Origin of the sequence: Posidoniimonas polymericola (genome assembly GCF_007859935.1) — a bacterium.
GTDB lineage: Bacteria > Planctomycetota > Planctomycetia > Pirellulales > Lacipirellulaceae > Posidoniimonas > Posidoniimonas polymericola.
Window position 1 is genome coordinate 171,139 of record NZ_SJPO01000001.1, and the last position, 56,680, is coordinate 227,818.

General features: G+C 67.0%; 48 protein-coding genes and 1 pseudogene (2 of these 49 running past the window's edge). 16 read left to right on the top strand and 33 right to left on the bottom strand.

Annotated features, from left to right (window positions below; translation table 11 throughout):
- A protein-coding gene (locus tag Pla123a_RS00685) for a hypothetical protein (RefSeq protein WP_146583601.1) crosses the window boundary here: on the bottom strand, window positions 1-993 show its 5' portion. It extends 339 nt beyond the left edge of the window; only the first 993 of its 1,332 coding nucleotides appear in the window; its start codon is at window positions 991-993; the stop codon falls past the left edge of the window.
- Window positions 994-1,263: 270 nt separating this feature from the next.
- Here Pla123a_RS00685 and Pla123a_RS00690 point away from each other — a divergent pair, with 270 nt between their 5' ends.
- Both Pla123a_RS00690 and Pla123a_RS00695 read left to right on the top strand, forming a co-directional pair.
- Window positions 1,264-2,307 (top strand): DUF1559 domain-containing protein, encoded by a 1,044-nt coding sequence (locus tag Pla123a_RS00690; RefSeq protein ID WP_146584245.1) that lies wholly within the window; start codon window positions 1,264-1,266, stop codon window positions 2,305-2,307.
- On the top strand, window positions 2,297-2,734 hold the full coding sequence (locus Pla123a_RS00695) for a hypothetical protein (protein ID WP_146583602.1): 438 nt from the start codon (window positions 2,297-2,299) through the stop codon (window positions 2,732-2,734). The genes Pla123a_RS00690 and Pla123a_RS00695 overlap by 11 nt, the downstream gene beginning before the upstream one ends.
- Window positions 2,735-2,777: 43 nt before the next feature.
- Here Pla123a_RS00695 and Pla123a_RS00700 read toward each other — a convergent pair whose 3' ends face one another.
- Window positions 2,778-3,779, bottom strand: a complete 1,002-nt coding sequence (locus Pla123a_RS00700) for a serine/threonine protein kinase (RefSeq protein WP_197527561.1) — start codon at window positions 3,777-3,779, stop codon at window positions 2,778-2,780.
- 513 nt (window positions 3,780-4,292) lie between these two features.
- Between Pla123a_RS00700 and glnA the strand changes: the two genes are divergently transcribed.
- From glnA to Pla123a_RS00720, 4 genes are all read left to right on the top strand, one after another.
- Entirely contained in the window at window positions 4,293-5,705 is a 1,413-nt protein-coding gene (glnA, locus tag Pla123a_RS00705) for a type I glutamate--ammonia ligase (protein ID WP_146583604.1), read from the top strand.
- Between the two features lie 469 nt (window positions 5,706-6,174).
- On the top strand, window positions 6,175-6,540 hold the full coding sequence (locus tag Pla123a_RS24390; protein WP_197527562.1) for a Uma2 family endonuclease: 366 nt from the start codon (window positions 6,175-6,177) through the stop codon (window positions 6,538-6,540).
- A gap of 45 nt (window positions 6,541-6,585) precedes the next feature.
- Entirely contained in the window at window positions 6,586-6,942 is a 357-nt protein-coding gene (locus Pla123a_RS00715; protein ID WP_146583605.1) for a DUF2200 domain-containing protein, read from the top strand.
- 61 nt (window positions 6,943-7,003) lie between these two features.
- Entirely contained in the window at window positions 7,004-7,669 is a 666-nt protein-coding gene (locus tag Pla123a_RS00720; RefSeq protein ID WP_146583606.1) for a hypothetical protein, read from the top strand.
- 82 nt (window positions 7,670-7,751) lie between these two features.
- On the opposite strand, the gene Pla123a_RS00725 is transcribed toward Pla123a_RS00720, so the two are convergent.
- Together Pla123a_RS00725 and Pla123a_RS00730 are read right to left on the bottom strand one after the other, a co-directional pair.
- Complete coding sequence (locus Pla123a_RS00725) at window positions 7,752-8,582, bottom strand: hypothetical protein (RefSeq protein ID WP_146583607.1); 831 nt, start codon at window positions 8,580-8,582, stop codon at window positions 7,752-7,754.
- 149 nt (window positions 8,583-8,731) lie between these two features.
- A complete protein-coding gene (locus Pla123a_RS00730; RefSeq protein ID WP_197527563.1) occupies window positions 8,732-9,430 on the bottom strand; it encodes a TIGR02117 family protein in 699 nt (232 codons plus the stop codon).
- Window positions 9,431-9,623: 193 nt separating this feature from the next.
- On the opposite strand from Pla123a_RS00730, the gene Pla123a_RS00735 reads away from it, so the two are divergent.
- Window positions 9,624-10,556, top strand: coding sequence for an SUMF1/EgtB/PvdO family nonheme iron enzyme (locus Pla123a_RS00735; protein WP_146583609.1), 933 nt, complete (start codon window positions 9,624-9,626; stop codon window positions 10,554-10,556).
- Here Pla123a_RS00735 and Pla123a_RS00740 read toward each other — a convergent pair.
- Together Pla123a_RS00740 and Pla123a_RS00745 are read right to left on the bottom strand one after the other, a co-directional pair.
- Complete coding sequence (locus tag Pla123a_RS00740) at window positions 10,546-11,187, bottom strand: LysE family translocator (protein WP_146583610.1); 642 nt, start codon at window positions 11,185-11,187, stop codon at window positions 10,546-10,548. The two genes, Pla123a_RS00735 and Pla123a_RS00740, sit on opposite strands and share 11 nt — an antisense overlap.
- Before the next feature lie 37 nt (window positions 11,188-11,224).
- Window positions 11,225-13,435 (bottom strand): PEP-CTERM sorting domain-containing protein, encoded by a 2,211-nt coding sequence (locus Pla123a_RS00745; RefSeq protein WP_146583611.1) that lies wholly within the window; start codon window positions 13,433-13,435, stop codon window positions 11,225-11,227.
- A gap of 320 nt (window positions 13,436-13,755) precedes the next feature.
- Between Pla123a_RS00745 and Pla123a_RS00750 the strand changes: the two genes are divergently transcribed.
- Entirely contained in the window at window positions 13,756-15,384 is a 1,629-nt protein-coding gene (locus Pla123a_RS00750) for a PAS domain-containing sensor histidine kinase (protein ID WP_146583612.1), read from the top strand.
- Between the two features lie 85 nt (window positions 15,385-15,469).
- Here Pla123a_RS00750 and Pla123a_RS24395 read toward each other — a convergent pair whose 3' ends face one another.
- Window positions 15,470-16,180 carry a PEP-CTERM sorting domain-containing protein gene (locus tag Pla123a_RS24395; protein ID WP_197527564.1) on the bottom strand — a complete coding sequence of 237 codons (711 nt, stop codon included), beginning with the start codon at window positions 16,178-16,180 and terminating at the stop codon, window positions 15,470-15,472.
- A gap of 822 nt (window positions 16,181-17,002) precedes the next feature.
- Between Pla123a_RS24395 and Pla123a_RS00760 the strand changes: the two genes are divergently transcribed.
- On the top strand, window positions 17,003-17,659 hold the full coding sequence (locus Pla123a_RS00760) for a hypothetical protein (protein ID WP_146583614.1): 657 nt from the start codon (window positions 17,003-17,005) through the stop codon (window positions 17,657-17,659).
- A gap of 77 nt (window positions 17,660-17,736) precedes the next feature.
- Here Pla123a_RS00760 and Pla123a_RS00765 read toward each other — a convergent pair whose 3' ends face one another.
- The 3 genes from Pla123a_RS00765 to Pla123a_RS00775 form a co-directional block, all read right to left on the bottom strand.
- Window positions 17,737-18,321, bottom strand: a complete 585-nt coding sequence (locus Pla123a_RS00765) for a redoxin domain-containing protein (RefSeq protein ID WP_146583615.1) — start codon at window positions 18,319-18,321, stop codon at window positions 17,737-17,739.
- Between the two features lie 196 nt (window positions 18,322-18,517).
- Window positions 18,518-19,864 (bottom strand): PQQ-binding-like beta-propeller repeat protein, encoded by a 1,347-nt coding sequence (locus Pla123a_RS00770; protein ID WP_146583616.1) that lies wholly within the window; start codon window positions 19,862-19,864, stop codon window positions 18,518-18,520.
- Between the two features lie 182 nt (window positions 19,865-20,046).
- Complete coding sequence (locus Pla123a_RS00775) at window positions 20,047-20,391, bottom strand: hypothetical protein (protein WP_146583617.1); 345 nt, start codon at window positions 20,389-20,391, stop codon at window positions 20,047-20,049.
- A gap of 253 nt (window positions 20,392-20,644) precedes the next feature.
- Here Pla123a_RS00775 and Pla123a_RS00780 point away from each other — a divergent pair, with 253 nt between their 5' ends.
- Window positions 20,645-21,031, top strand: coding sequence for an FKBP-type peptidyl-prolyl cis-trans isomerase (locus Pla123a_RS00780; RefSeq protein ID WP_146583618.1), 387 nt, complete (start codon window positions 20,645-20,647; stop codon window positions 21,029-21,031).
- Between the two features lie 81 nt (window positions 21,032-21,112).
- Here the strand turns inward: Pla123a_RS00780 and Pla123a_RS00785 are convergent, their stop codons facing one another.
- Window positions 21,113-21,679 (bottom strand): hypothetical protein, encoded by a 567-nt coding sequence (locus Pla123a_RS00785; RefSeq protein WP_146583619.1) that lies wholly within the window; start codon window positions 21,677-21,679, stop codon window positions 21,113-21,115.
- A 516-nt stretch (window positions 21,680-22,195) separates the two neighbouring features.
- Between Pla123a_RS00785 and Pla123a_RS00790 the strand changes: the two genes are divergently transcribed.
- The gene (locus tag Pla123a_RS00790) at window positions 22,196-23,497 is read left to right on the top strand and encodes a glycoside hydrolase family 43 protein (protein ID WP_146583620.1); all 1,302 of its coding nucleotides are present in this window, start codon (window positions 22,196-22,198) and stop codon (window positions 23,495-23,497) included.
- 104 nt (window positions 23,498-23,601) lie between these two features.
- On the opposite strand, the gene Pla123a_RS00795 is transcribed toward Pla123a_RS00790, so the two are convergent.
- Window positions 23,602-24,243, bottom strand: a complete 642-nt coding sequence (locus tag Pla123a_RS00795) for a trimeric intracellular cation channel family protein (RefSeq protein ID WP_146583621.1) — start codon at window positions 24,241-24,243, stop codon at window positions 23,602-23,604.
- A gap of 289 nt (window positions 24,244-24,532) precedes the next feature.
- Between Pla123a_RS00795 and Pla123a_RS00800 the strand changes: the two genes are divergently transcribed.
- Entirely contained in the window at window positions 24,533-25,897 is a 1,365-nt protein-coding gene (locus tag Pla123a_RS00800) for an NAD-dependent succinate-semialdehyde dehydrogenase (protein ID WP_146583622.1), read from the top strand.
- Window positions 25,898-26,045: 148 nt separating this feature from the next.
- On the opposite strand, the gene Pla123a_RS00805 is transcribed toward Pla123a_RS00800, so the two are convergent.
- From Pla123a_RS00805 to Pla123a_RS00830, 6 genes are all read right to left on the bottom strand, one after another.
- A complete protein-coding gene (locus Pla123a_RS00805) occupies window positions 26,046-26,615 on the bottom strand; it encodes a hypothetical protein (RefSeq protein ID WP_146583623.1) in 570 nt (189 codons plus the stop codon).
- Between the two features lie 264 nt (window positions 26,616-26,879).
- Window positions 26,880-28,601 carry a sodium/solute symporter gene (locus tag Pla123a_RS00810; RefSeq protein WP_146583624.1) on the bottom strand — a complete coding sequence of 574 codons (1,722 nt, stop codon included), beginning with the start codon at window positions 28,599-28,601 and terminating at the stop codon, window positions 26,880-26,882.
- Window positions 28,601-28,843: a DUF485 domain-containing protein gene (locus Pla123a_RS00815; RefSeq protein WP_146583625.1), complete on the bottom strand. Its 243-nt coding sequence runs from the start codon at window positions 28,841-28,843 to the stop codon at window positions 28,601-28,603. Before Pla123a_RS00815 ends, Pla123a_RS00810 begins: the two co-directional genes overlap by 1 nt.
- A gap of 148 nt (window positions 28,844-28,991) precedes the next feature.
- A complete protein-coding gene (can, locus tag Pla123a_RS00820; protein ID WP_146583626.1) occupies window positions 28,992-29,672 on the bottom strand; it encodes a carbonate dehydratase in 681 nt (226 codons plus the stop codon).
- Window positions 29,673-29,734: 62 nt separating this feature from the next.
- On the bottom strand, window positions 29,735-31,675 hold the full coding sequence (locus Pla123a_RS00825; RefSeq protein ID WP_146583627.1) for a SulP family inorganic anion transporter: 1,941 nt from the start codon (window positions 31,673-31,675) through the stop codon (window positions 29,735-29,737).
- 107 nt (window positions 31,676-31,782) lie between these two features.
- Entirely contained in the window at window positions 31,783-32,130 is a 348-nt protein-coding gene (locus Pla123a_RS00830) for a hypothetical protein (protein ID WP_146583628.1), read from the bottom strand.
- Between the two features lie 570 nt (window positions 32,131-32,700).
- Here Pla123a_RS00830 and Pla123a_RS00835 point away from each other — a divergent pair.
- Window positions 32,701-33,735, top strand: a complete 1,035-nt coding sequence (locus Pla123a_RS00835) for a DUF4142 domain-containing protein (RefSeq protein WP_146583629.1) — start codon at window positions 32,701-32,703, stop codon at window positions 33,733-33,735.
- Between the two features lie 772 nt (window positions 33,736-34,507).
- On the opposite strand, the gene Pla123a_RS00840 is transcribed toward Pla123a_RS00835, so the two are convergent.
- Complete coding sequence (locus tag Pla123a_RS00840) at window positions 34,508-36,187, bottom strand: alpha-keto acid decarboxylase family protein (RefSeq protein WP_146583630.1); 1,680 nt, start codon at window positions 36,185-36,187, stop codon at window positions 34,508-34,510.
- A gap of 190 nt (window positions 36,188-36,377) precedes the next feature.
- Between Pla123a_RS00840 and Pla123a_RS00845 the strand changes: the two genes are divergently transcribed.
- Entirely contained in the window at window positions 36,378-37,106 is a 729-nt protein-coding gene (locus Pla123a_RS00845) for a phosphatase PAP2 family protein (RefSeq protein ID WP_146583631.1), read from the top strand.
- Between the two features lie 7 nt (window positions 37,107-37,113).
- Here Pla123a_RS00845 and Pla123a_RS00850 read toward each other — a convergent pair whose 3' ends face one another.
- Entirely contained in the window at window positions 37,114-37,359 is a 246-nt protein-coding gene (locus Pla123a_RS00850; protein ID WP_146583632.1) for a hypothetical protein, read from the bottom strand.
- A gap of 187 nt (window positions 37,360-37,546) precedes the next feature.
- Between Pla123a_RS00850 and Pla123a_RS00855 the strand changes: the two genes are divergently transcribed.
- Window positions 37,547-38,551 carry a DUF1559 family PulG-like putative transporter gene (locus tag Pla123a_RS00855; RefSeq protein WP_146584246.1) on the top strand — a complete coding sequence of 335 codons (1,005 nt, stop codon included), beginning with the start codon at window positions 37,547-37,549 and terminating at the stop codon, window positions 38,549-38,551.
- Here Pla123a_RS00855 and Pla123a_RS00860 read toward each other — a convergent pair.
- The 6 genes and pseudogenes from Pla123a_RS00860 to Pla123a_RS00890 form a co-directional block, all read right to left on the bottom strand.
- Window positions 38,548-39,351 carry a hypothetical protein gene (locus Pla123a_RS00860; RefSeq protein WP_146583633.1) on the bottom strand — a complete coding sequence of 268 codons (804 nt, stop codon included), beginning with the start codon at window positions 39,349-39,351 and terminating at the stop codon, window positions 38,548-38,550. The two genes, Pla123a_RS00855 and Pla123a_RS00860, sit on opposite strands and share 4 nt — an antisense overlap.
- A gap of 949 nt (window positions 39,352-40,300) precedes the next feature.
- A pseudogene (locus Pla123a_RS00870) lies at window positions 40,301-40,579 on the bottom strand (integrase core domain-containing protein); the annotation flags it as partial.
- 281 nt (window positions 40,580-40,860) lie between these two features.
- Complete coding sequence (locus Pla123a_RS00875; protein WP_197527566.1) at window positions 40,861-41,493, bottom strand: PEP-CTERM sorting domain-containing protein; 633 nt, start codon at window positions 41,491-41,493, stop codon at window positions 40,861-40,863.
- 429 nt (window positions 41,494-41,922) lie between these two features.
- Window positions 41,923-43,542 (bottom strand): chaperonin GroEL, encoded by a 1,620-nt coding sequence (gene groL, locus Pla123a_RS00880; RefSeq protein WP_146583636.1) that lies wholly within the window; start codon window positions 43,540-43,542, stop codon window positions 41,923-41,925.
- A gap of 157 nt (window positions 43,543-43,699) precedes the next feature.
- Entirely contained in the window at window positions 43,700-44,032 is a 333-nt protein-coding gene (locus Pla123a_RS00885; RefSeq protein ID WP_146583637.1) for a co-chaperone GroES, read from the bottom strand.
- Between the two features lie 366 nt (window positions 44,033-44,398).
- Window positions 44,399-46,660, bottom strand: a complete 2,262-nt coding sequence (locus tag Pla123a_RS00890; RefSeq protein ID WP_146583638.1) for a hypothetical protein — start codon at window positions 46,658-46,660, stop codon at window positions 44,399-44,401.
- Window positions 46,661-47,028: 368 nt separating this feature from the next.
- On the opposite strand from Pla123a_RS00890, the gene Pla123a_RS00895 reads away from it, so the two are divergent.
- Window positions 47,029-47,997 (top strand): C-terminal binding protein, encoded by a 969-nt coding sequence (locus tag Pla123a_RS00895; protein ID WP_146583639.1) that lies wholly within the window; start codon window positions 47,029-47,031, stop codon window positions 47,995-47,997.
- A gap of 8 nt (window positions 47,998-48,005) precedes the next feature.
- Here Pla123a_RS00895 and Pla123a_RS00900 read toward each other — a convergent pair whose 3' ends face one another.
- The 7 genes from Pla123a_RS00900 to Pla123a_RS00930 all read right to left on the bottom strand — a co-directional run.
- Window positions 48,006-49,409, bottom strand: coding sequence for an alpha-L-fucosidase (locus Pla123a_RS00900; protein ID WP_197527567.1), 1,404 nt, complete (start codon window positions 49,407-49,409; stop codon window positions 48,006-48,008).
- Window positions 49,410-49,637: 228 nt separating this feature from the next.
- Window positions 49,638-51,656, bottom strand: a complete 2,019-nt coding sequence (gene pheT, locus Pla123a_RS00905) for a phenylalanine--tRNA ligase subunit beta (protein ID WP_146583641.1) — start codon at window positions 51,654-51,656, stop codon at window positions 49,638-49,640.
- Window positions 51,657-51,881: 225 nt separating this feature from the next.
- Entirely contained in the window at window positions 51,882-52,964 is a 1,083-nt protein-coding gene (gene pheS, locus Pla123a_RS00910; protein ID WP_146583642.1) for a phenylalanine--tRNA ligase subunit alpha, read from the bottom strand.
- A 117-nt stretch (window positions 52,965-53,081) separates the two neighbouring features.
- Window positions 53,082-53,438 carry a 50S ribosomal protein L20 gene (rplT, locus tag Pla123a_RS00915; RefSeq protein ID WP_146583643.1) on the bottom strand — a complete coding sequence of 119 codons (357 nt, stop codon included), beginning with the start codon at window positions 53,436-53,438 and terminating at the stop codon, window positions 53,082-53,084.
- A gap of 162 nt (window positions 53,439-53,600) precedes the next feature.
- The gene (gene rpmI, locus Pla123a_RS00920) at window positions 53,601-53,804 is read right to left on the bottom strand and encodes a 50S ribosomal protein L35 (RefSeq protein ID WP_146583644.1); all 204 of its coding nucleotides are present in this window, start codon (window positions 53,802-53,804) and stop codon (window positions 53,601-53,603) included.
- A gap of 236 nt (window positions 53,805-54,040) precedes the next feature.
- On the bottom strand, window positions 54,041-55,123 hold the full coding sequence (locus tag Pla123a_RS00925; RefSeq protein WP_146583645.1) for a hypothetical protein: 1,083 nt from the start codon (window positions 55,121-55,123) through the stop codon (window positions 54,041-54,043).
- A 120-nt stretch (window positions 55,124-55,243) separates the two neighbouring features.
- On the bottom strand, window positions 55,244-56,680 hold the 3' end of the coding sequence (locus tag Pla123a_RS00930) for a tetratricopeptide repeat protein (RefSeq protein ID WP_146583646.1). Its footprint extends 2,970 nt past the window's final position; 1,437 of the gene's 4,407 nt are visible here — the last part of the coding sequence; its start codon lies off the right edge, out of view; the stop codon is at window positions 55,244-55,246.

The window sequence follows — 56,680 nt, forward strand, 5'->3', positions numbered from 1 at the left end:
CAGCTTAGTCCCGTAGGGGACGTTCTTGCTCGACTCAACTTCCGCAGCCGGCGGGGCGGGCGTGTTGGGGTCGCCGTCGTCGACCGGGTGGTTGCCGATCAGCGACTGCCGCCAGTCGATCGAGTCGTTGGCAGACCCGGTCAGGTCGTTCACGCCGGCGGAACCGGAGCCCGGGTTGTCGGTGAAGTTGCTGGCGTGCCAGTCGTCGGTGGTGAAGCCGGTCGAGTTGCCCCAGCGGCCAAGGTACTCGACCTCGAAGTCGAGGAAGGCGTAGTCGGCGTCGGGCTCAACGTTGGGGACGAAGCCGGGCTCGACAAACGCGTCGACCGTGATGAAGTTGGCCCGGCCGTAGACCCGGCCGTCGAGCTCGTCGAGCTCGGTGATGAAGCCGACCGAGTCGAGGATCTTCCAGCCGGCGGCGCCGGTCGGCAGGTCGAGGCCGTCGTCCCCGTCGTCCAAGTCCTGACCGAGCATCGGCGCGTCGCCGCTCTGGTTGTGGATCAGCATCGCGGTGAAGCCGCTCCCCTCGAGCTGGCCCTCGCCGGGGTTGCCTGCCAGCGACGGCAGGTCCGACGCGCCGATCGTGCTGTTCACGCCGTCGCCGAACCCGGGGAACGTGGGGCCGGGGAGCGGCGGTCCGGTGTTGACCAGGTCGGTCGCCAGCGGGTTGATGGCGTCGGGCGCCCCGTACAGGCTGAACGCCTGGCGCATCACCAAGAACCCGTTGGCGCCGAGCGAGTACGCCCCCAGGTCAAGAATATTCTCGATGAAGCCGGTCTCGCCGTTGTTCTCCGACTCGATGATGAGCAGGTAGTGGTCCGTCAGCGGGGCGTTCGCCGCACCGCGGAGCTCGATGAACTCGTCCCGGGCGTCGGAGCCGTTGCCGCCCGGGTTGAAGAACACCTCGTTGATGTACATCTGAGCGGGGGACGGTGCGGCGGCCAGCAGCAGGGCCGCCGCCGTGAACGCGAATCGGGTGGTGGGTTGCTTCATGTTGACGTCGTGGTGGGGCGCGTGGGGAGGCCAATGGCGGTGGGGTGCGGCAGTGCCCGCGGGAAGGTTCGCCGAACGGGTCGGCGGGCCGGTCTGCACAAAGAACCCAGCTGTCTATCGCGCGATGGTTAAGGGAGTGTTAAGGCGGGGTTAAGTTTCGTGTGGGATGTACCCGCCCGCTGGTCCGCTCTAAATTTGGGGCCCAGTGCACGAACACCACTGTGCGGCGCGGTCGCGCCGCACCCTTCTTGTTTGTCCCGCAAGAGAGCAATGCGAAACGAACGCCACGCCTTTACGCTTGTTGAACTGCTAGTCGTGATCGCGATCATCGGCGTGCTGGTGGCCCTGCTGCTGCCCGCCGTGCAGTCCGCCCGCGAGGCCGCGCGGCGGATGTCGTGCGCCAACAACATCAAGCAGATCACCCTCAGCCTGCTGAGCTTCCACAACACCGAGGGCGAGTTCCCCAAGGGCGCCTACACGGCCCTGACCGGCGCCCGCCGCGAGGACGGGCTCGGCTGGGCCACCAAGACGCTCCCCTACCTCGAGGAGCAGTCGGTCTACGACCAGCTGGTCGACAACGATGTTGTGTTCAACTCGTTCGACTTCCGCGGCGACCCCTGGCAGCCGAACATCTTCGCCGCGGCCAACGCCGCCGGGAAGCTGCCGCTCAAGGGGGCCGACGCGCAGGTCGCCACGTTCCGCTGCCCGTCGGCCGACCTGCCGGACCTGGTGCCCGACGAGGGCTTCTTCGGCAAGTCGGGCGCGAAGGCGAACTACGGCCACGCGGTGGCCCACTACAAGGGCTCCCGCGGCTACTGCGACCGCGGCATGTTCCTGCGGGCCGAAGAGATGAAGAACCGCGGCGTCTGCAACACGATCGACATCAACGGCGACGGCGTGCTCGACGGTGGCGACCAGGTCGAGAAGACCCCGTTCAGCCGCATCAAGATCAAGGACATCACCGACGGCGCCTCCAAGACCATCGCGATCGGCGAGTCGGCCTACGTGGTCGACATCAAGAGCTTCCCCAACTGGCTGGGCACCTACAACGAGGACGGCGCCATCCTGTTCAAGACCCAAGACGTCATCAAGTGCAACATCGGCGGCGCCACGGCGTTCCCGCTGTCGGGCGCCGACCAGCTGCGGCTGCCGGGCGGCAGCGCCACCGACGACTGCGCCTTCGGGTGGCACGCCGGCGGCGTGCTGTTCGGCTTTGTCGACGGCTCGGTGCGGATGCTCAGCGAGAACACCGACCTGCGCGTGTTCGCGATCCTCGGCGACCGGATGGACGGGGAGGTGTTCAGTGGCCTGTAGCCGGACGCCGTTCGCCGCCCTGACGCTGCTCCTGGTGTGCGGCGGGTGCGGCGGCTCGCCCTACGATCTCGCGCCCGCCACAGGGAGCGTGACTATCGACGGTCAGCCGTTCGGCCACGGCAAGGTGATGTTCGCGCCGGTGTCGCAGGGGTCGCAGGTCGAGGTCGGCAAACCGGCCTTCGGGCTGCTGAACCCGGACGGGACCTTCACGCTCAGCACCTACGCCGCCGACGACGGAGCCGTGATCGGCAAGCACTGGGTCACCGTGTTCCGAGAGGACGACGGCCCCAACGGGCCCGCGCCCGCAGGCGTGCCGAAGTTCGGCAGGGTCGTCGTGCCCGCGCCGGTCGAGGTGACCGACGGCGCCAACAACCTCCGCATTGACCTGACCGCGGAGCAGGTCCGCCGACTCGGCGCGCCCAACTAGATCGCGCCGAACTAGATCGCGCAGTGGCCGCCAGTTGTGTGGCCTAACCCTGCTTGGCCGCGACGATCGCCAGCACCGCGGCGATCAGCGCGAGCGCGGCCCACACGGCCCACATCCGCGGCTGCTGTTCCGACTCGTCGGAGCCCATTGGCTGGTCCTTGGTCAGCTCGCGGGCCTTCTCCTCGCCGAACTCGTCGAACAGGTGCTGCATGATCATGCCCTGCACGGCGCGGGCGCTGTGGGGCCGGTCGGACGCCTCCTTGGCGAGCAGCTGCGTGATGAGGTCGTCGAGCCACTCGGGGCAGTCGACCCGCTTGCCCTTGGGGGTCTTGAAGTCACGGACGCGGGGCGGGTTCTTGTTGAGGTGCTGGTCCCAGATCTGCGCGAAGTTGGCGCCGGTGTAGGGCGGCGCGCCGGTCAGCATCTCGTACAGCACGCAGCCGAGCGAGTACAGGTCCGCCTTGCCGGAGATCTTGCTGTCGGCGGTGATCTGCTCCGGCGACATGTACGCGTACGTGCCGACCGTGATCCCCTGCTCGGTGATGTCGGCGTCGTAGGTGTCGCGGGCGATGCCGAAGTCGCCCAGCACGAGGTCGCCGCCCTCGTCGAAGAACAGGTTGGACGGCTTCAGGTCGCGGTGGATGATGCCGTGGTTGTGCGCGTGCTGCAGGGCCGAGGCGATGTGCACCGCGTACGCGGCCGCCTGCGGCCAGGGGACCGGGCCGTGCGTCTTGATGCGGTCCTTCAGCGAGCCGTGCTCCAACAGCTGCATCGCGTAGAAGAACTGCCCGTCGAGCTGGCCGCCGCCGTAGTGCTTGACAATGTGGGGGTGCTCCATCCGCTCGGTGATCATGATCTCCCGCTCGAAGCGATCGACGATGTTCTGATCGTCGGCGACGCTGGGGTGGAGGATCTTGACCGCGACGGGGTGCTCGATGTCGGGGCTCGTGGCGCGGTAGACCACGCCGACGGTCCCCGCGCCGAGTTTCTCGCCGAGGTTGAACGTGGCTTTGGTCGGCAGGAAGCGGAGGTGGCGGTTGGCCATGCAGCGGTCGCGGAAGAGGAGATAATCGGCGGACGGGTTCCCCGCCCAGTATAATCTTCGCGGACGGGGCGGATCTGTGCAACTCGGTTCTGGCCCCCGGGGCCGCGGGTCTTCCATTCGCCGCCGCCGATCGGCTACGATTTGGGGAGTGAGGGCGGTTTTTACGAACCTGCTGATGTCTGCGCGGCGGGTTGGGCCCCGGTGCGAGGCCCCAAACACGGAGTCCGGCCTCCCGCTGGTCGGCCCGGATCGATGGGCGTCGCACGGCTCAATCAGGCGCGTGGCAGGATACCCGCCCGGGTAAGGATAAGGTGCGCTCTTGGCGGAGTCGTGCGGGTTCTTTTCTCTCGACGATTAGCGTGGCGGCGACCCCAAGCGGCTCGCACAACGCGATCCCGGCCCCGCCGGGAGCGCGGGAGCAGGCGGGGCGGCCCTCTGACCATGGCGCGGGCTTCGACCTCGATGGCGTGTTCCGGATTGCGTTTCTCGAATGCTGAAAGGGTAGGGTAGGTGATGTCTCCCCAAGAAGTTCTGACGATGTGCCGCGAGCGGGACGTCAAGGCGATTGATTTCCGGTTCATGGACTTCCCCGGCCTGTGGCAGCACTTCACGATCCCCGCCGGCAAGCTCGACGAGGCCGTGTTCGAGGACGGCCTCGGCTTCGACGGCTCCAGCATCCGCGGCTGGCAGGCGATCAACGAGTCGGACATGCTGCTCGTGCCCGAGCCCTCCAGCGCCTGGATCGACCCGTTCACCAAGCTCTCCACGCTCTGCATGATCTGCAACGTGCAGGACCCGATCACGCGTGAGGACTACAGCCGCGACCCGCGCAACGTCGCACGCAAGGCGGCCAACTACCTCAAGAGCACCGGCGTGGCCGACACCTGCTTCATCGGGCCCGAGGCCGAGTTCTTCATCTTCGACGACGTCCGCTTCGACCAGACCCCCAGCCAGGGCTTCTACAGCATCGACAGCGTCGAGGCCGAGTGGAACCGTGGCGCCGACGAGCGCCCCAATCTGGGCCACAAGCTGCGGCACAAGGAGGGCTACTTCCCGTGCCCGCCCGCCGACCAGCTGATGGACATCCGCAACGAGATGATGCAGCTGATGATCGAGTCGGGCCTGGACGTCGAGTGCCAGCACCACGAGGTCGCCACCGCCGGCCAGGCCGAGATCGACCTGAAGTACGACGAGATGGTCGCGATGGGCGACCACATGTGCAAGTACAAGTACATCGTCAAGAACGTCGCGCACCGGCACAACAAGACCGTCACCTTCATGCCCAAGCCGCTGTTCAGTGACAACGGCTCCGGCATGCACACCCACATCAGCTTCTGGAAGAACGGCGAGCCGCTGTTCGCCGGAAACGGCTACGCCGGACTGTCCGACGAAGCGCTGTTCGCCATCGGCGGCATCCTCAAGCACGCGCCGGCGCTGTTGGCCTTCACCAACCCGACGACCAACAGCTACAAGCGGCTGGTCCCCGGCTACGAGGCGCCCGTCAACCTGGCCTACAGCCAGCGCAACCGCTCGGCCAGCTGCCGCATCCCGATGTACAGCCCCAGCCCCAAGGCCAAGCGGATCGAGTTTCGCTGCCCCGACCCCAGCAGCAACCCCTACCTGGCCTTCAGCGCCCTGATGATGGCCGCGCTGGACGGCATCCAGAACAAGACCCACCCGGGCGAGCCCCTGGACAAGGACATCTACGACCTCTCGCCCGAGGAGCTGGCCGAGGTCCCCAAGACCCCGGGCTCGCTGAGCGAGTCGCTCGACGCGCTGGCCGCCGACCACGAGTTCCTGCTTCGCGGCGACGTCTTCACCGAGGACGTCATCAACACCTGGATCGAGTACAAGCAGAAGAACGAGGTCGAGGCGATCAACCTGCGGCCGCACCCGTACGAGTTCTGCCTGTACTACGACATTTAGGCGCTGGTTGGAGGGCGCTGGGCGCTAGAGTCGCTGGCGCCGAGCGTGCGCGCTGAAAGTCCACCCCGCCAGGGGTGGGACACGCCCCCGTCGCGGTCCCGCGGCCGTTTCCTCAGGGTATACTGGTGCAGAGCCACGTCAGTTTTCCCAGCAGGCAATCCTCAATCGCTTCTTTACGCGAGCCCGCTATGGCGACCGTCACTCACCACTGGACTGCCGTTGACCTGGCGGCGCGGTTCGGCCCGATCCCGCTGGAGCGAGTCGTGAGCCGACCGCGGCCCGGCAGCGCCACCGTCGACGACGCGATCCGCATGGAGTCGCAGGAGCATCGGCTGTGCGAGTTGATTGACGGCGTCCTATTGGAGAAGACGCTGGGCTTTGTCGAGTCGTTCCTGGCGGCCCAACTAGGCGCTCTTATTACGACGTTTGTTCAGCAGCGAAACCTCGGCATCACTGCGGGCGAGGGGGGATGCTGCAGTTGTTTCCTGACCAGGTACGCATTCCCGACGTCTGCTTCGTGTCGTGGGAACGGCTCAAGGGTTCCGGCTTCCCTCAGCAGGCCGCGCCGAGCCTGGCGCCGGACTTGGCGGTCGAGGTGCTCAGCCCGGGCAACACCGACCAGGAGATGCATCGGAAACTCGAGGAGTACTTCGAGGCCGGCGTGCGGCTGGTGTGGTACGTTGACCCCCGCGACAAGTCGGTCACTTCCTACACCGCGGTTGAGAAGTCGACGCGCCTCACCGAGGCCGACCAGCTCACCGGCGGCGACGTGCTGCCCGGGCTGACGATCGACCTGGCGAAACTATTCGAGATCCCGACGCCGCCCGGCGACTGATTCCGGCGGCGCGTCCAGGCGGTCGAACTCAATTGAGCCTCCAGCATGGCTAAATCCCACGACGAGCGTATCGCCGTGCTAACCTTCGCCTCGGTCTACCCCCACTACGTGACGAAGGTCGAGAAGAAGGGCCGCACCGTGGAGGAGCTGCACCAGGTAATCATGTGGCTGACCGGCTTCACCGAGCGGACGCTGCAAAAGCACATCAAGGGCGGCACCACCTTCGAGGAGTTCTTCGCCGCCGCCAAGCTTAACCCCAACGCCCACCTCATCACCGGCGCAATTTGCGGCTACTGTGTCGAGGAGATCGAGAACCCGCTCACGCAGAAGGTGCGCTACCTCGACAAGCTGGTCGACGAGCTCGCCAAGGGGACGATGGAGAAGATCCTGCGGAGCGCGTGAGCGGAGAGAATTCCGGGCTGCGTTTGGGAGAGCTTTCTGTAGGAAACCGGTGGGATACTTGATGACGGCAAACTGGAAGCTGTTCTATCAGCAGAACGAGTCTGGCGAAGTGCAATTCGCCGAACTGCTGACTCGCGACGAAGAGTCCTTGCTCCGGAAGGGCGGCGTGTTCACGCACGGCACACGCAGTACGGTGGCCTCATTCGAAGCCGCATCGGATCGATTGATCAACGAAGGCTATCTCCTGCAGCGTGAATGGACATTTGATCGGAATGCTCGGAACTATAGTCTGTTCGCGGATGAGATTAAGGCCGTGATCGAAGACGCGCCGGGGTTCTCCAGCTCAAATGCGTTGGCGATTATTACCGATTCGAGTTGTATGACTGTTGGGTTTGCTCTTCGCCGATTCGACGAAATCGATTCAGCGAACGATGGGAAGCTGTGGATCGTCGATGAATGGGGCGACTGGAGTGAAGACTGGCGGTTGGATCCCGCGTACCGTTGGTTGTTGGCCTATGGGGATCACGACGCACTGGCTACTCAGGCAAACCGGGAGTTCAGCGAGGGAATTCGGAAGACGTTTCAAGGCCTCCTTGCATCATACAGGGACACCAAGGACATCCTGTTGATCTACGTTGGCGGCGATGACGTTGGACACCGATGGTCCGCGGAACTAATGGACCAGAAGTTGGCGAGCCGAATGCTGGGATGGGTCCTCGGGGCCTGACTAAGCAGAGGACGGCGTTGCTATACTCAACCTGCCAGCCCCGGACGCATCAAACTGAACAGCCAGCAGCTTCACGCACTCGCTACACCTCCAGCAGCGCCTTCAGCCGCGACCAGAACGCCACGCCGCGTTCGTACTGGTCCTCGCTGATGAACGGCCGGCTGAAGTCGAGGTGGTCGAGCTGGTCCTGGGTCGCCTTGGCGTACGAGTAGCCTGGATCGGCGAACGGGTTCTGCCAGTCGGGGTCGCCCGGCTCCGAGGTGTGCGAGTACGAGCCATCTGGGTTGAGGTGGATGTTGGCCGTTAGCAGCGGCATCAGCATCTGCAGCTCGAACGTCATCCGCTCGCCAAGGGGCATGCCGGCGGTTGCTTCTTCCCAGGCCGCGGCCACGTCGGGCGGCGTGTTGCTGTCTGGGAACCTTAGGCCCGAGCCGATGCCGGATCGGGTGATGCCGTCGTGGTTGAGGTCGACCTGCGCGACCGGCGGCAGCAGCAGGTTCAGCACGCCTTCCTCGGTCAGCGCATCGACGCCGATCGGGTCGGCCAGGGCGTGCACCCGCTGCACCACCGACAGCTCCTCACGCGTCAGCGAGCCGAGGAACTCCTGCGGGGTCTGGTAGCCCCCCTCGGCGTGCGCCCGGGCGATCAGCTCGCTGTAGCCGCTCCGCAGTTCTGAGGCCTTCTCGACCGACGCGTAACGCCCGCCTACGCGTTGGCTGTCGAACCAGTGCTCCCACGCGTCCGTGGCGCTGGCGCCGAGCGGGCCGTCCTGTGTGCTGTCGGGGGCCGAGGCGTAACCCTGCCGGCCGGCGGCCTCGAGGATGTCGCTGAACACGGCCTGCACCTCGTGGTCGCGACGACGCTGCATCGACTGCTGCTGCATCAGGCCTTCGCCCGCCAACCCTACCTGCATAGTCGTTCCCCCACCGCTAGCTGGGCGTGTTCCGGTGACACCCGCACGTAGGTCGGTTATCGGCCATCGGCCGCCGGGGCATGACTCTCCCCGCGGCGAACGGCTGCTAGCAGGCGGCGACTGCTCGCGAGCCGCGTGTTTCCAGGTCATCACTCCAAGTACATTCCCACCTGCCCCGGCAGCGGCGTGAACAGCGGGGTCGCCACGCCCGCCGCTCGCAGCTTGGCGCCGGCCCAGCTGTTGCACGTGTAGAAGCAGTGGTAGGCGCCGGTCGCTTGGTAGAACGCGTCGTAGCGCCCGTAGGAGAAGTCGATCTGCTCGGTGTGATCGCCGGCGAACGAGTCGGCGATCGACTCGCACAGCGTGCGGTACTGCTCGGGCGTGAGCACCACTCGGGCGGAGGTCTGCTCGCGGCCGGGCGCCGTGCACGCCGAGACGTGCATCACGGTCCTGCTGGGCCAGAACATGGCGACCACCGCGGTCGAGGCCTTCAGGTCGGCCCAGGTCGGCGTGTCGAGATAGAAGCCGCGGTCGCCCCAGCCGATGGCGTAGTGCGTGGCCCAGGCCGGTTCCTCGGGGAAGTCGGCGGCGGGGAGCAGCTCGCTCCAGTCCCACTGGCCGTTCTGGATCGGCAGGATCAGGTCGGTGTGCACGGCGTCGGACTGCACGAACACCTCGATCCCGTCTGCCGGCGGCGCGTAGCCCCGGTTCACCTGGATCAGCCCGACCAAGAGGAACAACGCATAGAACGCCACGAAGCCGACGACCGCAAGCACCCCCCGGACCAGCCACCGCCGCAACCGACGCAGAAACCGGCGCCGGCTGTCCGTTTGTGGTTCTTCGGGCATGAGGCGTGATGCCACTGGGAAGTGGAAGCTCGTGAGGGGACGCTTGGGCGAATCATCACACATTTGACGCAACGCCGGGCAACCAGCGCCGCGGGCATGCGGAGAGGGGTGCAATAAGTCCCCGCCGGCGAGGCGAACCGACTAGGATAGTTTGGTGGTCATTATTCTCCCATTTTTATCTGGAGCCAGACCGATGAGACCGATTCAGTTTTTTCTGTTCTTGTTGATACTCGCCGCCGCAGCTCATGCTGACACCTTCAGCGGATTGGGCGGCGTGGCCGAGATCGAGTTCGTCACGATCGGCGACCCCGGCAACCCGGCCGATACGACCGGCGCCCCGAATCCGGCCGGCGCCGTCGACTACGAGTACCGGATCGGCAAGTACGAGATCTCTGAAGCAGTGTACTACTCGGTTGTCGGCACTGGCGGTCCTCCGATCGTCGGGACCGACTTGCCGATGACGAACATCAGGTGGTACTTCGCGGCTCAGTTCGTCAACTCGCTCAACCAGATCAAGGGGTATCCGTCTGCCTATAAAGGGATTGGCAGTCGCGACGGGCTCCAGCTGTGGAGCTCCGGCGACCCCGGCTACGACCCCGCCAATCCGTACCGCAACCGCCAAGCCTTCTACTTCCTGCCGAGCGCCGACGAGTGGTACAAGGCCGCCTACTACGACCCGGCCACCGGGGTGTACTACGACTACGCCACTGGCAGCAACGACCTGCCCGACGGGATCGACTTCGCTGGCGACCCCGACTTCGAGACCGTCCGCGCCGACAACTACAGCCCAGCGGGTCCAAACGACGTGACCAACGCCGGCCTGCTGAGCCCGTACGGCACGATGGGTCAGACCGGCAACGTCGTGGAGTGGGAGGAGACCGCCTTCGACCTGACCAACGACAGCGCGGTCGAGGCCCGCGGCGCACGCGGCGGAGCGTGGTTCGAGACCGACCAGTGGCTCGACGCCGGCCGCCGTGGCCAGGGCGCGCCGAACCAGGCGTACGACTGGGTCGGGTTCCGGGTCGCCTCGCGCGCCCCTGTTCCGGAGCCGGGGGCGGCGGCCATCGGCCTGTGGGCCGCGGTGGCGCTGTCGGCTGCCGCTCGCCGCGGCCGGGTTACCGCTTAGCCCACAGCAGCTTGCCCGCCAGCGCGAGGAACACGCACCCCGCGGCGCGGTCGAGCCAGCGGCCCAGGCCGGTCCGTTCGGCGAGCCACCGGCCTAGCACGCCGGCGTACGCGCCGATAGCGCTGAACGCGGCCATCGTCAGCAGGCAAAACAGCCCTCCGAGCAGCGCCGCCTGTGGCGCCGCGGGCTTGGCGGGATCCATGAACTGCGGCACGAGCGCCAGAAAGAACAGGGCGACCTTCGGGTTCAGGGCGTTGGCCAGGAAGCCGCGGAGCACGTAGGGCGCCGTGCGGACGGCGGCGGGCTTCGCGTTGGTCGCAGCGCCAACGGACCCGTCGAAGGACCCGCCGCTCCGCAGTGCGCCGATGGCCAGGTATACGAGGTACGCGGCGCCGGCGAACTTCAGCAGCGAGAAGGCCATCTCCGACGCCGCGATCAACGCCGAGATTCCCACGACCGCCCACAGCGTGTGCGACAGGCACCCCAGCGCGCAGCCGATGGCGAACCCCACGCCGGCCCGCCGGCCACGCGACAGGCCGAGGCTCAGCACGCCGAGGAGGTCGGGCCCCGGGGCGGCAATCAGCACGCAGGAAGCGAGCACGAAGCCGAGGAGTTGCTCGCTGCTGGGCATCGGCAGAAGTTGGCGGATCGGTTGGAGGACAGAACGGCTACGCCCGACTACGGTAGTTGATGGCCACGAAAAGGCACAAGAGAGCACAAGAACCTCCGGGGAGCGTCGGTCCGACGGACGCAACCTTCTTGTGTCTTCTCGTGCCTCTTCGTGGCCAATCCTTACGGCGACGCCAGCCGACGATCGCCGCGAGCACGAGCAGCCCGAGCGCCCCCGGCTCGGGAACCGTCTGGTCGGCGACCGGCTCGCCAAGCACGAGGCCGAAGTTGCTCCGCCAGGCGTGGTAGTCGGCGGCGTCGGCCTGGTTGTCGCCGTTGGCGTCGGCCAGGCCGGTCTGGTCGCCGTGGTGGTCACGCCAGAAGCTGTAGTCGCCCGCGTCCACGACGCCGTCGCCGTTGAAGTCGCCGGAGCTGCGGCCGTCGTAGTTGGCGAGCAGCAGCATCATGTCCGACTGGTCGACCGCGCCGTTCTCGTCGAAGTCGCCGTACATCCAGTAGACCTCGGCCGACTCGGCGTTCATGCCGAGGTTGGCCGTCAGGGCCGCCACGTCCTGGCGGTCGACGTCGCCGTCGAAGTCGGCGTCGCCGGTGCGGACCGAGCGGTGCAGCACGGCCCGCCACGCCTCCTGCTGGCCGTCAGGGTTTATGCCGGTGCCGACGATGGTCGTGCCGTCGTCGCTGATGGCGCCGACCTCGAGCAGCCGCCAGCCCTCCATCTCGAGGCCGTAGTCGCCGGCCAGCACCCGGGCCAGCGGCCGCATGCCGTGCTGACGGTCCCACAGGAACGGCGCCTGCAAACGCCCGAAGGCGTCGATGTCGCCGTCGAGCAGCGCTGGGTCGACGGTGGTCGTGGCGTCCGTAGACAAGAGGAACGCGTGCCCCACGACGCGGCCCTGCTCGGCAGAAACGTCCACGGCCTCGGAGCCGATAAACTCGGGGCCGGGCGGCAGGCGGAATGGTGGGATGTACTTCCAGCCGAGATCCTCGGTCCACATCACGGCCTGCTCGAGCATATACGGCGTGCGGGCGTCGACTTCCGGGCCCCACAGCACCCGGTCGACGCCGACCACGACCTTGCCGTCGGCCGAAACGGCGTTGGCGGTGGTTTCCTGTGGCACGGGCACAAGCGATGCAAACGGCAGCGGCGGGTTGCCAAGGCCTACCATTCCCACCTCGCGTGTCCACAAGAACGGCTGTGCCTGGTCGGGGTGAAACGGTTCGAAGGCGAGCGGGTTCTGGAGGCGATGGGCGTTGCCGACAATCACTTCGCCGCTCGCAGAGACGTCCACCGCCTCACTGGTCGAGTACTCGCCGTACTCCTTCAGCAAGCCGAGGTCCTGCATGCCGGAATCGTCGGTGTAGCGGAAGGCGCGGCGGAAGTAGTTCGGCGGCAGGCCCGAGCCCTCGGGCGGGCGGGTCGGCGGGTAGAACTCGTTGACGCCGACCACGACGCGGCCGTTGCGAGAAGTCGCGTGGGCCTGGCCGGTAGACGAGACGCCGTGGATCGTGCCGAGCGGCTGCATGCCGCCGCCGAGCGACCAGCGGAACGCCTCTTGGCTCTGGAATACGTCGCGGCGGATCGAAGAGTCGCCAACGATGTAGTTGCCGTCCGCCGAGACGCCGCGGCCCGTGCTGCCGCCGGGCGAGCCGCCCGGCAACAGGCCGATCGACACCATGCCGGTCGACGGCGACCACGCGAACGCCTCGTGGGTGATAAAGCCGGCCGCATTGGGAGCGAGCTCGTTATGCCCGGTCACGACCCGCCCGTCGGCCGAGACGTCAAACGCGGCGCTGACGTAGGCCGGGTCGCCGAGGCTGCCGAGCCCGTGGAACTCGCCCCGCGGCCGCGGGTAGATCCAGCCCAAGAAGTCGGGTCCGGAGACCAGCTCGCGGACGCCGCGGTCGTTGGGAAGCACGTTCCAGACCGAGCCGGTGATCTCGTTGACGATGGGGTCGAGCGGGCCGAACTCTTCGGTCAGGGTCCACGGGGTGAGCGCGTCGCCCGCGCCGGCCAGGCCGGGAGCCGACAGCGACAGGTGCAGCGCGCCGTCGACCACGGAGTGACTGATAGCGTCGGGCGCGGCGGTGTCCCACCACACGCCGTCGAGCCTCACCGAGCCAATACCGCCTGTGCCCGGCTGGGTGACCGTGACCGAGTCGACCCACCAGGGGAGTTCGAACGCGGCGAGTGGGGAGCCGGCGAGCAGCAACGCGGCCAGCGAGAACAGAGCGAGCTTACGCGGCGACATGGTTCACGCCTTGAAGAGAGTCAGTGCCCCTGACCCGCTGAGTCTACCGCGCCGCAAGAGTGGGTCAACCTCGCCCAATCCCCGGCGTGAGCGGGGCGGGCGGTGGTGGTGGGAATTACTCAATCGCGTGTGGGATACCACTGACCGTCCGTGCAGGCTGGGTAGAGTCCGCCCGGTTGCGTGGGCGGGCCGCCCCGGCGTGGCCCCTGGATTGTTAGCGCGCTAGGGGTTTCCGAGGGGTAGGGTTCCCGAGGTGGTATTCCGCGACCCGCGGGAACCGAGCCGAGGCGCCCCCCCGATTACTGCGATGATAATCTCCCATGCAACACCCCTCAGCCAAAACCACGGCGACCGATCTCGCGGTGCTGCACCGGGAGATTGCGACCATCAGGGCGCAGCTGTCGGCGATCGACCGGTCTCACGGCCGGATCGAGTTCAGCACTCAGGGGATCATCCTAGAGGTCAACCAGAACTACCTCGACATGATGGGGTACCACCGCGGCGAGTTGCTGGGGCGCCACCACCGGCTGTTCGTCCCCGAGGCCGACCACGACAGCCCCGACTACGCCGAGTTCTGGAGACGCCTGCACGACGGCACCTTCCAACGCGGTGAGTTCATGCGACTGGCCCACGACGGTTCGCAGCGTTGGATCCAGGCGACCTACAACCCAGTCTGCTGTCCCGAGGGTCGGGTGGAGAGGGTCGTGAAGTACGCGATCGACATCACTCCCCAGAAGCGGGCCGAGCAGGTGGCGGAACGCGCCTCGCTGCTGCTCGACGCGCAGCTCGCCGCGATCGACCGCTCGCAGTGCCGCGTCGAATTCAGCGCCGATGGGACCATCCTCGACGTCAACGACAACTTTGTGCAGATGATGGGCTACCGCCGAGAGGAGCTGCTCGGGCGGCACCATCGGATAATGATGCCCGACGGCGGGTACGACCCCGTTGAGTACGAGGCGTTCTGGGAGCTGCTCCGCGGGGGGCACTTCCACCGCGACGAGTTCATGCGGATCGCCCGCGACGGCTCGCAGCGGTGGATGCAGGCCACCTACACGCCGTTCTGCTTGTCGGACGGTCGGGTGGAACGCGTCGTGAAGTACGCCATCGACATCACCGACCGCAAGAAGCTCGAGGCGCGCAACTCGCGCCGCGAACGGCTGGAGTCGATCGGCGCGCTCGCGACCGGCGTCGCGCACGAGATCAACTCGCCGCTGCAATGCATCCTTGGCGTCCTGAACTACCTGAACGCCTCGTACGCCCGGCAGGCGGACGCGTCCGGAACGCTCAAGCCGGCCGGCCTTGCGGGTTGGGTCCGGGACCACCGGGAAGCAATCGACGACGCGATTGACGCGGCGGAGAAGGCGGCGGGCATCACCGCTGCGATGCGGGTCTTCTCACTCCCCAGCACTCCAGGACGCCAGGAGTTCGGGCTGGGCGAGGCCGTCGATATCGCCATAAAGCTGACGCGGAACGCCACCGCCGGCGTGGCGGCGGTCGCCATCGACGGGGAATCGCTCTCGCACCGGATGGTTGGCTACGAGGGCGAAATCTGCCAGGTAATGGTCAACCTCATCGCCAACGCAGTCGACGCTATCCAAGAGCGGCCCGGCTCCGAGCGGGGCGGCGCACAGATCCGGATCGAGGGCCGCCGACTGCCCGATGGCGGCCTGGAGGTGGTGTGCGCCGACACGGGCGTCGGGATGGAGCCGGACGTAGTGACACGGGCATTCGACCGCTTCTTCACCACCAAGGATACGGGCGGCGTCGGCCTAGGTTTGTGGCTGTGCTACGACGTGGTCGTCAACCGCCACGGCGGCCAGATCCGGATCGACAGCGAGCCGGGACGCGGAGCGGTTTTTACACTCTGGTTCCCGCCGTCGTGTCTGGTTGACGGCGATAGACACGTGGACGAGAACCCGCGGTCGGCCGATCTGTCGCCGGCCCGGTAAGTCGACCTGACGAGACACGCCCCCGCCGGGCGACCGACGAGTCGCCGAGGCGATCGGGGCGTTGCTTGTTGGGTTTTGCCGGTTGCTAGCGGACCCGCCGCCGCAGGCCGAACAGGCCGGCGACCGACAGCAGACCAAGAACCGACGGCTCGGGCACGTTGGTCGTGATGCGCATCGCGTTGATGTAGAAGAACCGCTGGCTGGTGTCGTTGGTGGCTCCGGCGGTCATGGAGAGGCTGATCTCGCCGTTTGCGTCCGCGACCAGGCCGTTGACCGCAATCACCTCGGACGTGTTGAGCGAGGCGTCGTAATCGGTGAACGCAACCGATCCGTTGGCGTCGGTGAACACGTAGTCGCCAGCGCGGATGCTGCCGCCGTTGCGGCCGGCGTAGAGCACGAAGTCGTAGGTCGTGGCGCCGGAGGCGTCGAGGTCGCTGAACGTGATGATCGGGTTTGGCGCGAGGAACCCGTTGAAGTCGTTGGTGTGACCGAATAGCGAGTCGCTGGTCGCCCCGTCAGCAAAGATGGCCGCGTCGCCGGTGACGCCGGTGTGCCCGGCCGAGTTGCCGTTCGCCGGGAAGCCGACGTGGCCGACATCGATGGCGGTCGGGACGCCGTTCGAGTCGAGCATGTCTGTGAACGAGATCGCGGCGCCGTTGATGGTCGAGCTGACGATGCTGTTGTAGCCCGGCGTGTCGGGGCGGTTGTTGTGTTGAAAGTCGAGGAAGATCGTGTTCGCGTGCGCCGCCGACGCGCAGCACGCGACAATCGCAAGCGAGAGCAGTTTCCGGGTCATGGGGTCTTCTCCAGGTGATGAGTGCGGCGGCGTGGCGCCGGCGTGACTCGGGGCGCCCGACCAGCAGCGCGTGTTCGAGCAAGCCCGCGTCGACGGCGGACGACACGACAGGGCCCCGAGGGCGAGACGCACCCCAGGGCGAAATGACGAGCAGCCAGCTAGATTAACCGATCGCGACGACCGTTCGCCAATCAGCGCCGACAGGAATTGCATCGCGAAGAGCCGGGTGTACCGGCAAATAGACGCCGAAATGCCAGGCGATGCGGCCACTGCCGCAGGGACCGAACGGTAAAAAACACAGCTGGTTTGCGTGAAAACAAGGCCCTGGGATCCCCGCATCCCGCTGTCCAGTGGCGCGCAGGCCGTTGGACACCGTTTCGTGGTGCTGCGCGGCGAACCTCCCAGGCCGGGCCGAGGACCGCCCGTATAGTGCGACCGCTTTCCCCAGGATCCACGCGGAGTTTGCGCTGCAATCATCCGACTGCTTTGCGTCGGGGCCGGGCTGCTCTGCCTGGCAGGACCCGCCCCGCCGAGCCGGACCAAGACCTGGCGCCGATCACCGTTGACGGGATGCGTCGACGAGATGCGTTAGCAAGAGTTGTTTGGCGGCGCCGGGCTCGCTCGCCGGAACCGAAGAGCGCTAAAGGCTGGAGAAACGTTACTCGGCGAAACTTCTTTGGCCATTGGCCTGAAAGCGCTACCATTCGATCTGCGTTTTACGTAGAATCCGAAATACGTGGCAGACCTACTCTGGCTGCATTTTGACGGCCACGTCGGTAACGTTTCTTGTCTTTTCCCGTTACACCCGTGAGAGTGAATCTAATGAGCTGCATCAAATTAGCGGCCTGCGCAGCGGCGCTGGGCCTGGGCTGCCTGGCCGGCGCTTCTACGGCGCTCGCCGTCCATCTCGACTATTACAATCGCATTGCGGACCCGAGTTTCGAGGGGACGCTGACCTTCGACGGCGCGCCGTTTGTCGGAACCTGGGAAGGCTTTAGCGGCGACCCGGTCGCCAGTTCTGAGTTCACGAGCAACATGCCCCGCACCGGCGCGCAGTCGCTCGAACTCAACATCGATCAGACCGCGAACTCCTTCGCGGGCGCTTTCCAGGACGCCGTGCTGGACGCCGGTTCGGCAGGCAAGACCGCTTACTTTAGCGGGTGGCACAAAGCGACCGGCGAAGCCGCCAGCGAGATCCGCGTCGAGTGGCGCGACTCCGTGGCGGGCGTTGAGGTCTCACGGACTCCGAACCTCTCTCCAATGCTGAGCACCGACTTCGAGGAGTTCATCGTGAGCGCCGAGATCCCTGCCGGCGCCGACTCGGCGCGGCTGGTCTACGCGATCCAGAGCTTCGGCGGCGTGCTGACGCAGCAGGTGTTCGTCGATGACGTCAACTTCAACTACGCGCCGGAGCCGGTGTCCGCCGGCCTGGCCGCGCTGGCGTTGCTGTCGGTTGTCGCCCGCCGCGGCCGCGACTAGCTCACAGGATCTTTTTGCCGCGCACGACAGAGGGGCGCTCCGCACTGGCGGGGCGCCCCTTTTTTTGTCGCGGTTGGCTACTCTGCCTTCTGCAACTCCTTCAGCACCTTGGCCACCGGCACGCGGCCGCCGTGGCTCTTGCTGACCACGGCGAAGGTCGCCTTGCGGTCCGGTCCGATGATGTAGGTAGAAGGGTAGGCGGTCTCGTTTGGCGCGTCCCACCGCAGGCCGTAGGCGTCGGTCAGCGCGTACTCGGGGTCGAGCACCATAGTGAGCGGCTCGGGCAGCTTCTTCTCGGCGAGGAACTCTTCGGCCCGCTCGGCCAGATTGCTGACGCCGCCCGGGTAGACCAGCACGACCTGCGCACCGGCCTCGCGCAGCTTGGCGGCCGCCTGGATGTACTCGCCGACCTGCCGAGAGCAGAGTGGGCACTGGTAACCGGGGTAGCCGCGAAGGACGACCAGCACGGTCGGGCCCTCGGCAAAGACCTTGGCGAGGTCGATCGGTTTGTCGGCGCCGAATTCCGGCAGCGTCGGCGCCGGCGCGGTGTCGGCGACCTCGAGCGGCGTGTCGCGGATGGTGGGCTCGGCGGTGTCCGCGGCGTTCGCTGCCCCGGCGGTAAGGGCGGCGGCGAGCACGGAGAGGGCAATGCAGCGCGTCATCATGGCGACTCCTGGAGACTAGTTGCGGGTGAGGGCGAGCCCCATCCTACCGGCTCGCCGATGGCTGGTCGGTGTGCAGCCGCACACTACCGCTCGCCGTCAAAGTCAGCAGGACCCCGGTCACGCTGCGTGGTTCGGGCGTGGCGGTGCGGGCCGCCGCCTTGTTTGTTGGGTACGCAGGGCGGAGCTTGTAGCCTCACTCGGCCGACAGGTCCACGCACACGATCTCCTTGTCGTTCCGCGCGAACACCGCCTGGTACGCGAACGCCGGGCAGCTCCACACGACGTCGCGTCCGAACGAGCTGCTGGTCGGCGCCAGCACGTGCATGCGGCCGGTCTCGGTGTAGGCGTCGGGCGTCAGCCGGGCGGTGATCAGGTCGCCCTGCTCGTTGAACAGGAAGTAGTCGCCCGACGGCGTGTGGGGCACGACGAAAGCCGTGCCGTGCCGGCCGCGCTCGTCGCCCATGGTCGGCCGCTTGGTCGCCCACAGCCGCGACCCGTCCTCTGGGCTGAGCGCCACCAGCTCGCTGCTCTGGCAGTCGGGTCCGTAGATCGCTTCGGGCGTGAAGATCGGCGTGACGTTGGCCGCCTGCAGGCTGTCGCTCGCGCCGCCCGACCACAGCACCTCGACGTCCGACCCGTCGGGCTTCAACTGCATCAGCACCGACACGCCGCCGATCGCGCTGACGTACAGCTTGTCGCCCTGCTTCTGCGGCCGCGCGATCGCCATGCCGTAGGACGGCTTGGCCGGCACGCTCCAGATGACCTCGCCCGAGTTTGGCTTGAGCGCGTACAGGTTCTGCGGCGACCAGATTAACAGCTGCGGCTGCTTGCCCGCGAGAATGATATTCGGCGGGCAGTAGCCCGGCTCGGAGTCGTTGAGGGCAGACCACTTCTCTTCGCCGGTCTGCTTGTCGAACGCCACGACCAACGCGTCGGCCCCGCCGACCATGCAGTACAGGGTGTCGCCGTCTACCAGCGGGTGGGCCGCGTGCCCCCAGATCGGAGTGGCGGCGCTGTAGTCGTCCCTGAAGTTCTTCTTCCAGACCACCGAGCCGTCCGCTGTGTTGAGGCAGTGCAGGTCGCCCTCGGCGCCGAGCGTGTAGACGCGGTCGCCGTCGACCGTCGGCGTGCAGCGGGGGCCACCGCCGTACGAGACTCGGTACGGCCGCTTGTACTCGTGCTTCCAGAGCTCCTCGCCGGTCTCGGCGTCGAGGCAGCGCAGGCGTTCCGTGCCGTCCAGTTCGTCGGGGCGGCCGGCGGAGAAGGTCAGCTCGCCGTCGGTGATCTCGTACTCGAAGAGGAACACCTTGCCGTCCGCCACCGCCGGGCCGGCGTAGCCGGTGGCCGCCGGCACGCGCCACTTGATCGGCAGCCCGTCGGCCGGGATCTCGGTCACCACGCCCGACTCGCTGTAGGTCGCGTCGCGGTCGGGGCCGAGCCACTGCGGCCACTCGTCGGCGAGGGCGAGCGGCGAGAGGACGGAGCAGGCCAGCAAGCAGGCGGCGCAGCGATAGGCAACCGAGGACAGGCGGAGCGTCATGGCGTCATCCGGAGGGGGGGCGGGTGAGGTTCGTACCGAGTGTGAGAACTCGATCCTACGGCCCCCGCCTGCCCCGGGCAATGACACGCAGCCCGCCGCTGCGGCCTCCCTAAGTTACGGTGGCGGCCACGCCATCGGCGACGACACCGCCCCGAGACAGCCGATCTCGCTCGACGCCCGCCCTAACTACTGCGGACGACCAGCCTTGCGAGCACCGCCAAGAAGAACACGCTGCCAGCTGCGTCGGCCGCCAAGAGCGGCGTCAGCCCATCGGCGTGCAGCCGGGCGCCGAGGAACAGCAGGTAGACCGAGCCGTACACCGCCGCGTGCAGCAGCAGCCACTCTAGCCGCCGCTCCGACGAGACCCGCGCCACGAGTGACACGCCCGCCCCCAGCGCAATCAACGCGACGCCGGTCAGCTCTGCCAGCCCGCTGCCGAGTGCGGCCAACGCGACCATCCCCACGCCAGCCAGCATCAGCCCCGGCGCAGCGGCAGGAGATTCAAGCGTCGAGAGCGTGCGTTGCATGGCGGGGCAGAGCGGGGGGCCAGGTCGGGAAGACGAGGAGGGACTCCCTCCAGCCTGATCAGCCCGGAGCAGTGCGCCAATCAACGCGGTGCGGTTGAGTGCCTAAGGAAAGCCGGCGCCGGTCCGGCTGTGCGGGCTGTAGCGGGCGCGATGGGGAGAGGGCCGGTAGAGATGAACAGGAGAGGGCGGAGAGAGCAGAGTTGGTTTGGCCACAACGGCTAGCGGCCGAGCTTTCTGGTATCCTGCTTCCGCGATGAAGCCACCGATCAGCCTCAGAATCACCGACAACCAAATTGGGTCGGGACGCGTTTGCGTGCCGGGCGATGTCGCCGTCTGTCACTGGGTTTGCCGGCGACGCAAAGGCGACATCCTCTTCGCATCGGATGCGGACTCGCCGCACCCAATTCGCGTCGGCGCCCGCGACTACTGTGTAGGGGTCGAGTACGGGCTGCTCGGGATGCGCGTCGGCGGGCGAAGGACGATTGTCGTCCCGCCGAATCTGACGTACGTTGAGCAGAAGATCTACCCAGAACTACCGGCAAACGGGCTGCTCATTTACCAGCTGGAGTTGATCGACCTGCCCAAGAAGTGGGACCCCGATATGGAGCAGCGTCTGTCGCCGCCGCCGCCTTCAGGTTAAGAGGGGCTGAGCGACGCTTAAGATCGGGGCAGCGACTCTAGCTTGCTCAGGGGATCCCACTTGGAAGAGCCGGCCCCTTTCTCAATCCGCCACGCGACGAGCTCGATTCGACGGTGCGCTGACAATTTCCTCTATGTGCTTCCGAACGCAGTTGAGAAGGTCGTTGCCATCGGCTGTGATGGTGCTGCACCACATGCCGTGTTCGATCACGGCGGAGTACCCGTCCTCCGCCATGCACTCGGCAAGCTCTTGGGGCTTGTCGATGAAGCGATAGAAAAGCCATTCGTCTTGAATGGCGGCGACGGCAAGGTACTTGCTACCCGCGAAGCCCTCGCCTACGAGCTGCAATTCGAGTAGGGCTTGGCTATGGTCATCGTTGAGGGAAACGGCTTGGCAAATTGCTTTGCAGACCTTTCCCTCAAAGCTGATTTCGTACCGACCGTCCTGCAAACGGCGCACGCTATAGGGCTCGCCGGCGGGATCGTCGCCAAACACGGGAGATTCAAAGGACTGCCACTTGCCCTCCAGGGGAAATCGCGAAGCCTGCGGGTCGGTGACTATAGCTCTTGCAACAATGACCGACGTACTCTTATCACATCCCAAGAAGAGTAGGGCGGAGAGACCAAGCACCGTAGCTGTCTTAACCATGGAGGCACCCCTGTTAGTAGCAACCTGTCAGGCGGAGAGGTGGTGAACAGCAGCGTCAACAGGCGAGCGCATTGCCGACGCGACGAGCCGCAAATGTGAATCAACTGAAAACATCTAGGGCGAGCCATCTCTCTGCGCGGTTGCTAGCGTGTGCGCCTTGCCTCGCGGGCTGACGAGGTAGTCCACAGCAGCCGACGGATTACATCCGTCGGACGGACCTGGGGTTGTGGTTGCAATCTCGCAGGGCATGCGCCGTAGCCCCGACTGCGGGACTCCTCATCCACTCGGCGAACGCCCCAATTCCTGGCAGGGGGTTCCGTTGGCATTTATAATAATGAGGCTCTCGGAACAGGGCTCTTACTATGGCGCTCTCTGCGGTCGCAGGTCGGATTCGAAGGCCTGGCCAGAGGGCCCGCTTCTGGGGGAAGCAACCGCCTTTCTTCCCCGCTCACTGATGGCCGCTCCGCGCGGCCCAACCGTCGGCGCCTCCCGCGATTGACCTCGAAAGACCTCCCCATGTTTGCTGCTACGCGTCACGCCGATTCGCCCAACCAGACTCGCTACCGCTGCGGGCTGGCCTTCGTGCTGATGGCGGCCGCGCTCGCGCCGGGCGTGGCGGTGGCCGCGAACGGCACGGGGCAGGTCTTTGCCTACTTCCAGGGCCCGTGGCCGACCGGCGGGCACAGCGGCGTCTACATGAGCTACAGCTCCGACGGGCTCAACTTTCAGCCGATGAACAACGGCGACCCGGTGTACGTCCCGCCTGAGGCTTGGGGCCCCGGCTCCAGCACCAACACCATCGACGAAGACCAGACCCGCGACCCGTCGGTCCTGTACGGGCCGGACGGCTACTTCCACATGGTGTGGACCTCGGGCATCTCGACGCGGTCGATCGGCTACGCGAAGTCGGCCGACCTGAAGACCTGGACCGACGAGCAGCTGATCGACATCTGGAGCCCCAGCACGGTGGTCGACCACACCTGGGCGCCCGAGCTGTTCTACGACGCCGCGAACTCGCAGTACCAGATCATCTTCGCGTCGAACCTGAACGGCGGCGACCACAAGCTGTACTCGATCACCACGAGCGACTTCTCGAGCTTCAGCACGGCCGACCCCAACAACCCGTACTTCTACAACGGCGCCACGATTATCGACGCGATGATCGCGGAGGACTCGGCCAACAACCGCTACCTGATGGCGGTGAAGGACGAGCAGAACGGCGCCAAGAACATCCGCCTGGCGACCGCCCCGACCGCGCAGGGGCCGTGGACCACCGACAACCCGGTCATCGTCGGGCCCGGCTCGGCGATCGAGGGGAACGTGACCGAGGGGCCCTCGCTCCTCAAGGTCGACGACACCTGGCTGCTGTACTACGACGCCTACGGCGCCGGCTACTTCGGCGTCGCGGCCACGTCGGACGCCGACCCGGCCAACGCCGCCTCGTGGGTCAACCTGACCGGCGACGCGAACCTGCCCGACGGCCACCACGGCACGGTGTTCAACGCCCCTAACAGTGTGCTGTCGTTCGACTTCCTGCCCTACTCGCGCAGCGATCTAAACGGCGATCAGGACCTCACCCCCGACGACTGGCTGCTATTCCTGGGCAACCACCTGACCACCACCAGCATCGGCGACCTCGACGCCGACGGCGACAACGACTTCGACGATTTCCGCCTGTTCAAGACCGACTACGAGACGTTCCACGGATCGGGCGCGTTCGCGTCGATGCTGGCCTCGGTCGCCGCGCCGGAACCGTCGGCGGCGCTGCTGGCGCTGATGGGCGTGCCCGTGGTGTTGGGGCGGCGTCGCGGGAAGTAGCCGACGGATGCCACCCGCCGGACGGGCCCGGTGCTGAGGTCGTTCAGCAGCGAACCGTCGAACCGTCGCCCCCGAACGATGCAATCCATCGGCTAGCGGATTGCCTACGGGTCGGCTGGCTCGGACGCTTCGTCCTCCACCCCGTCCGAGTACGCCGGCAGTTTCCAGTCGTACCGCAACGCGGCCAGGCGGAACGCGATGATCAGCGTGACCCCGATCGGCGCCGCGAAGCCGTTGGCCGCGGGGAACTGCTTGAGGCCGGCGTACAGCAGCGCGCCGGTGAACGAGCAGGTCGCGTACATCGGCGTCGACGGTCGGAAGATGCTGGGGATGCGGTTGCAGATCGTGTCGGCCATCACGCCGCCGAAGGTGCCGGTCACCGCGCCCATCATCGCGGCGATGAACAGCGGCGCGCCCTCGGCCAACGCGGCGCCTGCGCCGGCGATGCTGAAGAACGCCAGGCCGATGGCGTCGGGGATGTTCAGGCTCCGCTCGGTCTGCTCCGGGAGCTTCGGCAGGAAGAACGCCGCCACGGCCATCGCGAACACAATCACGGGGTAGTGCGGGGCCGCGATCCAGAACAGCGGGTGGCGGTCGAGGAACAGGTCGCGCAGCGTGCCGCCGCCGAACGCGACCATGAACGCCACGCTGTACACCCCGACAAAGTCGAGCTTCAGCCGTCGCGCCAGCAGCACGCCGTACAACGCGCTGAACACAACCGCCAGGAATTCGACAATCTGCAGCATTTGGGGGCGGTGCGGCGGTTGGGAGGGGGGGTGGGATGGGGGTAGCCCCTCATTCTAGCACCGGGCCCCCGGGCGTTCGATTGCCCGCAGCCTTGGGTTGCCGGGCCTGCTCGCCGGGACGCGGCTGCGGGCGGTATCCACGCAAGGTGGTTCGATTCGTGCCAATCGGAGAATCGGCGGGGGGCCACTGCCTGCGCAGGCAGCCCCGTGCGTGCCTTCGCGGCATTGGCATAGGGAGTGCACTTAAGAGGGGCATAACCGTAACGAAACAACCGTCTAGGAGTACGCCATGACCATTACTGCCGTAAGCCCTGCTACGAACAAGCCGATCAAGACCTTCAAAGAGATGTCGAAGAAGGAGTGCCTGGCGGCTGTCGGCAAGGCCGACGACGCGTACCAGCAGTGGCGCGCCACTTCGTACGATCAGCGGAAGCAGGTGATCCTGGCGTTTGCCAAGGAGCTCCGCAACCGGACCGACGAGCTCGCCCGGCTGATCACGCTCGACATGGGCAAGCGGATCTCCGAGAGCCGCCGCGAGATCGAGTACTGCGCCGAGATCGCCGAGTTCTACGCCAACGGCGCCGAGGAGTTCCTGGCCGACCAGCCGATGGACCGCGTCCCCGAGAACGCCTACCTGCACTACGAGCCGCTCGGCGTGCTGCTGGGCGTGATGCCGTGGAACTTCCCGTTCTACCAGGTCGTCCGGTTCGCCACGCCCAACCTGATGGCGGGCAACACCGTGCTGGTCAAGCACGCCAGCAACGTGCCGCAGTGCGCCCAGGCGATCGAGAGCCTGTTCGCCGAGTGCGGCCTGCCCGACGGCGCGTACGCCAACCTGTTTGTCCCGACCGACTACGTCGAGGACATCATCGCCGACCACCGCGTGCAGGGCGTGTCGCTGACCGGCAGCGAGAAGGCCGGCGCGGCGGTCGCCGAGTTGGCGGGCAAGCACCTGAAGCGGTCGGTGCTGGAGCTCGGCGGCAACGACCCGTTCATCGTGCTCGAGGACGCCGACATCGCCCAGGCGGCCGAGCTGGCCGTGCAGGGCCGGATGGTCAACGCCGGCCAGTCGTGCGTCGCGTCTAAGCGGTTCATTGTCGTCAAGTCCGTGGCCGATGAGTTCCTCGAGCGCTTCAAGGAGGCATTGGGAGAGCTTGAGCCCGGCGACCCGCTCAACGAAGACACGACCCTCGCGCCGCTCTCGACCGAGGACGCCGCGCAGCAGCTGCACGACCAGGTGCAGAGCGCCATCGACGCCGGCGCAACCGTGCTGCTCGGCGGCGACCGCCCCGACCGCGACGGCGCCTACTTCAACCCGACGATCCTGACCGGCGTCACGCCCGACTCGCCGACCTTCGACCAGGAGCTGTTCGGCCCCGTGGCCACCGTGTACGTCGTGAAGGACGAGGACGAGGCCGTCGAGCTCGCCAACCGCTCGTCGTATGGTTTAGGCGGCAGCGTCTACACCCAGGACAAAGACCGCGGCCAAAGAGTCGCCGAACGGGTCGAAACCGGTATGATGTTCCTCAACCAGCCAACCAAGTCCCAGGCCGAGCTGCCGTTCGGCGGCATCAAGAACTCCGGCTACGGCCGCGAGCTGTCGCATCTCGGGATCCTGGAGTTCGTGAACAAGAAGCTGGTTCATCTGGGGTAGGGCGCCCGTTGAAGCAGCGCAGGTCCGGCTGCGAGTAGCGTTAATCCGACTCTGCTAGGGCGCCTCCTTTGCCGCCAAGGAACGCCATTCCCTCTACCGGGCTGCTGCGTCTTCAGTGCCGCCCTGCAAGCCGGGGTTTGTCGGAATTTCATCGGGACCAGCTCTCGGATTTCATCGATTCCCGGTCGGCGGAGGTGGGCTTGGCGATCGTGCCGTAAAGAAAATCTCCGATCGGCAACGCAACGTTGAAGTTCTTGTTGGGGTGCCGATGGTGCAGGAAGTGGTGCCTCGCGACAAACTTGTAGAGCGGCCAGCTTGAGAAGAAACGATCCTCGGGCTTGTGCATCTCCATGTGCACCTGATTCCATAGAACGTGGTGCAGACACACGACGATCGGAAACATGAGCGCGGCCGTCGTCGAGAAACAATAGAGCAGCAGGCTGACGGGCAGTGACTCGATTAATCCTTCCCGCAGGTTCAGCCGAATGCCACGGTCCTCGCCGTGCGGCAACGGCTCGTCGTGAAAGACCTTGCGGTACTGGCCGTGGTGGTCGACCGCATGGCTCATGAAGATCTTGTTCCGCACCGCGAGTCGCCGCAAGAACAAGAATCGCGGCTTCTTGTGCATCAGGCGTTGGTGCACCTGGTGCTCAATGAGCGACATCAGCACGACAAGAACGGGAAACCAGAGAAGGACCTGCCACACTTGCCACAGCATTTTGATCTAAGAAGCCATTGACGATCTGCGAAAGAGGAACCTTTCGCGCTTGCTAGTGCTCTGCCGAAGCAGGAACTGCATGGGAAACAGGAGCGTACTCCCCGCTGGCCCCGCAGTCTAGGTGGACCTGGGCGTCTAACCTGCCGCTCTAGGCGACGGATTGCATCCGTCGGGCGAACCCGGGATTGAGATTGCCTCACATGGAGAGCCATCCCCGGGGCCTCCGGTTGACGCAATCCATCGGCGATTGCCGTCGCGGTTGGTTTACGCCGCCGCCGCGTCCTCGTGCCGCGGCGTCATCAGCGACACCACGACCAGCGTCAGGAAGCCGAGCGGGATCGTCACGATCCCCGGCTGGCTGAACGGGGTGAGCCAGCCGGACTCCAGGCCGTAGACCATCGTGAAGGTGTCCTCGCTCAGCAGGATCCAGGCGAGCGAGCTCACCATGCCCATGAGGATGGCGGCGATGATGCCCTGCTTGGTGGTCCGCTCCCAGAACAGCAGCATCACCAGCGCGGGGAGGTTGGCCGACGCGGCGACACTAAACGCCCAGCCGACCAGGTAGCCGACGTTCATCGTTTCGAACACGATGCCAAGCGCGATGGCGATCGCCCCGACCACGACCGAGGCGATCTTGGCGATCCTCACCCGCTGGTGGTCGGTGAGGTCCTCGATGGCCATGGTTTCGACGAGGTCGTGGGCGACGGCGCCGGCCGAGGCCAGGATCAGGCCGCTGACGGTGCCGAGCACCGTGGTGAAGGCAATCGCCGAGATGATGGCGAACAGCGTGGGGTCGATGGTCTTAGCCAGCAGCGGCGCGGCCATGTTGGAGTTGAAGTTGAAGATCTCCCCGCTGGTCATCGCCCCCAGGCCGAGGTACAGCGTCAGCACGTAGAAGAAGCCGATGCACGCGATGCCGACGATCGTGCTCTTGCGGGCGGCGGCCTCGTCGCGGACGGTGTAGTAGCGGATCAGGATGTGCGGCAGCGACGCGGTGCCGCAGAACAACGCCAGCATCAGCGACAGGAAGTTGAGCTTGTCGACCAGCTTGTCACTGCGGATGCCGGTGAACTTCTCGCCCGGCTTCATGACGTCGGCGCCCGGCTTCTTGGTGGGCGTGTAGGTGGTGGTTTCGACGCCGTCGACGCTTGTTGGGCCGTCCTTGGTCCACAGCACGACCTCGCTGTTCTGCAGCGTGCTGAAGAACTCGAGCGGGCCGAGCGGCCCGGTGCTCTTTTCTCCGTCCGGCAGCGAGACGACCTCGCTGATCGGCCGCTCGGCCGCGGCGGCCGCTTCCTCGTCGGCGGGCTGGCCGTTGACTGTAACGCCTGACTCGGAGCGGACGATCACCTGCTGCTCAATCGGGCGGTCGGTCACGGTGAAGCCGCGGCCGAGGATCAGCACGGTCAGCACCGCGCTGAAGATCACCAGCAGCGAGCCCTTGAGGAACTGCACCCACGTGGTCGAGACCATGCCGGCGGTTACAACAATCAGGATCACCACGGCGCCGACTACGACTACGCCGGCCCACGGCGGCCAGCCCAGCAGCGGGTAGACCAACGCGCCGGCGCCGACCATCTGCGGGATCAGGTAGAACACGCTCACCGCCAGCGTGCTGACGCCGGCGGCGATCTTGATGCCGGGCGAGTCGAAGCGGTGGTTTAGCGCGTCGGCGAAGGTGAATTTTCCAAGCCGCTTCATCGGCTCGGCCACGACAAACAGGGCCACGATCCAGCCCGCCAGGAAGCCGATGGAGTAGAGGAACCCGTCGTACCCCTTGAAGGCGATCAGGCCGCAGATGCCTAGGAACGACGCCGCGGAGAGGTAGTCGCCGGCGAACGCCACGCCGTTCACAAACCACGGGATCTGACCGTGCGCGGCGAAGTAGCCCTGCGAGCTGCTCGCCTGACGGCCGAGGTAGAAGCTGATGCCGAGCGTCAGCCCGACAAACGCCAGAAAGATCCAGACAGCGGGGTCGATGCCCATTACTTCTGCCCCCCCGCGCCGTTGGCGTCCTGCGAGCCGCGGCACATCCAGCCGTAGATCATCGCCAGCACGAACGCCACGATGATCAGGGCGAACCCGTACCAGATGGCGAGGTTCACGCCGGCCGCCGGCGTGGCCTCCATCGCTTCTGGCTTGAAGGCAGTTAGCAGCACGAAGCCGCCGTAGAACACCAGGTACACGAGGAACAGCCGGAGGCCGATCCGGGCGTTGCGTTGAGCCATAGAGCAGATTCCGGCAGAGCAGATGAGCGGACGAGAGCGTCTAGACTAATCCAAACTCTGTGCCGATGGTAGCGCTGAGGGCTCGGCGGCGGTCGGTGCGCTGTGGTGTCCTGCAGGAGGGCTCGCACGGCTGCCCGGTTGGCAGCGGCTAGGCGATGGTCTCGCTGGGGGGGATCGGCGTGGCGCCGCCGGTCAGCTGGACGGAACTCGCCTTGCGCTCGTCGAGCTCGCAGGCGGCCTTGACGCACATGCCGAGGTCGCGGAGCCGGCCGTCGTTGAGGCCGTAGATCCAGCCGTGCACGGCCAGCGGCTGCGCCCGGTCCCAGGCGTCGCGGACGATGGTGGTGCGGCAGAGGTTCGCGACCTGGGCGATTACGTTCAGCTCGCACAGGCGGTTGACCTTCGCGGTCGGGTCGGTGATCGAATCGAGGTGCTGCCGGTGCTCGTTGCGGACGTCCTGGATGTAGCGGAGCCAGTTCTCGATCAGCCCCAGCTTCTGCTCGGCGAGCGCCGCCGCGACGCCGCCGCAGCCGTAGTGGCCGCAGACAATGATGTGCTCGACCTTCAGCGCCTCGACCGCGTACTGCACGACCGACAAGCAGTTGACGTCCGAGTGCACGACCAGGTTCGCCACGTTGCGGTGCACGAACAGCTCGCCCGGGTCGAGGCCCACCACCTGGTTGGCCGGCACGCGGCTGTCGGCGCAGCCGATCCACAGGTACTTGGGCGCCTGCTGCTTCGACAGCCGGTCGAAGAACGCGGGGTCGGCCTCGGTGGTCTTGCGGGACCAGTCGGCGTTCTTCTGGAACAGTTCGGGGAGGGCTCTCATGGTTGCCTCTCTTGGGGGCGAAGGGGATGTTGAGGAAGTTTACGGGTCGGCCGCGCCAGCGGCTAGCGCGGGGCTGCTTCGGCAGACCGGGGCGACTGTCCGACCGGGCTGAAACGCGCGTGCAGCGATTCCCAGTCGATCACGAGCCGCCCGCCGGTGTTCTCGTGCTGCTTGGCCCAGGTCATCATCAGCTCCAGGCAGGCGTGATCGATGTAGCGGAGGTCCTGGAAGTCGACGTGCAGCTCGCACCCGGGGGGGACCTTCTCGAGCTCCGCCGCCAGCATCGGCAGGCGGATGAAGGTCGCTGCGCCGTGCAGCTGCAGCCGGCAGATGCGCTCGTTGTCGGCGTCGGTGCGGAGGTGGGCCTCGAGGTGGCTGAAGGTGTACAGCAGCTTGAATGCGGCCAGAGCGATGCCGACCAGCACGCCGGTCAGCAGGTCCTCGGCGACAATCGTGATGACTGTTGCGAAGTAAATCAGGACCTCGCTCTTGCCGTAGTTGGCCAGCTTGCGGATGTCATTGATGTTGACCAGCTTGAAGCCGGTGTAGACCAGGATCGCCGCCAGGCACGCGGTGGGGATCTGCCGCAGCAGGAAGCCGAACACCGCCACAAACAGCAGCAGCCACACGCCGTGCAGGATGGCCGACGCGCGGGTCTGACCGCCCGCCTGGATGTTGGCCGAGCTGCGGACAATCACGCCGGTCATCGGCAGCACGCCGAGCACACCGCACACCGTGTTGCCGACCCCCTGCGCGAACAGCTCGCGATCGTAATTGGTGCGGACGCCGTTGTGCAGCTGGTCGACCGCGGTGGCGCACAGCAGGGTCTCGGCGCTGGCGACCACGGCGATCAGGATCGCGCTCTTCAGGAGCGCCGCGATGCCGGTCTCGTGCACCACGGCCCACGACGGCAGGTGCACGCCCTCCCACAGCCGGTCGGGGATCTCCACGTACAGCACCGGCAGCGCGAACGCCGCGGCGATGAGCGTCCCGACGCAGACCGCCACCAGTGGGCCGGGGATCAGCTTCAGCGACTTCGGGACGAACTGCCAGCCGATGATCGACAGGATCGACAGCACCCCGACCCACGCCGCGAAGTGGTGGTTCTTGAGGCTGACCAGCAGCTTCTGGATCGCCGCCACCGACGCGTCCTGCTCGGTGAGGATCGCCGCCGGGTCGCCCCCGCTGAATGCCGCCAGCGCCGCGTGGTTCTGCTCGACCGCCGCGTCGGCCGCCGCCGCCGCCCGGGCGGCCCGCTGGGGGGTGGCGAAGTGCTCGTCGAGCCGCTGCAGCTTGGCGGTCGCGGACTCGAGGTCGTCCTGGATCGCCTGCTGCACGACGGCCAGGGCCTCGAGGTCGGCGGCGTCGGCGGTGCGTTGCGTCTCGGTGTACTCGAGCTCCGGGTTGTGCACGTGCGGGTAGATCTCCGCGACCCGCTCCTCAAGGTCCTGCTGCCGGCGGTGCAGCTCGCCGACTTCCTGCAGCATGTCGCGGCGGAAGCGGCGTGACTCCTGGCTCTGCACGCTCGGCCACGCGAACGACTTGGCCACCGCCTGCGGGATGGTCACCAGGTTCTCAATGCCGTTGCCCTTCGGCTTGTCGTCGACCATCACGTGCAGCTGGCTGCCGATGATCAGCACACCGATGCCGGCCAGCATCCCCCGCACCACCGCCGGCGAGACCGCGCGGAACCATTGGCCCAAGCGGAGCAGACCGGCGGCGCCCTGCAGCAGCCCCGCCATCAGCACCGCCACGCCGAGCGACTCCAGGCCGAACTCCCGCACCAGATCGAGGATGATCACCGTCAGGCCGGCCGCCGGGCCGCTCACCTGCAGCGGGCAGCCCGCGATGAACCCCACCACCAGCCCGCCCACGATGCCGGTGATCAGCCCCGCCGCCACCGGCACGCCCGACGCGATCGCGATGCCCATGCAGAGTGGCAGCGCCACCAGGAACACCACGAACGACGCCATCAGGTCTTGTTTGAACGTGCTTGCGTTCATACGCGCAGACTCGGGGGAGAGAAGGGCCCGGCTCGGCCGGGGAGGTAGCGGTGCGGCCAGCAGGGCTGCGCCAGGTATTCAGCAATGGGCGGACGCCGCGGGCCGGCCTAGCAGCGCAGCGGCCCGCCGACCCCGTTGCGCGCGCGCTGCTCGCCCGCGGCGGGGCAGGGCGTCGGGTCCGCAACGCGGCGCTGGGCGTAGTCGGCGGCCACCAGCGGCGGCTGGTCCGACGGGAGCTGCCGCTCGAGTCGGCCGCGGCACTGCTTGTGGCGGGCGGCCTCGCAGAGGGTCGCCTCGACCTCGAGCGACTCGACGTCGGTCGCCCCCTCGGCGGCGCCCGACCGCTGCGCCGCGGCCCCCAGCAGCCCCCCCGCCAGCACAACCACCCCCAGCAGCAGCGTCTGGACGACGGCCGTCAGCAAAGCGGGGCGGCGGGTGCGGGGCGTCCGGTGCATGGGGCTCGATGGGGGTCGCCGTGGCCAGCGGCCAAGCGGCTTTGATTCAGTTGGCACGACAAGGAGGAAGAGCCCCCGCAGGATACTAGCGGGGGGTACGCCTCTCAATACGAGTATAGCAGCAGGAAGAACGCCGTGGCCCACGGCATCGACGCCCCCCAAGAAAGCCCACAAGCACCGGGCGGCGTCAGAATCGATCGGCAGAATCGATCGGAACGAGAAGCCGCCGCGACGCCCCGGCCCGCGCCTGCGTGTCCAGGTTGCGTGTCCAGGTTGCGTGTCTAGGTTGCGTGTCTAGGTTGCGTGTCTAGGTTGCGTGTCTAGGTTGCGTGTCTAGGTTGCTGGTCCGGCGGCTTTGCTCCCACTGCTCACGGAACCTGGCGTACGCCGCCATGGGAATTCGGCGCGGTGCGGTTGCCGGGTGAGCCGCCGCCCGCGCCGCGTCGAACCAGCGAGCGAACTGGCGGCTTGCTGACGGCGTTGGTACGACCTTTGCGACCGTGCCTGGCTCTTGTCCACCGATGCGTATCGGCGGGCGCCCATTCTCTTCCGTGTGAAGGAGTAGCAAAGATGAGTAACAAGCTAGCAATGGCGATGGCAGTCACGTTGGGTCTGCCAATCGCCGCGGTCGCTCAACAATCAATCACCGAGCCAACCGCCCAAGGTGTCGACTCTCCGCTCGCGGCGCCGCTGCAGGAACAGCCGCTGCAAGACCAAGCGATGCGAGAAGATCTGAGGCAGCAGCAAGACGGCACGGCTCCGCTGCGTCGCCAGGCCAACTTCCGCGGCGACCAAGACTCGCAGTCGCAGAGTAGCCAATCGAGCAGCCAGGCCAACCAAGAGCTGATCCACTACTTGGCGGCCAAGCTGATGCTGGCCAACCAGTGTGAAGTAGAAGCGGCCACCATGGCTGCCGAGCGTGCGCAGCACGACGACGTCAAGAACCTCGCCAACAAAATCAAGCAGTCGCACGAGCAGCTCAACCAGCAGCTCAAGCAGGCCATGCCTGGTTTGAAGAGTATCGAAGGGATGGCGTTCGCCAGCGCCACCGGGGACGCCAACCGCCGCTCGGCGACCAACAACGCCGCTGGGGGAGCCCGTTTGGGCGAACCGGTCGACCGCTTCAACAGCCGCACCGATCGCAATGACCCCGCAGGCGTGGACCAGTACGGCGCCGACATGAACACCCGCAACCAGGTCGCGGACCGCGGCGCCAGCACGGACGCGCCGCAGCGTAGCGGGCAGGATGGACAGCAGGGCGACTTCCTCGACGGCGGCGCCCAGACGCTCATCGACATCACCCGCCGGGCGGCGGAGAACAACCACCAGATGGTCAAGCGTGAGCTGAGCGAGAAGCAGGGTCTGGAGTTCGACCGCTGCTTCGTGAACCAGCAGATTGGCGCCCACATGTGGATGCACTCGGAGCTGAAGGCCATCCAGGACCTTGGCCCCAGCAGCTTCACGAGCATTGTGCAGGAGTCTGAGCAGCAGGTGAAGTCGCACCTGGACGCCGCCAAGAAGCTGGCGAAGAAGCTGGAGAGCGATTCGCAGCGCAGCGACCGTAACCCGGTCCAGGACGCGGCCCGCGACGCCTACCAGAACTAACCCGCCGCCGGGTTAGCAACCGACTGGCGGCGCCGATCTGCCCCCGGCCCCGCCAAGACGCCAGGCGACCGCTCACGCGGTCGTCTGGTTTTTTTGTGCGCGGGGGTGAGAACGCGGGGCGAATCCTGCGAACCCGAGGAGGGCGTGGAGCTGTCCGGCTTGCCCAGCGGTGCAAGGTTGCCTCGCCCGTTGGTGAGCCAACCGCGTCCCGTGCAACTTGGCCGTGTACCTGGTTCACACTGCCAGACAAGCTTGCAGTGGCACACAGCTACTGCTTGGCGGTTCAACACTTCTCATGCCCGCCGCTGATGGCTGTCGCGAGCCGCGACTTCTTCCCTGTTCTTCCTAGAAAAGAGCCGCCCAGCGCGGTCCAATACGGTGTTGCTGCGTGGTCTGTCCGAGGCTGCTCTTAGATGGCTCTGGGTTTTGTCCCTGCTTGTGCGCAGCAAAGGACAAAAGTCGGCGCTCGAAAACGGAGGCGGAACTCACCGAGGCTGCTATAGCAGTGCGAAACGGCCCTTGGGGCCAATGACGGAGCCCGACTTTTGTCCTTAGGAATCGTTGTCGGAATGGGGGACAAAAGTCGGGGAGTGGACAAAAACCGGCGCTGGGGCGCGGTCCCACCCCTGGCGGGGTGGGCTGCCCGAGGGCGAACGCTGCAAGTTCCTCTAGCCCACCCCGCCAGGGGTGGGACAAACCCTTCACCAAGTTCACCACCCTCAAGAGACCCAATCTTCAAACGCCAGCCACGAGCCACCAGCCACCGACCCTACTAATCCCCGACCACCGTGCGTTGCATCCGCTCGCCGAGGCGTTTGAGCGCGGTGCTTGGCTCGCCGGTCAGGTGGGCGTGGATCAGGCTCGGGCCGGTGTGGTCGTTCCAGGCGGCGGTCAGGGCGGCGTCGAATTGGGCCTCGGTGCGGACCTCGTAGCCGCGGCCGCCGCCGACCAGCTCGGGCAGCTTGTGGTACGCCCAGGGCTGCACGTCGTTGAAGCGGTAGTCGCCCGGGTGGAGGAGCCGCTCGGTGTTGTAGCCGCCGTTGTCGAGCACGATCACGATGGCGCTCGCGCCGCGGCGGGCGAGGCTGCTGAACTCCGAACCGGTCATCTGGAAGGCGCCGTCGCCGACCAGGGCCACGACCCGCGCGTCGGGCCGCGCGACGCAGGCCCCCAGCGCGGCCGGCGTGGCGAAGCCCATCGAGGTGTAGTAGGCGGGGCTGAGAAACTCCGTGCCGCCGTGCGTGGTGAGCTCGGTCGACGCGAACAGCGAGTCGCCGATGTCGGCGATCACGATGGTGTCCTTGGTGAGCTGTCCGTCGAGCCGCGCGACCAGCCGCATGACCGACAGCGGCTCTTCGGGCTGCAGGGCGAAGGCGGGCTTGTCCCACTCGGTGGGGGCGGGCGGCGGCGGCGAGGAGGGTTTGGGCGCGGCCTCGACGAGCTGCTTGAGGAAGTCCTCGAGGCGGACGTCGTGGTAGTGGTGGCGGCGGACACGCAGCTCCTCGCTCGTGGCGTAGATGCAGTTGCCCAGGTCGAGGTTGGCGGTGTAGATGCCGAGGTTGATGTCGGTCATGAAGGTGCCGAGCATGAGCACGCAGTCGCTTTGTTCGACGTACTTGGTCACCTCGGCGCGGCCGAGGGCGCCCTCGTACAGGCCCATGTAGAGCGGGTGGGTCTCGGCGATGACGCCCTTGCCGAGCATCGTGGCGGCGATCGGGATGCCGGCCGACTCCGCGAGCCGCAGCGCCAGGTCCTGCAGGCCGAAGCGGTGCACCTCGACCCCCAGCAGCAGCACCGGCTGGCGGGCGTCGCGGATGCGGGCGGCGGTCTCCTCGACCGCCTCGGCGAGGGCGTGCGGGTCGGACTCGGAGGGGGGCGATTCGAAGGGCGGAGCAGCGTCGGGCGTGACGCGGACCATGTCGCGGGGGATCTCGAGGTAGACCGGGCGGCTGAACCGCTGGCACGCGGCCAGCACGCGGTCGATCTCACGGAAGGCGGTCAGCGGGTCGCTGAGCTCGGCGCCCGCGACGCACAGCTTTTCGAACACGTCGTACTGGGTGCGCCAGTTGCGGACCATGTGGTGCAGGAGTGGATTGTGGATCCTTTCGCGGAGGCCGGGCGAGCCGGTGATCATCACCACGGGGGACTTCTCTGCGTACGCGCCGGCGACCGAGTTGCACACGCTCAGCCCGCCGACACAGTAGGTCACGCAGAGGGCGCCCATGCCGTTGACGCGCGCGTACGCGTCGGCGGCGAAGCCGGCGCAGTCCTCGCGGGTGCAGCCGATCGCCTCGAGCGGGCTCTCCTCGAGCATGGTGTAGAACGAGAGGACGTAGTCGCCGGGGATGCCGAACACGTGGCCGACGCCGTAGTCCTGCAGCCGCTGGAGCAGGTAGCCGCCGATCGACAGGCCGGCGCCGTTAGGGTCCCGAGAGATGGCTCCGCGTGTCATTCACGTTCCTCCTTGGTGACGGCAGAAATTGGTGACGGCAGCATAGAGTAACCGCATAGTAATTCTAGCTCAGCCGGGCGAAGATGGACGATCGGCGCCAGAGTTGCTCTGACAAGGAGTTTCCGAAGGCCTCCCGAGGGATGCCCGCACGGCGCCGCACAATCACGAACTGGACACTACAGGAACCGCAGTGGATTTCAAGCGACTCAAACAGAGACTCTTGAGCGAACCGGCCATCATCGGCGCCCTGATCCTGGCCTCCGGCGGGGTGTGGGCGTTCTGCGAGATCGCCGACGAGGTGCTCGAGGGCGACTCGCACGAGATCGACAAGCGGCTGGTGCTGGCGATGCGCAACGCCGACGACCTGACCGACCCGATCGGCCCGAAGTGGTTCGAGGAGATGATGCGCGACTTCACCGCGCTGGGCGGCGTGGCCGTGGTCACCATGGCCGGGGTGACCGGAGTGGTGTTCCTGTGGGTCCTCGATCGGCGCCAGCAGGCGCTCTTGCTGTTGGCGGCGGTCGTCGGCGGGTTCCTGTTGAGCTTCGGCATGAAGGCGGCGTTCGACCGCCCCCGGCCCGACCTCACGCCGCACGGCTCGTACGTCTACACGCGGAGCTTCCCCAGCGGCCACGCGATGGCCGCGACCTGCATCTACTTGTCGCTCGGCGCAATCCTGGCCGAGCTGGTCCGCCCCCGCCCGCTGAAGGTGTTCCTGGTGGTCGGCGCTATCCTGCTGACGGTCGCGGTGGGCATCAGCCGCGTCTACCTCGGCGTGCACTGGCCGACCGACGTGCTAGCCGGCTGGGCCGCCGGCGGCGCCTGGGCGCTAGGTTGCTGGTCGGTCGCGCGGTTGCTGCACCAGGGGAAGATTGTGATCGAGACCGACGAACCGCCGGAGGCAGCACCGCACGGCTAGCCAACGGCTAAGCGACGTCGCGGGTGCACTCGGGGCAGACCGACGCCTCGCGGTCGATGCTCGACTTGCAGTGGGGGCAAGCCTTCTGCGACCGGGCAGCCAGCATGATGAGGAGGAAGATTGGTCCGAAGATCACCGCGTGCGGCAGCGAGAACAACGCTGCCGCTGTAGCTCGGCCCTTGTACGCGGACTTGCTGAGCATGATCCCCGTGCCGATTAGACCAAGCACGCTCCACAGCACGAAGTAACCCATCGCGATTCTAAAACCCTGAGCCAAGCGGAACGTCAGCCGACCGGAGGTCGCCCCGGGCGATCGTCGTTGCGAGAACGGCGACACGCAGCTAACGATTGTAGCGGTTGATTGCCCGCCGGAGTCTAGGGCGGCAACTATACTAGAGGGGAGATTCAATCCATGACTTGCCCACTGGAGCCCTGCAACCATGCGCCGCTTGTCGGCCCGTCCCTGCCGGCGGGCGTTTACCTTGGTTGAGCTGCTGGTGGTGATCGCCATCATCGGCGTGCTTGTTGCCCTGCTGCTGCCGGCGGTGCAGGCGGCGCGCGCGGCGGCGCGGCGGACGCACTGCGCCAACAACCTCAAGCAGCTCGGACTTGCGCTGCACGGCCACCACGCGGCCAAGCGGTCGTTCCCGCCGGCGGGCGAGGACTACGGCTGGTGCCGCTTCCCGGAGCAGCGCAGGATCAACCACGTCCGCAACTACAGCGGGCTGCTGTACCTGCTGCCGTACCTGGAAGAGAGCACGCTTTACGACAGCTTTGACCGAGGCGCCGCGGCCGCGAACGTGCTGACCGGCAACAACGCCTGCTGCTCGCCGACCGGGGCATTGTCGCCGCTGCTGGGCGACGCGGTCGCGAGCGGCAACACCACCGTGGCGGCCACGGTGCTCGCCATGCTCGCCTGCCCGGCCGACGATGGCGACCCGCTGCTGCCCGCCACGGGCAGCTACTCGGCGGGCGACCCCGCCCGGCAGGGCGTCAAGACAAGCTACGACTTTGTGGTCGGCGACAGCCTGGTGTGCTCCTTGTGGGAGCGCCAGCCGACCGACCAGAGGACGATGTTCGGCGAGAACAGCGACTCGGCCGCCCGCCGCGTCACCGACGGGCTGTCGCACACGATCGCGGTGGCCGAGACCCTCCGCAGCGTCTACAACGGCTCCGCGCCCGCGTGGTCGTTCCGCGGTTGGGCGATGCCCGGCGTGGCGATCGGCGTCACCAAGATCAATGTCTGGCAGCTGCCCGGCGACACGACCTACGAGGGCAGGGCGGGAACGCTCCGCTCGCACTCGTCGGCCGGCAGCCTGCACGGCGACTACTGCCAGGTGCTGATGGGCGACGGCGCCGCGCGGGTGCTGCGGGAGCAGACCGACCCGGCGGTGTTGGCGGCGCTCGCCACGATGGCCGGCGAGGAGACCTCCACCGACTTCTAGCGGCGCCGCCGCCGCGCGACGAGCGTCGTCAGGCCGGCCAGCAGGCACACGCCGGCGGGCTCCGGCACGTCGCCGGTGGTGAACGTGATGTCGGTCAGGCTGGCGAGGACCGAGCTGCCGACGCCGGTCGCAAAACCGCCCCGTGGGTCATCGACTTCCGAGGCGAACTCGGCCGAAAGAATGTACGTCGTGTTGGGGGCAAGCGTCCCCGCGGGCACGCTCAGCGAGGTCTGCCCGGTGGCGTCCTCGGCGAGCACCGCCGGCCCGCCGGCGAGCGGCTCGATGCGAATCGTGGTGCGGGTGACTTCGGTCCCGGGCGTGTTCCATTGAAGAGGGATCGCCGCCGCCGGGTTCACACTGGCGAGGATGTCGTAGAGCGACCCGGTGAAATACGGCACCGAGGCGAGGTCGCCTCTGCGGAGATCGACAAGCTCGACCGCCGTTTCAAGAAAGTTGGCGGCGGTTAGAACGTAGACACCATCCGGGAAGGCCCCGCTGAACGTAGTCGGCGGCGGCGGGGCGAAGATCCCGTCCCACTGCGTCCCACCAGGCTGCGCATCGAGGGGCCGATCGCCTAGTGGCGAGCCGCCGAGCGTCACCGACAAGTACTCCAGCGGCGTGTCGGTCGCGAACTCGGCGTAGACGTACCTGTAGGGGAAGGTCGGCGGCGTGTCGGCGGTGGTCTGGGAGTAGAGCGAAACCTTGCCCAGTTCCCACTCCATCACCACCGCCGTGGCGTTTGGGGCGAGGAGGGTGATCAGTGACAACGAACAAGCAAACAGCGCGCAGCGGGAACTCATAAACAGCCTGTAAGGGAGAAAGCGAAGGCTCAGGAATGCCGGGCCCCGAACTGCCGAGTAGGCCAGCGGGCGGCGGTGAAGATGTCACGCGGGGGTGATTGCGTGAGCGTGTCCTGGGCGCGATAGGAGGTTCCGAACCAACGACGGTATTCTCCACGCCTAGCGCCGGGCGTCAAGGCCGAATGCGCCGGCCTTGGCCGCACTGCTGGCGTGCTTGAGCCGCTCGGGCTGACTACTCCAGCCGCGCACGGAGGTACGCTGTCATCGCTCCTAAAATCTCCGGATCGAGCGTCACTTTGTGCCCCCGCGGGTTGGCGTCCGGCACGTACGTAGAGGGGCTGCCGAGCCCGGTAAGCCGGGCGCGGAGGACTTCCATCTGGTGCAGGGCGTCGGGGCCTTCGGCGGTGTTGATGGTCAGCAGCAGCGGGATGGTTGGCTTGGTGAGGTAGTCGAGCGCCCCGTGGGCCCGCCAGGCGTCGCGGTGAGTTTCGCGGTCGCCCCACGCCTTGGCGTAGCGGGGCAGCATGCGGTCGTCGTCGAGCAGGTCGAGGTAGGTGAACCGGCCCGACATCATCACGGCCGCCTGCACGCGGCTGTCTTCCGCGCGGGGTTCGCCTTGGCAGTCGAACTCGGCCATGCTGCCGGTGGTCGCCAGCATCAGGGCCATGCCGCTGCCCCGTGAGAAGCCGACCACGCCGATTTTGCCATTCAGCGGCAGGTCTGACTGCTGGGCCCGCAGCGTGCGGGCGGCGGCCTTGATCTTCCAGGCCGAGTCGGGCATCGGGTCGATCCCCTTGTACGGCGCGGCGACCGGGTGGTCGGCCATCGCCACCGCGAAGCCCGCTGACCTGCCCCCGGTAGTGGAACCAGCGTCAGTGTTATAGCCCAGCCAGCTCGCTTCGTGGAGGCGTAGCCGGAACGAAGCGAGCTGGCTGGGTCGCCTCCGGGGCGGGGGCCGGTAGCCAAGTGAGCTGTGCGGTCGGGCCGTGTTGTAGTGTCGGCGCCATCGCTCAATGAGGACCTTGGCCTCGAGCAGCGTGTCGAACTGCTCGCGGGCCAGCAGCTCGTCGCGGAGTTTGCCATTGAACGACTCGACGTAGCCGTTCTCCCACGGCGATCCCGGCTCGATGAACAGCGTCTGCACGCCGACCCTCGCGAGCCACTCACGAACCGCCTTGGCGGTGAACTCCGACCCGTTGTCCGAGCGGATGTACTTGGGCACGCCCCGCCGTGGCGGGGCCCGGTGTGGCGATGGTCAGTCTGTGCATTGCGCCGGTCGCCGTGCTCTGCCACTGTTCGGCGGCGGGCGCCGCCGCGACGGCGACCGCGAGCAGCAGGGCGACAACGCCGGGCAAGGCGACTCGACCGCCGCGAAGGAAAGACACGGATTGCATGGCGGGCGCCGTGGGGGCGGGGCAGGGCGGAAAGCAAAGAAGCCGCCGGCGCGAGCCGGCGGCTTCTGGATCGATCGCAACAAACGTCGCTCAACTTGCGGTAAGCCAACGCAACTCAGCAGGCGGTGCGGCGCCGGACGCAGGCCAGGGCTAGGCCACCGAGGCCGAGGACGCCGAGCGAGGTCGGCTCCGGAACCGTGCTGATCGACAGCTCGTCGAAGTTGGTGAACCAGGTCCCGGCGCCGTCGACGCGGACGCCCAGGGTCTGACCAACGGACGCGGCGGTGGCGGCGATCGTGCCCCCGTACTCGGTCCAGGCGTCGGTCAGGACGCCGGTGTTGAACGATCCGATCACGTTGGTCGACGCGTCGGCGCCGTGGAACAGCGTGACGACCATCTCGGGCGCGTCGTTGGAATTCCACCGCTTGGCGAAGGTCGAGATATCGAACACATCGCCGCTCTGAATGACGTAGGAGCTGAGGTTGTAGAGGCCCTCGCCCGACTTCACAAAGGCGGAGTACTCCTGAAGGGGGCCCCACCAGGCGCCTTCGAACTCGATGCCGCCGTCGGTGATCGCGGTGGCGTTCTGCCAGCCGGGGATGTCGTAGGTCGCCGAATCCCAACCGTCCGGGAAGTGGGCCTGAGTCGACGCGTCGAAATCCAGGTTTGTAAAGGTAGAGTCAAGGAGGGCCGCGTGCGCAATAGACGCCGTTAGCATAGCCGCGGTGATGAGACAAAGCTGCTTCATTAGACTGCTTCTTTCGCCAGGGGTGTGGAACAGAGGAGGAGGTAGCAAACCATCGAACGAGTTGATGAGCGGGAGGCCTTTTTCACGAGACCACAAATGCTTGTCGTTGGCTTTTGGCCGCCTGCTTTGAATCGCTGAAAAGGCTTCACGCAGGACCGACGACCGTGTCGCAACGAGAGCGGTCAAAGAGGAGAACGGGTCACTTTCCTCATAATGGTCCCAGTGACGGGGGATGTCAAATAAATAAATGCGAGTGAGGTTTTGCGCTTCGTCGCATTTGCAAGAATGGGACGCCGCTCCGGCGTCTTCCATGCAAAAACCCCGGTCGACCAGGAGGCCGACCGGGGTTCTGTCGCTATCCGCCGCGGCAAGTGGGAGCCGCGGAGCGGGTTGCTTAGGGTGAGCGGCTGCCCGCTCACCGATCGTCGATCAATACATGTCGTCCATGCCCGGGGCTCCGGCGCCGCCCTTGCCCTTCTTCGGGGCGTCGGCGATCAGCGCGTCCGAGGTCAGCAGCAGGGTCGCCACGCTGGCGGCGTTCTGCAGGGCGGTGCGGGTCACCTTCACGGGGTCGATTACGCCCGCCTTGACCATGTCGACGTACTCGTCGGTGGCGGCGTTGTAGCCGTCGTTGCCCTTGCCCTGCGAGACCTTCTCGCAGACCACGCCGCCGTCTTTGCCGGCGTTGTTGGCGATGGCGGTCAGCGGGGCGCGCGAGGCGCGGACGACGATGTTGTAGCCGACTTCCTGGTCGTGGGTGAGGCCGGTGGGCTTCACCTTGGCCGAGGTGCGGACCAGCGCGACGCCGCCGCCGGGCAGGATGCCCTCTTCCACCGCGGCGCGGGTGGCGTGCAGGGCGTCCTCGACGCGGGCCTTCTTCTCCTTCATCTCGCTCTCGGTCGCGGCGCCAACGTTCACCTTGGCGACGCCGCCCGACAGCTTGGCCAGACGCTCCTCGAGCTTCTCACGATCGTAGTCGCTGCTGGTGTTCTCGATCTCGCGGCGGATCTGGTCGATGCGGCTCTTGATGTCGCCGCTCTTGCCGGCGCCCTCGATGATCGTGGTGTTGTCCTTGTCGATGATCACCTTCTTGGCGCGGCCCAACTCGGTCAGCCCAACGCCGTCGAGCTTGATGCCGAGGTCCTCGAAGATCGCCTGGCCGCCGGTCAGAACCGCGATGTCCTCCAGCATGGCCTTGCGGCGGTCGCCGAAGCCGGGCGCCTTGACCGCGGCGACGTTGAACGTGCCCCGCAGTTTGTTGATGACCAGCGTGGCCAGGGCCTCGCCGTCGACGTCCTCGGCGATGATCAACAGGGGCTTGCCGCTGTTGACCACGGCCTCCAGGCACGGCACGAGGTCCTTGATGTTGGAGATCTTCTTCTCGAACACCAGGATGTAGCAGTCCTCCAGCACGCACTCCATGAGCGTCTGGTCGGTGACGAAGTACGGCGACAGGTAGCCGCGGTCGAACTGCATGCCCTCGACCCACTCGACCTCGGTCGCTAGGCTCTTGCCCTCGTCGACGGTGATGACGCCGTCCTTGCCCACCTTCTCCATCGCCTGGGCGAGCATCTGACCGATCTCGGTGTCGCCGTTCGACGCGACCGTGCCGACCTGGGCCATCTCCTCGGTGCTCTTGACCTTGATGCTCAGCTTCTTGAGCTCGGCGGTGATGTCCTCAACGGCCTTCTCGATGCCCTGCTTCATCTGCACCGGGTTGACGCCGGCCACGACGGCCTTCAGGCCCTCGTTGAAGATCGCTTCGGCCAGCACGGTTGCCGTGGTGGTGCCGTCGCCCGCGACGTCCGAGGTCTTGCTGGCGACCTCCTTCACCATCTGGGCGCCCATGTTCTCGTAGGTGTCCTCGAGCTCGATCTCCTTGGCGACCGACACGCCGTCCTTGGTCACCGTGGGCGAGCCAAAAGACTTCTGCAGGATCACGTTACGACCCTTCGGGCCGAGCGTGACCTTAACGGCCTTGGCCAGCTTCTGAACGCCACGACGCATCGCGTCGCGTGCTTCCTGATCGAAAGCAATCATCTTTGCCATGGGGGGCTCCCTTGATACTTGGGTTGAGTTTGTTAGCCGCGGAGCGCGGCTGGGTGTGTTGGATTCGAGCGACCGCGGGCCGCCAGTCGGCGGACGCTAGCTCACGCGTGGAAGGTCAGGCCCTAGGAACCAGCGCCCGGCGCCTTCCAGCTAGCGCCTACTCGATCACCGCGAGGATGTCGCTCTCGCTCATCAGCAGGTACTCGTTGTCGTCCAGCTCGATGGTCTCGGGGGCGTAGCTGGTGAATAGCACGCGGTCGCCGACCTTCACCTGCAGCTCACCACGCGAGCCGTCGTCCAGCACCTTGCCGGGTCCCACGGCGACGATGGTGCCGCGGTTGGCCTTGTCCTTGGCCGAGTCCGGCAGCACGATGCCGCCAGCGGTGACGTCTTCCGACTCGTCACGCTCGACCACAACGCGGTCGTTCATCGGTTCGAGCTTGACCTTGCCTTTTTTGCTGGGAGCGGGCTTCTTGGTAGCGGTCGCCATGCGAGGTTTCCTCCTGGACTGGGCTGTTGAAGGGGCCGCCGAGCGGCCATCTTGTTGGTTGGTCGTGGGTGCAGAAGCCTGACCCGCCGTGCTCAGAGACTACCGGCAACCGGCGGGAGAGTGTGCGTTTGGCAGGCACGCGCGTAGGCGCAGCGTGACCGCCTCACAGAGAAAGCAAGTCGTGCGCCAGTCGCGTATAAAGGTGTAAGTCGAATGAGAATAGTGACTTAGGTGGATAAGCGACGGCAGACGCAACTGCCAATCTGGCGCCGAGCCCCTACAGGGCAGGGCGCCACCGCCTATCGCTGCCATTTTGGCAGCGCCGGCCCGCTCCAGAGAGGGCGCCCGGCAGTACCGCCCAGCGGTCTACTCGTCGTCGCCGCCCAGGCCGAGTTTCTTCAGCCAGTTGCTCTGACGCCGGCCGTCGTCCCGCCCGCCGGCTCCCGGGGGTGCCGCCGGTCGGGCCGCCTCGAGGTCGATCAGCTTCTGCTCCATGTCGGCCTTCTGCCGGGCAAGCGACGCCCGCTCCACCGACAGCTCTAGCTCGGTCTTGCGGAGCTGATCGTTGAGCTTGTCCTCAAGCTTGCGGATCCGCGCCCGTTCGGCCTCTAGCCGCTCGTCGTCGGCAAACTCGTCGCTGAGCTGCTGATCGCCGGCGGTCTGGATCTCGGCTAGCTGCTGCTTGAGCTCGGCGATGACGCGGTCCTTGCCCAGGATCACCTCGTCGGTGATGTGGATGGTGCCCTCGATAGTGGCCCGCTCTTCGACCCGCTCGGGGGCGGGAGGGACCGCGCTCTGGGCTTCCGCTTCGACCTCTCCCTCCAGGCTCGCCAGCAGCCGCCGCTTCTGGGCTTCCCAGTCGTTGGCGTCGCCTTCCACCTGCCCGGTAGGGTGAGACGAACCCTGGGCCGCTTCCAGGCGGGTCTCGAGCTCGTGCTTCTCCCGCTTCAGCTCCCGGACGTCCTCGACCGCCATCTCGAACCGCCGCTGCAGTTCTTCCATGTCCTCGTCGGCGTCGCCCAGCGTGGCGGGCTGGTTCTCGAGCTCGACGACCTGCTCCCGCAGACGGTCGCACTCCTCGCGCAGCCGCACCATTTCGGCGCTGTCCCCCTCGTCCCGGGCGGGGCGTTCGGACAGCTCGAGCTCGAGTTCGTCGATGCGGTTGCGGAGTTGCTGCGCGTCGGAGACCGCCAGCTCGAACCGCCGCTGCAACTCTTGCAGCTCGTCCGATTGGTCGTCTTGCGAAGCCTGCTCCAGCGCGGTCTGGGCATCTTCCAGCTGCTGCTGCAGTTCGGCGACCTGCTGTTGAGCCTGTTGTTCAGTTTGGCCGGAGGACGCGAGCTGCTGCTCCAGCTCCTTGAGCTGCGAGGAGCGTTCAGCGGCCTGGCTGACAGCCTTCTCAAGCTGCTGCTGGAGCTCGGTGACCTTGCCGGACAGGTCTTCCTGGGGCGCCTTGGTCAGGGCCTCCTGGGCCTCGGACAGCTGCTGCTGGAGCTTGCCGGCCTGGGCGTCGCGTTCGGTGGCCTGGCGGCCTGCCTTTTCTAGCTGCTGCTGCAGCTCGGCGACCTTGGCGGAAAGGTCCTGCTTGGGCGCCTTGGCGAGGGCGGCTTGGGCGGTCGCCAGCTCCTGCTGCAGGGACTTGGCCTGCTGCTGGAGCTGAACGGTGTGCTGCTTGTCGCCGCTGGCGTCGGCCAACTGCTGCTGCATCTGCTCAATCTGGGCGTCGCGACGCTTGGCCTGATCAAGCGCCTGCTGCAGCTGCGCCTGCAGCTCCTGGAGCTCTACGCTCTGGCTGCTGTGGTCCTGCTTAGCCTGGTCGAGTTCTTGCTGGAGCTGCTCGGCGTGAGCAGACGCGTCGTCGGCTTTTTGGGCGGTTTCCTCGGTGGCGGCCAGGTCGGCCCGGAGCGCGGCCTCCTGCTCCTGGGCGGCGGCCAGCTGTTGTTCCTGCGTCGTAAGCTGCTGCTGCAGCCCTGCCAGCTCGCCGGCGTGCGCGTCGCGGGCGGCGGCGAGCTCGGCCTCGTGCTGCTTAGCGAGCTGCTGCTGCGCGTCGCTGGCGCCCTGGTCGAGACTCGTGCGGAGGGTCTCGAGCTCCTGCCGCTGGCGGTCGAGTTGGTCCCGTTGGTCGGCTAGCTCGGCCTCCTGCTGATCGAGGGCCTCACGCCGCTCGATGGCCTGCTGCTCCTCATCGCCGAGTGCCTGACGCTGCGCCTCTAGCTCTTCCTGCGTCTTCTCGAGCTCCTGCTGCCGGCGTTCGAGGGCTTCAGACTCGCGGGCCGCCTCTTCACTGTTCTGGGTTATCTCGAGCAGGACAACGTCCCGCTGGGCCTCGAAGGCCGCACGTTCTTGGGTGAGCTGGTTCCGCTCGGACTCAAGCCGTTCCCGCTCTTCTGCGAGGGCGGCCGTTTGGTGGTCGAGTTCCTCGGCCGCTTCCTGGGAAAGGGCGGTGGTCAGCTCGGCAAGGCTGGCTTCGAGCTGCTGCTCGAGTCCCTGGGTCAGCTCCCGTTGACCCTGCAGCGCGGCCTCGGCCTTCGCGCGGATCTCCCGCAGCGCTTCCGACGAGGGGACGTCGGGCGTGGGGGCGTCGAGCGCGGGCGCCTGTGTCGGGTCGGGTGGGCGGACGGGTTCCATGTCCGGGAGGATTCCTAAGGGAGTTCAGCAGCAGGACATAGGGCCGGTTCGGCAGCAGTCGAAACCAGCCCACACGTATATAGGTCGCGATGAACCACCGGTCAAAACTACGTGGTCGTGTTGCGCGGGCCCCTCGGAACCCTCCGGTCGTGCCGGTTCCGCCGGCCCGCGACCGGCGAGCGGTCGATTGCCAGCACGACGGCCATTGGCGATCATGCGGTCTGTGTCGGCGCCCCCGCCTGTCGGCGAAGCACAACCGGACCTCGCCCGACGCACAGGGCTGGGAGCGGATCGGAAAACCGCGGAGCCGGGGGCCACGACACGGAGCGTTTCAAACAACCTCGGTGTTCTTTGCGGTTCCCGACCCCATGCCCACCCACAACGCCCTCTACACCGACTTCCCTTGGGCCGACCCCGACATCGAGCGGGCGCTGCTGGCCGAGGCCGACTGCGAGCTGGTCCTCTCGCCCGACAACAAGGAACAGACCCTCGTCGCCGAGGCCGAGCGGCTCAACCCGGTGCTGATCGTCACCTGCTGGGCGCCGACCACCGCGCGGGTGATCGACGCCGCGCCGAACTGCCGTCACATCGCGCGGACCGGCATCGGGCTCGACAACATCGACGTGCCGCACGCCACCGGCAAGGGCATCCTGGTCACGAACGTCCCCGACTACTGCGTCCGTGAGGTCGCCGAGCACTCGCTGGCGATGGTCATGGACTTGGGCCGCAAGCTGTCGGTCTGCCACCACGCGACCAAGTCCGGCGTGTACGATTTGGTCGCCGCACAGCCGATCTACCGGCTCAAGGGGCAGACGCTCGGCGTTGTTGGCCTTGGCGCCACCGGCACGATCCTGGCCGAGCTCGCGCAGGCGATCGGCATGCGGGTGATCGGCACGAACCGCTCAAAGGACGTGCCGCCCGGCGTCACTTGGAAACCGCTCGAAGAGCTGCTCGCCGTGGCCGACTACGTCAGCATCAACTTCCCGCTGAGCGACGAAACCGCCAATCTGATGAACGCCGACACGTTCGCCCTCATGAAGCCCACCGCGTACCTGATCAATACCGCCCGGGGCGGCATTGTCGACCACGACGCGCTCGCCGCGGCGCTCGACAAGGGCCAGCTCGCCGGAGCCGCGCTCGACGTGCAGGTCCCCGAGCCGCCGGACCTGTCCCGCCCCCCGTACAACGACCCCCGCGTGATCGTCACCCCGCACTCCGCGTTCTGCTCGCCCCAGGCAATCGTCGAGCTCCGCGAACGCGTCGGACGCCAGGCCCGCGACTTCCTGCTCGGCAAGACTCCCGAGTGCGTGGTGAACCCCGGCGTGCTTAAGCAGTAGCCGGCTAGCTACTCTCCAGCAAAAGTCAGCTGGACAACCGGTACGAGCGTGCCCTGGGCGCCCACAGGCAGCGTCAGCCGGATTTCTTCGCCATCGCGGTCAAGCTCAATCGCCTCGCCGCTCCCCAGCAACATTGCGCGTGTGAATTTCGTCGGAACGCCCGCCAGCTCCAGCCGGCCATCCTCGGGCGCGTCGAACACACACAGGTACAGCGCGGCGCCATCGCGGCTCTGGGTGACGCGGCCCCAGGCGGGGCTCGCGACGCCGCTGATCGTGGCGCCGTAGATCGCCTGGCCGTTGGTCGCCATCCAGTCGCCCACCGCCTGCATCCGCTCGACGCTTTCTGGCGGGATCGTGCCGTCGCCGGTGGGGCCGATGTTCAGCAGGTAGTTGCCCCCCTTGCTGACGATGTCGACCAGGTTGCGGACGAGCGTCTCGGTCGACTTCCAGGCGTGGTCGTGCTCGCTGTAGCCCCAGGTGGTGTTCATGGTCATGCAGGTCTCCCAATCGACGCCGGGCATCCCTTCGTCTGGCACGTGCTGCTCGGGCGTGATGAAGTCGCCGTACTTCGGGTCGAGCTGCGTCGAGAAACCGGCGGTCCCCATGCTCTTCCAGCCCGCCTCGGGGATACGGAACAGGCGGTTGTTCATGATGACGCCCGGCTGGCGCTTCCGGACCTTTGCCATCAGGTTGAACGCATCCCACGCCTCGTCGCCCTGGTAGTCGATGGCGCTGTAGTCCCACCACACGATGTCGACCGGGCCGTAGTTGTTCATCAGTTCGTCGACCTGCTTGTGGAGGAATTCGACGTACTTCGAGTGGTCGCGCTCGCCGTTGGGGTAGGGCTTTCCCTTGAGCGGGTGGGGCAGCTGCTGCGAGTTGGCGTAGCCGTACTGGTCGTGGTGCCAGTCGATCACGGAGTGGTAGAACCCGACCCGCAGCCCCTGGGCCCGGCAGGCGTCGACGATCTCGCGCACCAGGTCGCGCTCGAGCACCGAGCCGGCGTCGTAGTCGCTGACGTGCGAGTCGTGCAGGGCGAAGCCGTCGTGGTGTTTGGTGGTGAACACCACGTACTTGCAGCCCGCCTGCTTGGCCAGCCGCGCCCACTCCTCGGCGAAGCCCTGCTTCGGCTTGAAGAGCGGAATCGCCGCCTCGGCGTAGGTGTCAGTGTCCGCTCCCACGTTGTTCTGGATCCATTCCATGCCGCCCCGGTCGCTGACCGCCTTGCCTTCCCACGTGCCAGCCAGGCCGGAGTACAGCCCCCAGTGAACGAACATGCCGAATCGGGCTTCACGCCACCACTCCATCCGCTGGTCACGCTCGGTCATCTTGGGACTCCCCGCCGCCGGCTTGTCGGGAGATTCTTCCGAGACGCCGGGCGTCGCCAAGACGCAGACAATAAGCAGGGGCAAAACGACTGAGATTCTCGAGAAGGGCATCGCGGGCTGCCTATAGGTGTGGGGAAGGCGTCAGGAGAGCTGCTCGCTCTCGCCGCGTTATAACCGAGCCGGCGTCACGCCGCCAATTTTCTGCCGCAACGACCGTGGCGATCCCAGCGCAGAAAGCTTGTATCCGGCGAGCTACGTCTCGCCGGATAGTCCTGGGGAGCGAGTCTCCTGGCGGGTTCGCTACAGCGGGCGTTAAGCCCGCAGTGTGCCGCCGAGTTCTTTGCCGAGGTGCGCGACGATCTGGTCGCGGACGGCGTCGGCCTCTTCGCTGGTCAGGGTGCCGTCGGGCTTGCGGAGCTGGATGCTGAACAGAACGCTCTTCTTCCCCTCGCCGAGTTGCTTGGGGTCGCGGTAGGAGTCGTCCTGGAAGGCGAGCGACTCGAGCGTCACGCCGCCGGCGGAGCGGGCGATCCGCTCGACGTCGGCCCAGCGGACCGATTCGTCGAGCACGATGTTCAGGTCGCGCGTGACCGGCTGGTAGCTCGAAAGCGGCCCGGCGGCCGGCACCAGCCGCGCGGCGGCGATGATCGGCGCGAGGTCGATCTCGGCGATGGTCGACCCGCCGCGGAGGTTGAAGCGGTCCTGGCCCGCGGTGCTCAGCTCGCCAAGCACGCCAAGCTGCTCCCCGTCCACGACAAGCCGGCAGCACCGCGCCGCGTCGAGCAGCTCGTGCTCGGTTGATTCGACCGACCAAGCGAGTTCCGGCGCGATGTGGGCGAGCAGCGTCTCGAGCACGCCCTTTACCTCGCGGAAGCCGCCGCCGGAAGTCAGCGCCAGCACCCGCTTCTCGCCCGGCAGGGCGCCCGGCTTGGGGAGGTAGACCTTGGCGATCTCGAACAGCTCGATGGTCGGGTTGGACTGGGTCTCGTTCAGGCGGCGGCACTCCAAGAGACTCGGCACGACCGTCTGCCGCAGGCGGTTCGCGCGACGCAGCACCGGCGTGCCGGTCGCCAATGGCGCCTCGGAGGTCCAGGGGTGGAATGCCTCGGAGCTGTTCTCGTCGACCGCGCTGAGGGTCAGCGCCTCGTCGAAGCCGGCGGCGGTCATCGCGTGCCGCACCCGCTCCAGCACGACGTCCTCCCGCGTGCGGTGCGACGGCGCCATCCGCACGCCGGCGTCCTCGGGGATGCGGTCGTAGCCGTGGATCCGCGCGACCTCTTCCAGCAGGTCCACCTCGCGCGTGACGTCCGCCCGCCAGGTCGGCGGGACTACCTTGACGCAGTGGTCGCAGTTGTGGGTCTCCTCGCAGCCGAGGTCGGTCAGGATGCGCCGCACCTCGTCGTTTTCAACCTCGATGCCGAGGATGCGGGGGATCTGGTCGTAGCGGAGTTTTATTGTCGGGCGGGTGTCCTCTTGGTTGCCCTCGTCGATGACGCCCTCGCACAGCTCGCCGCCGGCCAGCTCGAGGATCAGCTCGCAGCAGCGGCGGCTGGCCCAGTCGATGCCTTCGGGGTCGACGCCGCGCTCGAACCGGTAGCTCGACGGGCTGAACAGCACGTGCCGCCGGGCGGCGCCGCGGACCGCCATCGGGTCGAAGTCGGCGGCCTCGATCAGCACGTCGACCGTGTCATCAGTGACTTCGGTGTCGTAGCCGCCCATCACGCCGCCCAGCGCAACCGGCCGCTCGGCGTCGGCGATCACGACCTCCTCGCCGGTCAGCGTGAAGGTCTTGTGGTCGATGGCCGTGAACTCCTCGCCCTTTGTGCTGCGACGGACGAGGATCTTGCCCCCCTTCAGCTTCGCGAAGTCAAACGCGTGCAACGGCTGGCCGATCTCCATCATCACGTAGTTGGTGATGTCGACCACGTTGTTGATCACGGCGATCCCCAGCGAGCGGAGCCGGTTGGCCAGCCAATCGGGGCTCGGGCCTATCTTCACGCCCTTGATGAGCCGGGCGGTGTAGCGGGGGCAGAGGTCGTCGGCCTCGATCGTGACGCTGGTCGCCGAGGCGACCTTCGCGCCGGTCGCCTTGGGCTGCGGGTCGGGCTTGCAGAGGTCTTTGCCGAAGATCACCGCCACCTCCCGGGCCACACCGATGTGCCCCAGGCAGTCGGGCCGGTTGCTGGTGACCTCGAGGTCGATGGCCGTGTCGGCGCCCACCTCTTCGATGCCCTCGAGGTTAAGCCCCGTGATCGTAAGCCGGTCGGTCAGCTCCTCCATCGGCATGGAGAGGTTAACGTAGTCGGCGAGCCATTCTTTGGAGACGATCATTGGGTTCCGTCAGCCCTGAAGGGGCGCGCTTTGATAGCCCAGGGCGCAGCCCTGGGAACGGGTTGGCTAGGGACACAGCCCTGAAGGGGCGCGCTAACAGGCGGGGCAGGTAGCGCGCCCCTTCAGGGCTAACGGACTCGTTGTCATACGTTGTCCCAGGGCGCCGCGGCTGCGCCGCTTTGCCCTGGGCTGTGATAGCGCGCCCCGTCGGGGCTCACTGCCACATTAAAACTGCGACAGGAAACGCACGTCGTTCGCGTACAGGTCGCGGATATCCTTGATGCCGTGCTGGCGCATGGCGATCCGTTCCACGCCCATGCCGAAGGCGAAGCCGCTGACCTCTTCGGGGTCGTAGCCGACGGCGCGGAGCACGTTGGGGTCGACCATGCCGGCGCCGCCGATCTCCATCCAGCCGCCCTGCCAATTAATATCAACTTCCACGCTCGGCTCGGTGAACGGGAAGAAGCTGGTGCGGAACCGCACGTGGACGTCCTCCTGCTCGCCGTAGTAGGCCTGGCAGAACATCCGCAGCACGCTCTTCAGGTCCGCCATCGTGACGTGCTTGTCGATCAGCAGGCCCTCGATCTGGTGGAACATCGGGTAGTGCGTCGCGTCGGCCGTGTCGGGCCGGTAGACGCGGCCGAGGGACACAATCCGCACGGGAGGCTGAGCCCCCTCCGCGGCAGCGGCGATACGCTGCTCCATGACACGGATCTGCACCGTGCTGGTCTGGCTCCGCAGCAAGAGCGGCTTGCCATCCGGCCCAATCGCCGGGGCAGGGGAGCTATCGCCTTCCCCTTTCGCAGCCACCGACAAGTAGAAGTTGTCGAGCGGGTCGCGGGCCGGGTGGCTCAGCGGGATGTTGAGGGCCTCGAAGTTGTGCCAGTCGTCCTCGATCTCGGGGCCCTCGACCGCCGTGAAGCCGAGGCGGCCCATGATCTCCTTCATCCGCTCGATCGTCTGCGTGATCGGGTGCAGGTGGCCGAGGCGGAACGGGCGACCGGGCACGGTGGGGTCGAACGCTTCCCGAGCGGCGCCGGACCCGCCGGAGGCGAGGCGCTTCATGGCCGACTCGAGGGCCGACTCGACCGAGCTCTTGACCGCGTTGAGCTTCTGGCCGGCGGCAGGCTTGTCGGCCTTGTCCACCTTGCCCATCCCCTTCTGCACCGACTTCAGCCGACCCGCCTTGGCGCCAAGGAACTCGACGCGGGCGGCCTCGAGCGCATCGGTATCGCTGGCCGCGTCAAACGCTGATTGCGCGTCCGAAGCGAGCGAGTCGAGCTCGGCGATGAAGTCAGAAAGGGCCACGGTCGCGACAACTTAGGGCGTTGGGTGGCACTGCGGGCTCGTCCCGCAGTGGGTGCCGGGTGCCGGGTTCGCACCGCCGGGCAGACCGGCGGTGACGCCCAGCTCGTAGGCAACGCCTTAGGCCGCCAGCGCTTCTTTGACCTTCGCACAAACCGCGGTGAACGCGGGAGCGTCTTCGATGGCCATCTGGCTGAGCGTCTTGCGGTCCATCTCGATGCCGGCCTTCTTGAGGCCGTGAATGAACTCGCTGTAGCGCAGGCCTTCCGCCCGGCAGGCGGCGTTGATGCGGATGATCCACAGCTTGCGGAACTCGCGGGCGCGGACCTTACGGTCGCGGAAGCTGTAGGCTCCGGCCTTGAGGGTGGTCTCCTTCATGGTGCGGAGCAGCTTGCCCCGCCCGCCGCGACGTCCCTTGGCCTCTTTGAAAAGCCGCTTCTTCTTCTTGTGCCGTGCGGCGCCGATTGTCGTACGCATCGATGTTCACCTTGTGGTGTTGGCTCGCTTCCAGGCCGCTGTCGGGTGTGACAGCCGTTCTAATGCCCGAGGAGCTGGGTAAAGGGAGCTGTTGGCTCTTTGCTGCTGGCGATCGGCGGCAGCAAGGAAGCCAACGGCCGATAGCTAACAGCCAAAGGCTTGCTAGTAGCTGTTGCCGGCCAGCGCGGCGCGGACTGCCTTGGCCGAGGCATCGGCGGTCACCGTGGTGCCGCGGAGGTTGCGCTTACGCTTCTGGCTCATGCGGCCGGCCAGGTGGCTGGTGCCAGACTGGCGGTGCAGGGCCTTGCCCTTGGCGGACAGGCGGAACCGCTTCTTGGTGCCTTTGTGGGTCTTCTGCTTGGGCATAACGTCACTCTTGTTTCGTTGCAGCGGCCGCTGGGCCGCTCACTAAATAGGCCGAGAGCCCCGCATTGTAGCAGGATCCCCGGAGGAGAAAAGGCTAACCCGCCCGATCGTCAGACGCGGCGCCCGCCCAGAACCGCGGCCCGGCGGACCACCCGGCACGCTAAGCCGTTGCCAGCAGACAGGTTCGGTCGCCCGGCGGCCGGATTGGTGCTATCGGCTCGCCAGGGCGGCCGCGCTCAAGAAAACGGGTCTTCGCCCGCAAACGGGTCGTCACCGCCACCGAAGGGGTCATCGCCGCCACCAAAAGGATCCTCGGCCGCGGGCTCGCTCGGCGCTCCGGCCGGGGGCGTGGCGTTTTCGTCTGCCGGCATCGGCTCGGCGGCGCCGAATGGGTCGTCTTCAGCCGGAGGAGCGCCGAACGGGTCATCGCCTGCCGGAGGGGCGCCGAATGGGTCGTCGTCGGCCGGCAGCGGTTCTCCGCCGAACGGCGCCTGGTCGCCGGCGTCACCAAACGGGTCGTTCCCGCCGGCGGGCGGGGCGCCGAAGCCGCCGGCCGATGCCGGTGGCTTCGGCAGCAGGCCCTTGATCATGCCGCCAAACAGGCCGCCGAGCTGCTTGGTCGAAACCGCGCCGCGGGCCGCGTCGGGGACGTCGATCGGGGTTGGGGTGGCGGCTGGCTGGCTGGGAGCGGGGGCTTCAGCGGCCAAGTCGTCGGTCATCGGGGCAGCGGCGGCGGTCTCCTCGGAGACCGGCTCATCGGCGAACGGGTCGCCAGACGACTCGGCCTGCTCAGCGACAAGCTGCGCGATAGCATCGGGCGACGCGTCCGATGAAAGCATCCCGAGCGGCAGCCGGAATTCGGCCCGCATCGCCCGCTTGCCGGGCTGGCTGGCGGGCTGGTAGCGGGAACGCCGGTCCTCTTTGGTGGTCGCTTGGAACGCCTCGCGGGCCTCGCGGCGGATCCGCTCGAGCAGCAGCCGCTCGCCCCCCTGGATACGCTGCAGGGCGTGGCCGATGCCGAGCGTGCCTGCGGCGCGGCGGGCCTCGATCGCGGCGCCGATCTGGAAGTCGGCTTCGGCCTCGTACCGGCGGCCCTGCCGGTGCTTGGCAAGACCGCGGTAGTAGTACACCAGCGGGTCGTTGGGGCGGGCCCCGGCGGCCTGGTCCAGCCACCCCTCGGCCTGGTTGGCAGAGCCGTTGAAGTAGGCGTTCACGCCCCGCGCGTAGGCGTCGGCGGTGTCCTGGGCGCCGGCCGGCGCCGCGGCCAGCGGGAGCAGCAGGGCGGTAAGGACGGTTAGCCTGAGCGAGCGAGCGGCCATGGAAGTCTGAAGGGGTTCGTGGAAAACGGACAGCCCGCGCACATCGCGCAGGCTGTCCGCCATAGTAATCCGCCGATCAGCCAATCTCAAACAACGCCCCACGGGGGCCGCCGCCCGGGATCAGGCTGCGGGTTGCTGCGAAGTGCCGGAGGACTTCAGCCGTTCGATCTGCTGCTTGGCCTTCTCGTAGGCGTCGCGTTCGACCAGGCCGAGCTCGTTGGGGTCGAGGTCCATGTCGACGGCCTTGTCCCACGCGGAGACCGCCTGCTGGGTCTGACCGGCGAGCAGGTGCGCCCGGGCCTTGTGGTAGTACTTCGAGGCGGTGGCGCCCTCGGTGACCGCCAGGTCCATGTCGGCGACTGCCTCTTCGGCCTGGCCCATCGCCATGTGGACCACGGCGCGGGTGTCGAGGATGTCGGAGCGGGGGCCGAGGATGTCGGCCGCCTCCGCGACATAGCCCATGGCCTCTTCCATGGTGTTCTTGTCGGACGTGGTCATGGCGAGCTGGTACGCCAGGTTGTTGAGCACGACCGCCCGTTCGAACTTCTTGAGGTCCTCGCGGGCCAGCAGCTTGAGGTACACGCTGCTCGAGCCATCGTAGTCGCGGTGGATGTCGAGGAGTTCGGCCTTCTGCATCAGCAGCCGGACCGACTCGGGGTCCTCGCGGAGCATCCGCTCGAGCCGCGACTGGACGCGGTCGAAGTGCTCGTCGGTGGCCCCTTCGCCGGCGTACTTCAGCAGGCCGGTGCCCCGCTGCACGATCAGGAACGCGACGTCGTCGTCGTCATCGTCGACGGTGTCGAGCATATCGAGCGCCTCGTCGAGGCTGCGGTGCTTGCCGATGAAGTCGGCGTACTCGACCTTGGTCCGCGGCGCCATGTTGGCCGCGGCCTGGTACAGCTTCTCGGCGTTGTCCACATCGTCGAGTTCGGCCAGCAGCTTGGCGACCCGGAGGATCACCGACACGTCGCGGCGGTTCTCGGGACGCTGCAGCAGGCCACGCAGCACGGGGATGACGTCCTGCTTGCGGCCCATCTTGCTGGAGATTCGCACCAGCAGTTCGAGGGTGCGGGTGTCGGTCGGGGCGACCCGCTGCAGGTTCTTCAGCTGGTTGGCGGCGGTCTTGAGGTCGCCGGGCCCGTCCTTCGCCAGCAGCATCCGGATGAACGCCTCGCGGGCGGCGACAAAGTCGCGGTTGCGGCTGGTGAGCTCGACCATGGTCCGCTGGGCCTTCTCCCAGTCGTTGGTCGCGAAGTACAGCTGGCCGAGGTTCAGCTTGTCGCCCGGCTCGAGGTCTTGCACCCCCTGCACGCTCTCGTACAGCTTGATCGCCTTGAGTCGCGAGCCGGGCTCGGGCCGCGAAGCAAGGATCTTGGCCATCGTGAGGGTGTCCTCGTTCGACAGCCGCCCGTTTACGACGTTCGACCGCAGCAGCCGCTCGGCGTCGAGCGCCTTCTGGTAGTCGCCCGCCTGGGCCAGGATCTTGGCGGCGGTGCGGTGGGCCCACATCACCTCGCTGGTGGTCGCCAGCTGGGGGTCCTCCTCGCCGGCCTTGAT

Bases quoted from the DNA above. Each gene is read 5' to 3' on its own strand.
- Pla123a_RS24390 (WP_197527562.1), top strand. From the start codon at position 6,175: ATGCTGCAGTTGTTTCCTGACCAGGTACGCATTCCCGACGTCTGCTTC.
- Pla123a_RS00830 (WP_146583628.1), bottom strand. From the start codon at position 32,130: ATGCACCGGACGCCCCGCACCCGCCGCCCCGCTTTGCTGACGGCCGTC.
- Pla123a_RS00715 (WP_146583605.1), top strand. From the start codon at position 6,586: ATGGCTAAATCCCACGACGAGCGTATCGCCGTGCTAACCTTCGCCTCG.
- Pla123a_RS00765 (WP_146583615.1), bottom strand. From the start codon at position 18,321: ATGACGCGCTGCATTGCCCTCTCCGTGCTCGCCGCCGCCCTTACCGCC.
- rpmI (WP_146583644.1), bottom strand. From the start codon at position 53,804: ATGCCCAAGCAGAAGACCCACAAAGGCACCAAGAAGCGGTTCCGCCTG.
- groL (WP_146583636.1), bottom strand. From the start codon at position 43,542: ATGGCAAAGATGATTGCTTTCGATCAGGAAGCACGCGACGCGATGCGT.
- Pla123a_RS00875 (WP_197527566.1), bottom strand. From the start codon at position 41,493: ATGAAGCAGCTTTGTCTCATCACCGCGGCTATGCTAACGGCGTCTATT.
- Pla123a_RS00720 (WP_146583606.1), top strand. From the start codon at position 7,004: ATGACGGCAAACTGGAAGCTGTTCTATCAGCAGAACGAGTCTGGCGAA.
- Pla123a_RS00835 (WP_146583629.1), top strand. From the start codon at position 32,701: ATGAGTAACAAGCTAGCAATGGCGATGGCAGTCACGTTGGGTCTGCCA.
- Pla123a_RS00885 (WP_146583637.1), bottom strand. From the start codon at position 44,032: ATGGCGACCGCTACCAAGAAGCCCGCTCCCAGCAAAAAAGGCAAGGTC.
- Pla123a_RS00790 (WP_146583620.1), top strand. From the start codon at position 22,196: ATGTTTGCTGCTACGCGTCACGCCGATTCGCCCAACCAGACTCGCTAC.
- Pla123a_RS00775 (WP_146583617.1), bottom strand. From the start codon at position 20,391: ATGCAACGCACGCTCTCGACGCTTGAATCTCCTGCCGCTGCGCCGGGG.
- Pla123a_RS24395 (WP_197527564.1), bottom strand. From the start codon at position 16,180: ATGACCCGGAAACTGCTCTCGCTTGCGATTGTCGCGTGCTGCGCGTCG.
- Pla123a_RS00690 (WP_146584245.1), top strand. From the start codon at position 1,264: ATGCGAAACGAACGCCACGCCTTTACGCTTGTTGAACTGCTAGTCGTG.
- rplT (WP_146583643.1), bottom strand. From the start codon at position 53,438: ATGCGTACGACAATCGGCGCCGCACGGCACAAGAAGAAGAAGCGGCTT.
- Pla123a_RS00810 (WP_146583624.1), bottom strand. From the start codon at position 28,601: ATGGGCATCGACCCCGCTGTCTGGATCTTTCTGGCGTTTGTCGGGCTG.
- Pla123a_RS00725 (WP_146583607.1), bottom strand. From the start codon at position 8,582: ATGCAGGTAGGGTTGGCGGGCGAAGGCCTGATGCAGCAGCAGTCGATG.
- Pla123a_RS00760 (WP_146583614.1), top strand. From the start codon at position 17,003: ATGAGCTGCATCAAATTAGCGGCCTGCGCAGCGGCGCTGGGCCTGGGC.
- glnA (WP_146583604.1), top strand. From the start codon at position 4,293: ATGTCTCCCCAAGAAGTTCTGACGATGTGCCGCGAGCGGGACGTCAAG.
- Pla123a_RS00890 (WP_146583638.1), bottom strand. From the start codon at position 46,660: ATGGAACCCGTCCGCCCACCCGACCCGACACAGGCGCCCGCGCTCGAC.
- Pla123a_RS00855 (WP_146584246.1), top strand. From the start codon at position 37,547: ATGCGCCGCTTGTCGGCCCGTCCCTGCCGGCGGGCGTTTACCTTGGTT.
- Pla123a_RS00815 (WP_146583625.1), bottom strand. From the start codon at position 28,843: ATGGCTCAACGCAACGCCCGGATCGGCCTCCGGCTGTTCCTCGTGTAC.
- Pla123a_RS00860 (WP_146583633.1), bottom strand. From the start codon at position 39,351: ATGAGTTCCCGCTGCGCGCTGTTTGCTTGTTCGTTGTCACTGATCACC.
- Pla123a_RS00840 (WP_146583630.1), bottom strand. From the start codon at position 36,187: ATGACACGCGGAGCCATCTCTCGGGACCCTAACGGCGCCGGCCTGTCG.
- Pla123a_RS00795 (WP_146583621.1), bottom strand. From the start codon at position 24,243: ATGCTGCAGATTGTCGAATTCCTGGCGGTTGTGTTCAGCGCGTTGTAC.
- Pla123a_RS00925 (WP_146583645.1), bottom strand. From the start codon at position 55,123: ATGGCCGCTCGCTCGCTCAGGCTAACCGTCCTTACCGCCCTGCTGCTC.
- Pla123a_RS00895 (WP_146583639.1), top strand. From the start codon at position 47,029: ATGCCCACCCACAACGCCCTCTACACCGACTTCCCTTGGGCCGACCCC.
- Pla123a_RS00805 (WP_146583623.1), bottom strand. From the start codon at position 26,615: ATGCTGTGGCAAGTGTGGCAGGTCCTTCTCTGGTTTCCCGTTCTTGTC.
- Pla123a_RS00740 (WP_146583610.1), bottom strand. From the start codon at position 11,187: ATGCCCAGCAGCGAGCAACTCCTCGGCTTCGTGCTCGCTTCCTGCGTG.
- pheT (WP_146583641.1), bottom strand. From the start codon at position 51,656: ATGATCGTCTCCAAAGAATGGCTCGCCGACTACGTTAACCTCTCCATG.
- Pla123a_RS00770 (WP_146583616.1), bottom strand. From the start codon at position 19,864: ATGACGCTCCGCCTGTCCTCGGTTGCCTATCGCTGCGCCGCCTGCTTG.
- Pla123a_RS00825 (WP_146583627.1), bottom strand. From the start codon at position 31,675: ATGAACGCAAGCACGTTCAAACAAGACCTGATGGCGTCGTTCGTGGTG.
- Pla123a_RS00780 (WP_146583618.1), top strand. From the start codon at position 20,645: ATGAAGCCACCGATCAGCCTCAGAATCACCGACAACCAAATTGGGTCG.
- Pla123a_RS00735 (WP_146583609.1), top strand. From the start codon at position 9,624: ATGAGACCGATTCAGTTTTTTCTGTTCTTGTTGATACTCGCCGCCGCA.
- Pla123a_RS00745 (WP_146583611.1), bottom strand. From the start codon at position 13,435: ATGTCGCCGCGTAAGCTCGCTCTGTTCTCGCTGGCCGCGTTGCTGCTC.
- can (WP_146583626.1), bottom strand. From the start codon at position 29,672: ATGAGAGCCCTCCCCGAACTGTTCCAGAAGAACGCCGACTGGTCCCGC.
- Pla123a_RS00700 (WP_197527561.1), bottom strand. From the start codon at position 3,779: ATGGCCAACCGCCACCTCCGCTTCCTGCCGACCAAAGCCACGTTCAAC.
- Pla123a_RS00750 (WP_146583612.1), top strand. From the start codon at position 13,756: ATGCAACACCCCTCAGCCAAAACCACGGCGACCGATCTCGCGGTGCTG.
- Pla123a_RS00850 (WP_146583632.1), bottom strand. From the start codon at position 37,359: ATGGGTTACTTCGTGCTGTGGAGCGTGCTTGGTCTAATCGGCACGGGG.
- Pla123a_RS00730 (WP_197527563.1), bottom strand. From the start codon at position 9,430: ATGCCCGAAGAACCACAAACGGACAGCCGGCGCCGGTTTCTGCGTCGG.
- Pla123a_RS00785 (WP_146583619.1), bottom strand. From the start codon at position 21,679: ATGGTTAAGACAGCTACGGTGCTTGGTCTCTCCGCCCTACTCTTCTTG.
- Pla123a_RS00800 (WP_146583622.1), top strand. From the start codon at position 24,533: ATGACCATTACTGCCGTAAGCCCTGCTACGAACAAGCCGATCAAGACC.